Below are 56,046 nucleotides of genomic sequence, written 5' to 3'. Positions count from 1 at the left end.
CGCCTTGCGCCAGCGAGGTCAGGCGGACCTGTCCTTCCAACTGATCGGCAATATAATGGGCGGTGGTCTGACCGTCGACGGTGGCGTTCAGGGCGAGAATGATCTCGGTGATCCCTTCGGCTGTCACGCGGTCCTTGAGGCGAGGAATGCGAAGTTCGTCCGGGCCGACACCGTCCAGTGCCGACAACGTGCCGCCCAGAACGTGATAACGGCCCTTGAATACGCCTGCGCGTTCCATTGCCCACAGGTCGGCCACGTCTTCGACCACGCACAGCTCCCCGGTCGCGCGGTCCTCGCTGTCGCAGATGTCACAGATATCGGTGGTGCCGACGTTGCCGCAGTTCAGGCATTCGCGGGCGGTGATGGCAACCTGCTGCATGGCGTCCGACAGTGGTTTCAGCAGCAGAGCGCGCTTGCGGATCAAGTGCAACACCGCGCGGCGGGCCGAGCGGGGGCCGAGGCCCGGCAGCTTGGCCATCAGATCAATCAGGTTGTCGATATCGCTGTTCGAACTCACCGAGGGCGCTCCTGCAAATGGGCCGGGCAGGGGCGCCCGGCCGATGATCCGTCGGGAGGGTGTATCAGAACGGCAGCTTGATGTCTGCGGGCAGGCCCATGCTTTCGGTCAGCTTCGCCATTTCGGCCTGTGCGCGTTCAGTCGCTTTGGTTTGTGCGTCCTTGATGGCGGCCAGGATCAAGTCCTCGACCACTTCCTTGTCGTCGCCGTTAAAGATCGATGGGTCGATGTCCAGACCTTTCAGCTCACCTTTTGCGGTGGCGGTGGCCTTCACCAGTCCTGCACCGGATTCGCCAACGACCATCATGTTGTTCAGCTCTTCCTGCATGTCGGTCATCTTGGCCTGCAAGTCCTGCGCGGATTTCATCATCTTGGCCATGTCGCCCAGACCGCCGAGTCCTTTGAGCATCGGTATTCTCCTGTGTATCGCTTTGTCGCCTAAATACGGGCGGTACCCGTGTGGCACAAGGGGGTGGGGTTGCTCCCGCCCGTCGTCAAGGTCTTTGAAAGACCTTTCCTCCCGTTGGGCCCAGCAGCGCGGGCAAAGCCCGCGCTGCTGGGCCCTAGGCCGCTCAGGGCGATCGGCGTCAGCCGATGGCCCGTGGCGGGCGCGGGAGGATTTCGGGGGTGTGTGTTGAAGTGGCTCAGTCTTCCTCGAACGGGTCCCATTCGTCTTCGACCTCGGGCAGGGCTTCGGTTTCGACCTTGGCTGCGCGTTGCTCTGGCGTTTCGATGCTTTTGATCCGCGCCTTCGGGAACTGGGCCAGAACCGCCTGCACCAGCGGGTGTTCGCGGGCTTCTGCCTTCAGTGCTTCCTCAGCCGCGTTTTCCTTTTCATAGATCGTCTCGCCGCCGCCTTCGTTGACGACAGTGACTGCCCAGCGGTTACCGGTCCATCGCTGCAGGGCGGTCCCCAGACGTTGCGCCAACTGGGCCGAGGCACGCTGGGTCGGTTGGAATTCGATACGCCCGGGTTGATAGGCTGCAAGCCGCAAAGACCGCTTGACCTCATCCAGAAGCACGCCGTCCCGGTTTGCGCGGATCAGTTCGACCACATGATCGAAGGTCGGATAGCGTGCCAGGGCAGCCTGCACATCCTGCGCCAACGCCGCGCTGGGTGCGCCGCCGCCCCCACCATGGGCGGGAGCTGCATAAGAAGATGCCACCGGCGCTTGCGTCTGAACCGCGGCATGCGATGGCGCCGGTATCCCGCCACCGGGTCCGCCATTTGGCGGTGGGGGCGTGTCTTGCAGACGTTTGATCAACTCTTCCGGGCTGGGCAGGTCGGCCACATGGGTCAGTCGGATCACCGCCATTTCAGCTGCCATCATGGCATTCGGGGCCGCCGAGACCTCTTCGAGCGCTTTAAGCAACATCTGCCACATCCGGGTCAGGACGCGCATCGGCAGGGTCTCGGCCATTTGTTGACCACGCGCGCGTTCGTCCGGGGATACGGTGGGATCATTGGCTGCGTCTGGCGTGATTTTAACCACAGAGACCCAATGGGTGATCTCGGCCAGATCGCGTAGCACGGCCAACGGATCGGCTCCTTCGGCATATTGCCCGCCCAACTCGGTCAGTGCGCCTGCAGCGTCCCCGCGCAGGATCATGTCCATCAGGTCCAGTACCCGACCGCGATCAGCCAGGCCCAGCATCGCGCGGACCTGATCGGCGCTGGTTTCACCCGCACCGTGCGAGATCGCCTGATCCAGCAGCGAGGTCGCGTCCCGGGCCGAACCCTCGGCTGCACGGGTGATCAGCGCCAGCGCGTCATCCGCGATCTGAGCGTTTTCCGCCGCCGCAATCTTGCCGAGCAGGCCGATCATGTCCTCGGGTTCTATCCGGCGCAGGTCGAACCGTTGGCAGCGCGACAGAACCGTCACTGGCACTTTACGAATCTCGGTGGTGGCAAAGATGAACTTCACATGCTCGGGCGGTTCTTCAAGCGTCTTGAGCAGCGCGTTGAACGCGCTGGTCGACAGCATGTGGACCTCGTCGATGATATAGATTTTGTAGCGCGCGCTGGCGGCGCGATAGCGGACACTGTCGATGATCTCGCGGATATCGTTCACACCAGTACGGCTGGCGGCGTCCATCTCCATCACGTCAACGTGGCGGCCTTCCATAATGGCCACGCAATGTTCGCATTGGCCGCAGGGCTCGATCGTTGGTTTGCCGTCACCATCGGGGCCGATGCAGTTCATGCCCTTGGCGATGATCCGTGCCGTGGTGGTTTTGCCGGTGCCGCGAATGCCGGTCATGATGAAAGCCTGCGCGATCCGGTCGGCCTCGAACGCATTTTTCAGCGTGCGCACCATTGCGTCCTGACCGACGAGATCGGCAAAGGTTTCCGGGCGGTATTTGCGGGCAAGAACCTGATAGGCGGGGCTGGGCGTGTCGTTCATATCTGCTCTGTCGGATTCGGGTTCCGATGCAGCGTAGAGACCCCTGCCGCCCGCGTCCACAGCAGGCTTGGGTGAATTTCGGTTTGCAGCACAATTTGCACGCCTTAGAAGCGAGTATCAGGGAGGGTCCGTAGTGAGCCAGTTCGCACTTCATTCAGTTCAGATTGGAAACGGCACCGTTGCCTTGTCGCCCCTTCCGGGGCGCGGTGGCGGGTATACGCGGGACTTGGGAACGATCTGCGACTGGCAGCCGGATCTTGTGATCTCGATGACCACCGAGGTCGAAATACTGCAAGAGGGCGCAAGTGGGCTTGGCGAAGACCTGCACGCACTCAATATCGAATGGGTGCATCTGCCGGTAGCGGATTTCGGTACGCCGCCTCCTGAGGTTGACGCGGCGTGGGGCAGTGTCAGCCCTGCGGCGACTGATATTCTGTCCCGCGGGGGGCGGGTGCTGGTGCATTGCCGGGGCGGCTGTGGCCGGTCCGGGATGATCGTGCTGCGCCTTATGGTCGAGCATGGCGAAGACCCCGAGACAGCGTTGACCCGTTTGCGGGCGGTGCGGTCCTGCGCCGTCGAGACCGGCGGCCAGATGGAATGGGCCGCCCTTGGGCGGACGCGCGACTAGATCAGAGCGCCACCTGTCGTTCTGCCTGTGCTACCGGGTTGGGCGGGATCGCTGTGACCTCAAGCATGGCGCAGGGTGGGGTGGTTAGCATGCCTGTGGGGCGCATGGTCACATCCGGGCCGAACATCATATCTGCGTAAGCATCCAGCGACTCGAGGGGCGCATCCTCGCTTGTTCCACAAAAGACCCGGATCAGGTCTTTTTGCGCGCGAAACCGTGCGCTGCATCCTTGCGTGCAATAGACCAGCTCAGTGCTGCCGTCGAACTCAAAATCAAACGTCGTCGCAGGAACGGCCGCGTCCATCGCCTGCACGATCGCGCGCGCCATCTGTGCCAGCGCCGGACAGGTTTTTCCGGTGCGTTGGCAAACGGTTGCGGAATACTGGTTCGTCTTTGTCTTCCAGATCATATTGCGCCCTCCGCGCGTGGAACGGGGGCATGGATCAGGTGTGACAGCGTGCTGACGACCTGCCCGGACACCCCGCCCGAGTTTCGGTTTCTTGTTCGATGGCAGGTCTCCTGACTTGCGGGTCGTTGCGTTGCCGACCTTCCCAGCCTTGCGGCCAGTGGTGTTTCGGCATTGCTCACCGCTTACAGTTGCGGGGGCAGTCGCGGCCTTGGTTCGTTCCGGTATTCCGGGCAGAACCGCACCGTGTTCCCTTTTCATCCCGCCCCGGGGACCGGGGACGAGAACCATCACCCAATCGCTAGCGGGTAGGGGTGGCCTGAGTCAAGCCGCCTTTTGGTGGGGCAAAGTGGACGCGTGGTCATGCGGAAACAGGATTGACTTAGGGTGGCAAAAGATGCCGTTTGGGGTGGTGAACTAATCGGTTCAGATTGAGGGCGCCATGCTGGATACCGCACAAGCTGTTTTAACCGAGGATTTTCAGTTTCCTTCTGGTTCGACCCAACTGTCGGCTCGGCTGTACCTGCCGGTGGCCGAACCTGGGATCGCCGTGGTGATCCACAGCGCCACCGGAGTGCCGCGCGACTATTATCAGCATTTCGCACGCTGGTTGGCTGCGGAACATGGCATGGCCTGTCTGACCTATGATTACAGCGATTTCGGTCAATCGCAGAGCAGGCCATTGAAGTCAGCTCAGGCCACGATGGCGGATTGGGCGCTGATCGACATGCCTGCGGCTCGGGCCGAGATGCGCAGGCGATACCCCGACGCGCAGCACTGGAGCATCGGCCATTCCGTCGGCGGTATGCTGGGGCCGATTCAACCCGATATTGATCAGATCGACCGTATGATCTGCGTCTGCGCCGGGCCGGTGACTGTGTCGGACCATCCCTGGCCTTATCGGGCGTTGGCTTTGCTGTTTTGGTACGGACACGCGCCCCTGGCCGTAAAAGCGCTGGGTTACCTGCCGGGCAAGGCACTGGGATTCGGATCGAACCTGCCTGCCAGCGTCTATTGGCAGTGGCGCCGCTGGTGTACTGCGCCGCGCAACTACCTGCCCGAAATTGGCGTGTCCTTGCCCGAGGCCCGCTGGGCACAGTCAGACACACCAGTGGATCTGTTCAGCTTTGAGGATGACGATCTGGTGCCAAAGAACGCGGTCTGGCGGCTGGCTGATCTGTACGGGCCCAACGCACACCGCCATTTGTTGTCTCCGGGCGAGTTCGGCCTGTCCAAGGTTGGCCATATCGGTGCATTTGCCCGACGCAACGCGGCGGTCTGGCCACGGCTGATTGCCTAGGCCTGTTCGCAACAATTCAATGTCGGGAGTTTAAGTGAGAGGTTGGACATCGACCCAAGCGGGGCTCGTTGTGGCTGCTTCCTTCCGGACCTGACCAGGTTGGCGAGGCGCTCGCCCGCGCCAACCTCTCGGGGTCTGATATAGGCAACGGGCGCTGGAAACACAACCCGTCAGAGCGTCAAACGGAACAGCAAAAAGCCCTCATCGTCTTCTCCGACGACGTGAGGGTCATATTCTTCAAGCTCGGCAATGTGGGTTTGTGCCTTCGGACCGGTTCTTAACAGCGCAGTCGCGCCCTGCATCGGGGCAAAGCCAAATGGATAGGGCGCATACTGCAAGGGATCTTGCGGCAGTGCGCCGGACAGATAGTCCTGCAAGACGCGCTGAACAGGCAGGTTCGGCAGCGCGATGGGCTCGGCCTGATCAACAAAGGGAAAGTGACCCCCGCCATTGGCACGGTAATTGTTCAGCGCGACGACGAACCGTTGATCGGCCGCCATCGGTTGGCCGTCAAAGCGAATGTTGCGAATGCGCCGGTTGACGGGGTCGATCAAGTGACCGCTAGCGTCGAACCGAGCCGGTTGAGAGAGATCAAATTGATAAGTAAGCCCCTGTATAATATCAAAATTATGCCCCGCCCTGTTGATGTCGACCAATGTGGTCTGATGTCCCGGCGTAATCTGGTTGAACACGCCTGCAGACATCTCAAGCCAGTCGCTGATCTGCTCTCCGGTGACAACTACCGCCTGCAGCTCATTGGGAAACGCATACATGTCGTTGACATGGCGCAGGCATATCTGGCCGGGCGGGACGTCGGTGAAAAACCGGGGGCCGGCACGCCCCCCGAACTTTGAAGGCGCGGTCGCGGACAGAACAGGAAAATCCGCAAATGACGTGTCCTGCAGATAGGGCCGCAGGGCTGCTGCCTGGGCCGCGGCGGTCAGAACCAAACCTCTGTCCGGGGCGCAAAAACTGAAATAGCTGTGCAAATGCTTATCGGTCTGGCCAACGGGTTGCGCCGTGCGCCGCCGAGTTTCCGAATGGCCCCGGGCGAAAAGGCGCGCCAAAACAGGGTCTTCCTGGATAGGCTTGGGTGAGCCGTCGGGTTTGGTTGGGCATATCGACCGCAGACTGACGCGATGATCCTGAACGGTCCAATGGCCATTTCCCGCCCTGTCCAATGTCAGGTCGATCACCCCCAGAAATGACCCGGACGCACCGGGCATGACCACCGGCTTTCCGTGAACCAGACCCCGATTTGCATCGACGTGCTCAATCCCGTCATGTGCGTTTCCGGGCAGTGTCAGATGTGAATGCCCGGCAATCAGCGCATCAATTCCTTCGATACCGGCCAGCGGGATGACGGCATTTTCCAAACCCGTTTCCGGTTCTGCCGACCCTATCCCTGTATGCGCCAATGCAAGGATCAAATCGCAACCCTGCGCTTTCAGATTCGTCACTTTTTGTGCGGCGCAGGTCAGGATATCTTCGATGACGACCTTGCCTTGCAGCAAGTGTGCTTCCCATTTGGCTGTCTGCGGTGGCAGGACTGAGAACGCACCAATTTTCAGCGTAACATGTTGATCATAAAATTTTATTTTTCGATTCAAAATCGCATGATCTTGCCAGCAGGAGGGGGCGTCTTGTCGGTGTGCATTGCTGCAAATCACCGGGCACGCAGCATCTGCAATCACACGGCCCAGCGTTTCCAGTCCAAAGCCGAAATCATGATTTCCGAGCCCGATTGCGTCATAAGCCAGCTCGGAAAATGCCTGCATCAGGATGTGTGGTGCGTTTTCGGATTGAACCGCCCATTCCCCCAGTGGCGTGCCTTGCAGTGAATCTCCGTTGTCGCACAGAACCACCAGAGCACCCTGCGCTTCGGCCTCGGACCTGGCTGCGCGGATCAGGCTGGCGGTGCGGGTAAAGCCGATTGAGGGGTCGGGGGTGTCCGAATAATAATCGAAGCCGCATAGATTCATATGCAGATCGGATGTTGCCAGAACCCGTATCTTCAGTGGCGCGCGGGACGGGAGAAGGGGATGTGTCAAATTTCTACTTCTGGCGGTTATATGCTAATCATTTTCTCCAAAAAGTATACTAAATGCAACTTGCATAGCGTGCTTTTAGTCAATTGACGGCTTCAAGTTTTCGGGTGGTGCGAATTGGCATTGCAACATTGGCATTGCAACAAAAGGGCAGCCGTGGCAGCCCTGTGCCGACGACCCAAGGGAAATCCTATGAAACACGCGGAACTGGTGACATTTGGCAGCTCGGGCCTTGATCGCGCGGCGCATATTCGAGGGAATGCAGACCATTTGGCGCAGGTGCGCGCGCATCCGCAAGCGACCTGCCTGTTGCTGTGGCGTGGTAAGCCGCTGGTTCAGGGGGAAGCACTGGACCGCCTGGGGTTGATTCCCATGACCCACGGACTGGTACAAAACGGCCCGGGCGGTAGTATTGAAGAACCTGTATTTCTGGGACTTTCAGACGGTGATCCGGTTTTTGCGCTGGATATCTCGGGCTGGTCCCCCGAGGGGCTGGACATGTCGCAGGTCGGTGCCTTTATCGACCCGTCGGAACAGCAGCACCCGGACCTGCCAACAGGCCATGTCTTTGCTGAGTTGCGCCGGATCATGACCCGACTGTCTGCCCGCGATGCGGAATTGGCTGCGGCCGCCAAGGCCGTTATTGGCTGGCACGAAACGCATCGGTTCTGTGCCCGTTGTGGCGCACCCAGCGAAGTATCCCAAGCTGGATGGCAGCGCAGTTGCGCCGAATGCGGTGGGCAGCATTTTCCGCGCACCGATCCGGTGGTCATTATGCTGATCACCCATGGGGATTCGGTTTTGATGGGGCGATCACCGGGCTGGCCCGAAGGGATGTATTCCCTGCTGGCTGGATTTGTCGAACCCGGAGAAACGCTTGAGGCAGCGGTTCGACGTGAGGTGATGGAAGAGGCAGGCGTGCCGGTTGGCCCGGTCAGCTATCTATCCAGCCAACCCTGGCCATTCCCGGCCTCGCTGATGTTTGGTTGCGCGGGTGAGGCGTTGTCGCGCGAGATCACCATTGATCCGGTGGAAATCGAAGATGCAATGTGGGTCAGCAAGCCCGAGATGATGCAGGCCTTTGCCGGGGAACACCCGGTCCTGCTGCCAGCTCGCAAGGGGGCCATTGCGCATTTCCTGCTGCAAAACTGGCTTGCGGATACGCTGGACTGACAAAATACTAGGCCAATAGACAAGAGACCCACGAACCATCATGCAGTTTACAGCACGCGAAGATATCGAAGCCCCGATCAATGCGGTGTTCGAAATGGTCGCTGACTTTGAGCGGTTCGAACGCATGGCCATGCGCCGGGGGATCGAAGTAAGGCGCATGTCGGGTCATATGGGTGTTGTGCCCGGTACGCAGTGGGAAACCGAGTTCAACCTGCGTGGCAAGCCCCGCCATGTTGCGATTGAGATGGCTGAATGCGACCCGCCTGCCTTGATGCGGTTTCAGGCAGCAAGCAAGGGCATGAACGGGACAACAACTGTCGAGTTTCTGGCCTTGTCGCAGCGCCGCACCCGCTTGAGTGTCGAGATGGCGCTGGCGGCGAAAACTCTGCCGGCCCGGTTGTTGCTGCAGTCACTGAGACTGGGCCAGTCGCGGTTCCGACGACAATTCCAACTGCGGCTCAGCGAGTTCGCGCGCGAGATGGAAGAACGCCATCTGCACGGTTCCTGACAGGAGGCAAATGGACAATCTGATCATCCGACAGGCCGGTTTGGACGACGTCCAAGGCATTTCAGACGTGTTGCATGAAATCACTGCTGCCGGAAAACGCACAAGACCGAGTGACCCGGGCTTTGTACTGACGAACTATGTCGGGCACCCGGATCAGTTGACATGTGACTTGGCACTCAGCGAAAATCGAATTTTGGGGTTCCAGTCCATGAAACGGGCGGTCGCAGCCAATCCTTACGGAGTACAAGTCGGCTGGGGAATCATCGGTACCCACATTCGACCCTCGGCCGCGCGTTGCGGGGTGGGGCGGGCCTTGTTTCAGGCGACACTGAAGGTTGCCAAAGAGCAGGGCATTCCCGCCATCGACGCCACCATTGCGGCAAGTAACGCCGAAGGTTTGGCCTATTACGCCGCAATGGGGTTTATCGATTACAGATCACACGAAGGGGCTGTGTGCAAAGCCTACACAGTTGGATGAAACCAGGCGCTTACCCGCGCGAATGCGCTGCGGGGTAGACGCCCAGTACTTCGACATTGGTGGTGAAATGCTCCAGCTCTTCCATGGCCAGCTGCACGTTGCGGTCTTCGGGGTGTCCGACGATATCGGCATAAAACTGGGTCGCGGTGAATGACCCGTCGACCATATAGCTTTCCAGCTTGGTCATGTTGATACCGTTGGTGGCAAACCCGCCCATCGCTTTGTACAGCGCAGCCGGAATGTTGCGCACCTGAAACACGAAGCTGGTGATCATGCCATGCGGGCCGCGTCGGGACATGTCCGCCTGCCGCGACATCACCAGGAACCGCGTGGTGTTGTTGTCCTGATCTTCGATGTGACGGGCCAGCACGTTCAGCCCATAGATTTCGCCCGCCAGCTCACTGGCCAGGGCCGCAGAATGCAAATCACCTTGCTCCGAGACCTCACGCGCGGCGCGCGCGTTGTCGGGGCTGACGCGGCCGCGAATGTCATGTTCTTTCAGAAAGCCTGCGCATTGCGGCAGTAGAACCAAATGCGAATGCGCCTCGGTGATATCTTCAAGCGTTGCCCCGGGGACAGCTAGCAGATTGATGTGCACGCGTACGAAGGCCTCATCAATGATGTGCAGCCCACTATGGGGCAGCAGGCGGTGAATATCGGCCACCCGGCCATAGGTGGTGTTTTCGACCGGCAGCATCGCCAGATCAGCTTCGCCTGACCGAACCGATTCGATCACATCTTCGAAAGTACGGCAGGGCAGGGCCTCCATATCGGGGCGTGCATTGCGGCAGGCCTCGTGGCTATAGGCGCCTGGTTCTCCCTGAAATGCGATACGATTGCTCATTTGGACGATTCCGTGCAACAAGTTGGTGAATTGGGCGTTTAGTCGCGGTGTCTATACCTTGCCTCTTGCAAGGGGAAGCCTTAGACACCCCGCAGACAGCTGAAATGGACTCGCGATCAATGTTCGACACGATGACAGTTACCAAGGCCGCCGCAGGCCTGTTTGGCACCTTCCTGGTGCTTCTTCTGGCCAAATGGGGTGCCGAAGTTCTTTACCATGCGGATGGGCATGGCGAGACAGCCTCTTACATTATCGAAACCGAAAGCGCTGGTGAAAGCGCCGACGGTGAAGAAGTGGTCTTCGAAGATATGCTGGCCGCCGCCGATCCGGAAAAAGGCGCCCGTGTCTTCCGTAAATGCACCGCCTGCCACAAGCTGGAGGACGGCGCAAACGGTACCGGCCCCTACTTGTACGGTGTCGTAGATCGCCCGGTTGCATCTGCCAACGGCTTCACCGGCTATTCAGCCTCGATGCAGGCCCATGGCGGCAATTGGACTCCCGAAGCGCTGGATGCGTTCCTCGAGCGCCCAAGTGCTTACATCTCGGGTACTTCGATGAGCTTTGCCGGTCTGAAGAAACCGCAAGAGCGCGCCGATCTGATCGCGTATCTGCAGACCATCGGCAACTGATCCTTTGATCAAAGCATGATTTTCAAAGCCGCTGCCTCGCGCAGCGGCTTTTTTTTGCCTAAGAAAAACTTCACAAAGTGTTCACGCATTCTAAACTTGAACCTGACAGTGCTGGTCATTTAGCTGGCGCGAACAAGATAAAAGACACAACGACCCAGAGGATGAGCAAAATGATATCCAATCGACTTACTGCACAGGCGCGCTCGGTGGATATTAAGGGTTGGTCGCACGCTTTGATGTTCGGGTTGATTGTGGTCATGCTGACATCGGCTCAACTTTTTGCGGAAGAAAAGGTAATCAAAAGCCACGGATTCTCGGAATTCGGCGATCTGAAATACCCCGAAGGTTTTGCTCATTTCGACTATGTGAACCCCGACGCTCCGCGCGGGGGAGAGCTATCTTATGCGGCGCAGGGCACGTTCTCTAGCTTAAACCCGTTTACGCGGAAAGGGCGCGCGGGTGCGCGGTCTGCTGACCAATACGAAACCCTGCTGGTTCCATCCTATGATGAGCCCGCGGCCTATTACGGGTTGTTGGCCGAAAGCCTGGAATACCCGGAAAGTCAGGATTGGGTTATTTTCAACATGCGGCCCGAGGCCCGGTTTTCCGACGGCAGCCCCGTGACCGCCGAGGATGTTGTGTTTTCCCACAATCTGCTGCTGGATCAGGGGCTGAAATCTTATGCAGATGCGGTGCGCAAACGTATCCCACGCGCCGAGGCACTGGATGAGCATAGGGTCAAATTCTATTTCGCACCGGATATCTCGCGCCGGGCATTGATCTCGCAGGTGGGCGGAACGCCGGTGTTTTCCAAAGCCTGGTTCGAAGCAGACCCGGAAAACCGGCGTCTGGATGAACCGCGTTTGGTTCAGGGGGTTGGATCGGCCCCCTATGTTCTGGACAGCTATGACATCAACCGGCGCATTATTTACAAGCGCAACCCCGATTATTGGGGCGATCACGTGAACGTAAACGTGGGTCGCAACAACTATGACACCATCCGGATCGAGTACTTCAGTGACTCGATTGCCGCGATGGAGGGATTCAAGGCAGGCACGTTCACGTTGCGGCAGGAAAACAACTCTAAAAGCTGGGCGACCGCCTATGATTTTCCGGCCATTGCGAACGGCTGGGTCATTCGGGACGAGTTGGCGAATGGAAACGTGCCATCTGCGTCGGGCTTCATCATGAATCTTGATCGCCCACAGTTGCAGGATCCGCGTGTTCGCGAAGCCATCCAGCTTGGTTATAATTTCGAATGGACCAACGAAAGCCTGCAATACGGGTTGTTCCAACAGCGCAGTTCGTTCTGGGAAGGCACGCACCTTGAGGCGACTGGCCTGCCCGAAGGGCGTGAATTGGAGGTGCTGCAAAGCCTCGGCGATGCGTTGGACCCGGACGTTCTGACCGAGGAACCGGTCAGCGCCCATGAATCGCGCCCGGCGCGTCAGAACGACCGTCGCAACCTGCGCGCGGCGATGAAGCTGTTGGACGAGGCCGGTTGGCTGGTTGGTGATGACGGCATTCGCCGGAACGAAAAGGGCGAAGTGTTGTCGATCGAGTTTTTGTCGGACCAGCCGACGCTGGACCGCATTGTTCAGCCCTTTGTCGACAACCTGCGGGCAATGGGTATCGACGCGCTGTATAACCGGGTGGACAATGCCCAGTTCACGCTGCGCCGCCGGGATCGGGATTTTGACATGATCGTCGGCGGGTATCCGAAATCACTGCAGCCTTCGACTGGTCTGTATCAGCAATTCGGGACCGAGGCGGCCTCGTATTCCGTATTCAACCCGTCGGGTGCGCATGGTCCCGATATTGAACCATTGATCGACAACATCGTTGCCGCCACCGAAAGCGAGGAGCTTTTCGCCAATGTCCGCGCGTTGGACCGTGTTCTGAGGGCTAAGCGGATCATGGTTCCGACATGGTATCTGGGCAAATATTGGGTCGCGTATTGGGACATGTACGAATACCCGGAAAACCTGCCACCCTATGCGTTGGGCGTGGAAGACCTGTGGTGGATCAACGCCGAGAAAGAAGCCGAGTTGAAATCCTCGGGCGCGTTGAGGTAATCCGCCCCCATGGGAGCATATATTCTAAGACGCCTGTTGCTGGTCATCCCCACATTGCTTGGGATCATGATCGTCAATTTCACGCTGGTTCAGTTTGTCCCCGGTGGTCCGATTGAACAGATGATCGCCCAGATGCAAGGGGGCGGTGACGTGTTCGAAGGCATCGCAGGCGGCGGCAGCGATATCGAGCAGCAAACCAGCAGCGTGAATGACCGCTATATCGGCGCGCGCGGATTGCCGCCCGAATTTATCGAAGAGTTGGAAAAGGAATTTGGATTCGACAAACCTCCGGTCGAACGGTTCCTTGACATGTTGGGCAACTACATGACGTTGGACTTCGGCGAGAGTTATTTTCGCTCGATCAGCGTGATTGATCTAGTGCTGGAAAAAATGCCCGTTTCAATCTCGCTGGGCCTGTGGTCCACATTGATTGCCTATCTGGTGTCGATCCCGCTGGGTATTCGCAAGGCGGTCAAGGATGGTTCAAAGTTCGATACCTGGACCAGTGGCACCATCATTGTGGCCTATGCCATTCCCGGCTTCCTGTTTGCGATCCTGCTGCTGGTGCTGTTTGCCGGTGGGTCCTACTGGCAAATCTTCCCGCTGCGGGGGCTGACCTCGGACAATTGGGACAGCCTTAGCCTGATCGGCAAGATCGCGGATTATTTCTGGCACATCACACTACCGGTCATTGCCCTGACGATTTCCGCCTTTGCGACGCTGACGCTGCTGACCAAAAACTCGTTTCTGGATGAGATCAAAAAGCAATATGTCATGACCGCTCGCGCAAAAGGTTTGAGCGAGGGCCGGGTGCTGTATGGCCACGTGTTCCGCAATGCCATGCTGATCGTGATCGCAGGCTTTCCGGCGGTGTTCATTGGCGTCTTCTTCGGAAGTTCGATCATTATCGAGACGATCTTCTCACTCGATGGTCTGGGCCGTCTGGGGTTCGAGGCAGCAGTCGCACGCGACTACCCGGTAATCTTTGGCACGCTGTTCATCTTTGGCCTGATGGGTCTTGTCGTCGGTATCGTCAGCGATCTGATGTATGTGCTGGTTGACCCGCGCATCGATTTCGAAAAGCGGGAGGGGTAAATGGCGCTTTCCCCCCTCAATCAGCGCCGGTGGCGTAATTTCCGGCGCAATGGCCGGGCTTTTTGGTCGCTGATCATCTTCTCGGTACTGTTCGGTATCTCGCTGTTTGCCGAGTTCATCGCGAACGACAAGCCGATCCTGGTGAAATACCGGGGTGAGTTTTACACGCCGATCTTCAATTTTTACCCGGAAACTGAATTCGGCGGGGATTTCCAAACCGAAGCAATCTATCGCGATCCCGAGGTGCAGTGTCTGATCGACAGCGGCGGGCTTGAAGAGTGTTTCGACGATCCCGAAGGGATCATTGACGAAATCAAAGACGGGACCTTTCAGGCCGAGGGGTTTGAACGCGGTTGGGCGATCTGGCCGCTGATTCCATACTCCTTCAACACCAGTGTGGATCGTCCGGGGGCCGCACCGCTGCCGCCCAATGGGCAGAACCTGTTGGGAACCGATGACACCAAGCGCGATGTGTTGGCTCGGGTCATCTATGGCTTCCGCTTGTCGATCCTGTTCACATTGATGGTCACAGGGGCCGCCAGCCTGATTGGCATTTTCGCCGGTGCAATTCAGGGCTTTTTCGGCGGCTGGTTGGATTTGGTCTTTCAGCGCATCATCGAGATCTGGTCGGCCACCCCTTCGCTGTACGTGATCATCATCATGTTCGCCATTCTGGGTCGAAGTTTCTGGCTGCTGGTGGCGTTGATGATCCTGTTCAGTTGGACCGGATTAGTCGGCGTTGTCCGGGCCGAATTCCTGCGCGCGCGCAATCTGGAATATGTCCGCGCGGCACGGGCGTTGGGCGTGGGCAACATGACGATCATGTTCCGCCACATGCTGCCCAACGCGATGGTTGCGACGCTGACATTCATGCCCTTCATCGTCACTGGCACCATTGGCGGATTGGCCTCGCTGGATTTCTTGGGCTTTGGCTTGCCGTCTTCGGCGCCGTCGCTGGGGGAATTGACCTTGCAGGCGAAACAGAACCTGCAGGCACCTTGGCTGGCCTTCACTGCGTTCTTCACCTTTGCCATCATGTTGTCGCTGCTGGTCTTCATCTTTGAAGGCGTTCGCGATGCGTTTGACCCCAGAAAGACCTTCTCATGAGCCTTTTGGATGTGAAAAATCTCAAGGTCTCGTTCAAGCAGGACGGGCAGGTGAGCGCGGCGGTCAAAGGTGTTTCGTTCACCGTGGACCGGGGGGAAACCGTCGCACTTGTGGGGGAATCCGGATCAGGCAAGTCGGTTACGGCATTGTCCACCGTGTCGTTGCTGGGGGACAGTGCTATCGTCGAAGGTTCGGTCACCTATGACGGTGATGAGATGATCGGCGCCTCGCAAGACAAGCTGATGGACGTGCGCGGCAATGATATCAGCTTTATTTTTCAAGAGCCGATGACCTCGTTGAACCCGCTGCACACAATCCAAAAGCAGATGGCAGAATCGCTGGCCCTGCACCAGGGTCTGAGCGGAGATGCGGCACGCACACGTATTGTCGAACTGCTGACCAAGGTGGGGATTCGTGATCCGCAGGATCGGTTGGACAGCTATCCACACCAGTTGTCCGGCGGGCAGCGGCAGCGGGTCATGATCGCAATGGCGCTGGCCAACAAGCCCGACATTCTGATCGCGGATGAACCGACAACTGCCCTGGACGTGACCATTCAGGCTCAGATTCTGGAGTTGTTGGCCGAGCTGCAAAAGTCAGAGAATATGGGGATGCTGTTCATCACCCATGATCTGGGAATTGTGCGGCGCATCGCCGACCGGGTTTGCGTGATGAAGGATGGTGAGATCGTCGAGACCGGCGCCACTGCCGAGATCTTCAACAACCCGCAGCACCCCTATACGCAGAAACTGCTGGGGGCCGAGCCCTCGGGTCATCCCGACCCCGTCGCCCCCGAGGCCGAAGAGGTCGCCCGTACCGATCACCTGAAGGTCTGGTTCCCGATCCAGCGCGGGTTTTTGAAACGGACCGTGGGCCATGTGAAGGCAGTGAACGACGCCACGCTTAGCGTGCGCGCGGGCGAGACGGTAGGCATTGTCGGTGAAAGCGGGTCTGGTAAGACGACGCTGGCGCTGGCGATCATGCGCCTGATTGCGTCCGAAGGCGCCATCACTTTCCGCGAACAGGACGTGCGCCGCTGGTCCACGCGAGAGTTGCGGCGGTTGCGCAAAGACATGCAGATCGTGTTCCAGGACCCGTTTGGCAGCCTTAGCCCGCGGATGACCTGCATGCAGATCATTGCCGAGGGCTTGGCGATCCATAAGGTCGACCCCCACCGTGCCCCGCGCGAATTGGTGGCCGAGGTGATGACCGAAGTGGGGTTGGACCCGGCGGCAATGGACCGATACCCGCATGAATTCTCGGGCGGACAGCGTCAGCGTATCGCGATAGCACGCGCCATGGTGTTGCGGCCCAAGCTACTGGTACTGGACGAACCGACCAGCGCGCTGGACATGACGGTGCAGGTGCAGATCGTTGATCTTTTGCGCAATCTTCAGCGGAAATACGGGCTGGCCTATCTGTTCATCAGCCACGACCTGAAGGTGGTCCGGGCGATGTCTCACAAGGTGATTGTCATGCGGAACGGAGATGTCATCGAAATGGGTGCGGCTGAAGATTTGTTCGAAAATGCTCAGACAGATTATACCCGTGAACTGATTGCGGCAGCGGGGTAGGGTGAGTTCCTACCCGCGCGGCAAAGGGTTATAGACCCAGATCTTTCTTCAATTTGTTGAACTTTCTCTGGTGCGGGTTGCCTCTGACTTGCGATCGGATACTGTGGCGATACCAGTTTGACTTCTCAGGGATAAACCTCTCCCAGATTGTTCCGTCCGGGGCTGTCACAAACTCCCAACATTCTTCGAAACGTTTGTATTGCCTCGCCCCGTTTTCGAACCAGTACCAGTCAGTCTCGTTACACAGTTTACCTCTGTTTGTGACGTACCATCGCCCAATGCCAACGGCGCCTTCTTTTTGCCCTATCCCCTGTAAGGTGCCGTTAGGAGCCCAATAGAACGACCCTCCAAGTCTCCAATTTGTTGTCTTGCCGGAATAGAGCTGAGCTATCGTTTGTGGGTCAGTGCGTTTTGCGCCTTTGGGTTTCCCCTTGGCAAGGCTTTCCCCGGCAGCCAGAAAAATGGCCGCGACTACAAATGTCGTCAGGACGGTTGTTGAATACGCCATAACTGCGGCTCCTCTTTAAATAACAAACCTGAAATGCGGGGCGGCCCTCCTGTGTATTCTCTGACCGGGGTGCCGGTCAGAGGTTTTTTGAGAATTTCACTGTGCGTTGGCGGCCTCGCGCGCTGCACTTTTCGGAAGTGGTCCGCGCAGCTCTTCATAGTGATCAAAGTTCAGCTTGACCCAACCGGTGCCACGTGTGGCACTGGCGAGGGTTCGGTGCAACTCGTCCTCGGCCACGGCGGGCAATTGGGCGTTGAAGATCTCCCAGCCTGAGGCGTTGGGATTACCTTCAAAGCCCAGAACCTGGCCTTGCAGCGAACTTATGGTCGGAACCAGATCGCCTACAAAATCCGACGGCAGGTGGATTTCGGCACTCAGGATCGGCTGCAGGACCACTGGTTTGGCCTGTGGCAGGGCTTCACGCACAGCATTCTTGCCTGCGGTACGGAAGGCATAGTCCGAGCTGTCCACGTTGTGGTGCTTGCCATCGCTAAGCGTGACTTTCACATCCACCACTGGAAAGCCCTCGGGCCCCTGCACCAACGCATCCTTGGCGCCGTGTTCGACCGATGGAATATAGTTCTTGGGCACCGCGCCCCCCTTTACGATTTCCTCGAACTGGAACCCCGAACCCCGCGGCATTGGCGCAACCGAGATTACTACGTCTGCGAACTGTCCAGCCCCACCAGATTGTTTGCGGTGGCGGTGACGGTGTTCGACGGGTGCGCGAATGGTTTCGCGATAAGCGGTCTCGACCGCGTCGGCAGTAATCTCGATCCCGAAATCCTCATCTAGTTTGGCGGTGACACGACGCATGTGTTGCGGACCTTGTGAACCCAGAATTGCATGACCGCTAAGTTCGTCCTGTTCCAAATGCAGGCCGGGGTCGATCTCGACCAGACGGGTTAGTGCGTTAGACAGGCGCACGTCGTCTCGCTCATGGGTGGGCGACACGATCTGACGATGCGCTGCCGGGTGGGAGCCGGCCCATTCGGGCAGAGGGGTCGCCGAAGAACTGTCATAGAGATTGCCGGGATTTAGGTGATCGGATTTCACGGCGAGCCCAATTTGCCCAGCTGGTAGCTCGGCAATCTGTGTCTTGGCGTCCAGCGTAGTCAGGTTGCCGACGGTTTCGCCGCCCAGATTCTCATGCGCTTTCACACCTGCGCCCAGCCCGCGCAGAACGACGATCTTGCCGATATGTTTTTTTACATCCGCGAAGCCAGCGATCGCGCGGGCGTTTTCTGCCGCTTCGTCGCGCCCGGCGGCTATGTCAAACTCCGGGGCCTCGTGCCGCAGGGCTTTCATCAAACGAGTCAGCCCGTTTCCATGGCTGGCCGCGCCCAAACAGGCGGGTATCAACTGGTGGTTCTGCAGCACTTGTGCGGCCAGATCGTAAACCTCGGCGCTGGGCGGTTGCTTGTCTTCGATCAATTGCTCAAGCAAGTTGTCGTCGAAATCTGACAAGGTTTCCAACAATTCCGTGCGGGCCTCCTGTTCGCGGTCCTCGACCGATTGCGGCAATTCGATCAGGGCTGAGGGCTGGCCTTCCTGATATTTCCAAGCCCGCTCCGAGATCAGATCAACCGCACCGACGATCGTGTCGCCCTCGCGGATCGGCACCTGGCGCAGGGCGATGTGGTGGGTGCAATAGGTCTGCAACGCCGCAATGATGTCGCGAATCCGGCCATTGGGGTTGTCCATACGGTTGATGAACAGGAAGCAGGGAATGCCAGCCTCTTCGACCAGTCGCAGATATGGGGCGCACAGAACGGCGGCCTGCGGGTCGGGCGGCACGACCACCACGGCGGCGTCCGAGATTGCCATGGCAGGGCCGACATAGGCCAGATTATCGCCGCCGCCATCGACATCAATGGCGCACCAGGGTTCGTCTAAATAAGAAAAACCGTGCAAATGCACGGTTCCGGATACGTCGAATGTGGTGGACCGGCCGTCGAGGCGGCTGATGGCCTCGACCAGAGTGGTTTTGCCCGATTGGCTGGGGCCGAGGACGGTGAAAACGCGCATGGGTGCTGTCCCTCTTTCAAATTGCAGATCGGCTGCACGAAAGGGATAGCCTTACGCAAATGCGTTGGCGCGAACTGTCTGGTATTGGGCCTGCCTCGGGTGCGGGCGGGTTCCGCCCGCCCTGCAAGTGTGGAAAAAACCGACCCGCCGCGTCAAGCCCTGACCTGCCTTGATGTCAGATTGCCGAACTGTGGCCGGCCAAGCTCAGGTCATAGGCGTCAAAGCTGCGGGCAATCATGCGGGTCAGCGGCCGGGCCTCGGGCGGGATGAACAAGCCATCTTCGGTGATCCGCAGCAGGCCGTCAAAGGCTGTATTGGCAGCCTGATACATAGCCTGCAACTCTGGCCCGGTGATGTCGTGATTGCCCAGAACCTCGGCTGTATTGATCTGGAAATCGCACATCAGCGCTTCGATCAGCCGGGCGCGCAGAACGTCCTGCCCTTTGAACAAGTGCCCGCGTGAGGTCGAGAACCGCCCTTCGCGAATCGCCTTGGTATGGGCAGATGTTGCGGGCGCATTCTGGGCATAGCCTTGCGGAAAGCGCGAGATAGAGCTGGCACCAACCCCGATCAGAACCTCGGCCTGATCGTCGGTATAGCCCTGGAAGTTCCGCTTTAACCGCCCGGCCTTGAGCGCATGGGTCAGGCCGTCATCCTGCGTGGCGAAATGGTCAATGCCGATCTCGGCATAGTCATCCCACATGAACAGGCGGCGGGCGGTGTCGAACAGATCAAGACGTTCTTCGGGGGTCGGCAGGGCATCTGAGGGGATCAGTTGCTGCCGCTTGGCCATCCATGGCACATGGGCATAACCGTATAGCGCGACACGATCCGGGCTGAGCGACAGAAGTTTCTGCACGCTTTCCGTCATCCGCAATTTGGTCTGGTGCGGCAGGCCATACAGGATATCCGCATTCAGGCTGCTGATCCCACGGGCGCGGATCATGTCCACGGCTTTGCGTGTGACGTCATAGCTTTGGATACGCCCGATGGTCTTCTGAATTTCGTCGTCGAAATCCTGCACCCCGATTGAGGCGCGGTTCATCCCGGCCTCGGCCAATGCGTCCAGACGGGCCTCATCAATCTCGTTCGGGTCGATCTCGACCGAGAACTCGGCATTCGGGCCCAGCGGTACGACATCCAGAATCCGCGCGGCCAGATCCCGCATCAGATCGGGGTTCAATAGGGTTGGCGTGCCGCCACCCCAATGCAGGCGCGACAGGGTAATGCCCTCAGGCAGGCGTTCAGCCAGCAGGTCAAGCTCGGCTTTCAGAACGTCCACATAGGCAATCACCGGGTTGTCGGTTTGGGTGCCTTGCGTGCGGCAGGCGCAGAACCAGCACAGCCTGCGGCAGAACGGGACATGGATGTACAACGACACCTCGCTGCCCGGCTTCAGGCCGGAAATCCAGTCGGAATAAAGGCTTGACCCCACGTCATTGCTGAAGTGGGGGGCGGTGGGATAGCTTGTATAACGCGGGACTTTCGCGTCAAATAGTCCAAGCTTGGCCAATTGTGGTTTCACTATCATGGCGATAGCTTTAAGGGACGGACCGTCTAGATGCTTTGACCGAGATCAAGTGGAAACGTGCATGACACCGATACTCAAATTCGACCATACAAACTGCGGAGATTGCCCCATCCGGCATCGTGCAGTATGCGCCCACTGTGATGCGAACGAGCTGGTAGAGCTTGAAGGCATCAAATACTATCGCAGTTTTGAGGCGGGTCAGACGATCATCTGGTCGGGGGATCAGATGAATTTTGTGGGCTCGGTCGTGTCAGGCATCGCCTCGCTGACCCAGACAATGGAAGATGGTCGCACCCAGATGGTCGGCCTTTTGCTGCCCAGTGATTTCGTCGGGCGGCCAGGCCGCGATTCTGCGCCATACGATGTGCTGGCAACAACCGATCTGGTCATGTGTTGTTTTCGCAAGAAGCCGTTCGAAGACTTGATGAGCAATACCCCGCATATTGCACACCGGCTGTTGCAAATGACGCTGGACGAGCTGGACGCCGCGCGCGAGTGGATGTTGGTGCTGGGGCGCAAGACTGCGCGAGAAAAGATTGCCAGCCTGCTGTCGATTATCGCCCGGCGCGATGCGTCGATCAATCAAAAGGGAAACACGGGGCCGATCGTGTTTGACCTTCCGCTAACCCGCGAGGCGATGGCGGACTACCTTGGGCTGACGCTGGAAACAGTCAGTCGGCAGATCTCGGCCCTGAAAAAGGATCAGGTCATCACGTTGGAAGGCAAACGCCACGTGACGATTCCGGATATGGGCCGCCTGATGGAAGAGGCAGGCGACGACTCGGATGGAGGTTTTCTGGTCTGACACGCTTGCAGCGTGACTGGATCGGCTGGCCATGTTTAACTGGGGTCATTTGAAGCAGACCTCAGGAGTAAGTCATGGGATTCAGTAGCATTCTGGCGATGCTGTTCATCGGCGCGATCGCCGGGTGGCTGTCGGGCAAGATCATGGAAGGCCGCGGCTTTGGCCTGATGGGCAATATCATCGTCGGCATCGTCGGCGCGTTTCTGGCCGGTCTGATCTTTCCCGCGCTGGGCTTTGCTGTGGGCGGTGGTGTCTTTTCATCTATTTTCTTTGCCACCATCGGCGCGATCATTCTGCTGTTCCTGATCGGATTGGTGAAAAAGTAAAAACCGCCCCAGGGGGCGGTTTTCTGTAACGGCCTATACTAGTGAGCCAGGAACACCGGTACTGTGGCTTGTTCCAACATGTTCCGTGTCGCGCCGCCCAAAATGGCCTCGCGGAACCGCGAGTGTCCGTAGGCTCCCATCACGATCATGTCTGCCTCGGTATCTGCGGCGTGGCGGTTCAGGATATCGGATACCCGCGTCATGGTCTTGCTCAGCACGTCGATTTCGCATTTCACGCCATGGCGGGCCAGCATCTGCGACAGCATCCCACCAGGGTCCGAGCGGTCGGGGCCGTGGCGCGGCGGATCAATCACGACGATGCGCACCAGATCGGCTTGCGTCAGAAACGGCAGGGCGCGGCGGATGGCTCGCATGGCCTCGACGCTCTCGTTCCAGCCGATCAGGATGTTGCCCGGTCGTGCGAACGGGGTTGCATCGTCAGGAACGACTAGAACAGGCGCGTGACCTTCGAACATGGCAGCTTCGACAATGGGTTCGGCCTCGGCGTCGCGGTCAGGTCCGTAAGGTTGCGGGAGAATGACAAGATCGGAAAACCGCGCGCGGTGCGCCACGTGGCGCCCGATATCCGAGATCTGAGCAACACCGCTTTCGGCGGACCAGCGAATTCCAGTCTTGCCCAGATAGTCTTTGGCATAGGCCAGTACCTCTTCGGCTTCGGCATTCGCGCGGCTCAGTGTTTCCTGAAGTATCAGGGCGTTTGCGCCGGCGTAGTAATATCCCGTCTGGCTGCGGTCGACGCCCAGACACAAAGCCTCGGCATGCGCGTCTTGCGAAGCAGTCAGAGCGGCCATCTGGGCCAGAGGCGCGTCACTGTGGTTCGTGTCTGTCATCACCGTGAGAAGAGATTTGTATGCCATTTTGACCTCTTGTCTTTCAGGCTCATGTACCTGCGGCCCTATGGCCCAGTTGTCAGTTTACGATTGTCACAGAAATCAGTGTATTGTCTTGACACAGATCAAAGTAATTCTGGCCGCCGTTCGACAAAACGGCAACCAGTCAAAAGGGTCCTGCGATATACAAGAATCACGTGGGGCATGGCAAAGGGACGCAATATGTCAAATTACATCAAGCTGATCGTGCTTGGTCTGGTTGTGGTGTTCACTGCGATCGGGTCCAACTATGCACGCGATTTGGCGTATCAGGTGCATTCGATTCTGGTGATGCTGATCGCCGGTGGTTTGTTCATCTGGACGCTTAGAAACACTGACGAGCCAGATATTCTTGTAGACCGTTCGGGTGAATACATGGATGGCGTCATCCGCTATGGCGTGATCGCAACTGCCTTTTGGGGCGTGGTCGGGTTCCTTGCAGGGACTTTCATCGCGTTTCAGCTGGCCTTTCCGGCGCTGAACTTCGAATGGGCGCAGGGCTATCTGAACTTTGGTCGTTTGCGTCCGCTGCACACATCGGCGGTGATCTTTGCCTTTGGCGGTAACGCCTTGATCGCAACCTCGTTCTATGTGGTACAGCGCACCAGCGCCGCGCGCCTTTGGGGCGGCAATCTGGCGTGGTTCGTGTTCTGGGGCTATCAGCTGTTCATTGTACTGGCAGCGACCGGTTACGTACTGGGTGGTACTCAGTCCAAAGAATATGCCGAGCCTGAATGGTATGTTGACCTTTGGCTGACCGTCGTATGGGTTGCTTATCTGGCCGTTTTCCTTGGAACGATCGTCAGGCGGAAAGAACCCCACATTTACGTGGCGAACTGGTTCTATCTGGCGTTCATCGTGACTGTCGCCATGCTGCATCTGGTCAACAACATGACCATCCCGGTCAGCATCTGGGGTTCGAAATCGGTTATCGTCTGGTCTGGTGTGCAGGATGCCATGATCCAGTGGTGGTACGGCCACAATGCTGTGGGCTTCTTCCTGACCGCGGGTTTCCTGGGAATGATGTATTACTTCATCCCGAAACAGGCCGAGCGTCCGGTATTCAGCTATAAGCTGTCGATCATCCACTTCTGGGCTCTGATCTTCCTGTATATCTGGGCCGGTCCGCACCACCTGCATTATACCGCGTTGCCTGACTGGGCTTCGACGCTGGGCATGGTGTTCTCAATCGTGCTGTGGATGCCGTCATGGGGTGGAATGATCAACGGTCTGATGACCCTGTCGGGTGCATGGGACAAGCTGCGCACTGATCCGGTTATTCGGATGATGGTGATCTCGGTCGGCTTCTATGGAATGTCCACCTTTGAAGGCCCGATGATGTCGATCCGTGCAGTGAACTCGCTGTCGCACTACACCGACTGGACCATCGGTCACGTGCATTCGGGCGCGCTGGGCTGGAACGGCATGATCACTTTTGGTGCGCTGTACTTCTTGGTGCCTGTCCTGTGGAAGCGTGAGCGTCTGTATTCGCTGCAGATGGTCAGCTGGCACTTCTGGCTCGCTACCATCGGCATCGTGCTTTACGCCGCGTCGATGTGGGTCACCGGCATCATGGAAGGTCTGATGTGGCGCGAAGTGGATGCCAACGGCTTCCTGGTGAACTCGTTCGCCGACACCGTGGCTGCCAAGTTCCCGATGTATGTGGTGCGTGCTTTGGGTGGCGTGATGTTCGTCGCTGGCTCGCTGATCATGTGCTACAACCTGTGGATGACTGTACGGAAAGCGCCGGCCAAAGAGGCCAGCCTGTCCGTCGCGGTCCCGGCTGAATAAGGAGGGCCGGAGCAATGGCAATTCTCGACAAACATAAGATCCTCGAGACCAACGCGACCCTCCTGCTGATCTTCAGCTTTCTGGTCGTTACCATCGGTGGCATCGTACAAATCACCCCGCTGTTCTATCTTGAGAACACCATCGAGAAGGTAGAGGGCATGCGCCCATACACCCCCCTCGAATTGGCCGGGCGTGACATCTACATCCGCGAAGGGTGCTATGTCTGCCACAGTCAGATGATCCGCCCGATGCGGGACGAAGTTGAACGCTATGGTCACTACTCGCTGGCGGCTGAATCGATGTATGATCACCCATTCCAGTGGGGCTCCAAGCGTACCGGGCCAGATATCGCTCGTGTCGGTGGCCGTTATTCGGACCAGTGGCAGGTGGACCACCTGCGTGATCCGCAATCGGTGGTGCCTGAATCGGTGATGCCGAAATATGGCTTCCTCGAGCATCGGAAGATCGACGGTAAGTATATCGGTGATGTCATGGCTGCCAATTCTGTGGTCGGCACGCCGTACACAGACGAGATGCTCGAGCAGGCACAGGCGGATTTCCGGGCGCAGGCGGATCCGGACAGCGACTATGACGGATTGCTGGAACGCTATGGCGACAAGGTCAATGTCCGCAATTTCGATGGTCAATCTGAGTTGACCGAGATGGATGCGCTCGTTGCTTACCTTCAGATGCTGGGCACGTTGGTTGATTTCTCGACCTTCACCCCGGACGCAAGCCGATAACAGGAGAGTGTGATGGAAGAATATACTCTCTTACGGCAGTTCGCGGATAGCTGGATGTTACTTGTGCTGTTTGCCTTCTTTGTAGGCATCGTGATCTGGGTTTTCCGCCCCGGTGCCAGCAAAGAATACAAGGATACCGCCAACATCCCTTTCCGGCATCAAGATAAACCCGCCGAAGTCAAGGAGGCGAGGAAATGAGCAAAACACCTGAAAAACAGCCGGGTGATCCGAATACCACCGGCCACAGCTGGGACGGAATTGAGGAATTTGACAATCCGATGCCCCGCTGGTGGCTGTGGGTCTTGTACGCAACCATTGTTTGGGGCGTGATCTATACGATCATGTATCCGGCTTGGCCGTTGGTTCGGTCTGCAACGGCTGGTGTCATGGGATGGTCTTCCCGAGCACTTGTGCAGGAAGAGATGATCTCGTTCGAGGAGGCCAATGCGCCGTGGAATACTAAGCTGATTGAAACGCCGCTGGAGGATATCTCGAAAGATGCCGAGTTGCAGCAATACGCGGTGAACGCAGGCGGTGCGGTGTTCCGTACCTGGTGTGCGCAGTGTCACGGCTCGGGCGCGCAGGGTGCGCCGGGTTTCCCGAACTTGCTGGACGATGCCTGGCTGTGGGGAGGGTCGCTCGAGGATATCGAGATGACCGTTGCCTATGGTATTCGCAATGAAGAAAGCGACGATGCGCGCTATTCTGAGATGCCGGCCTTTGGCGAGATTCTGGAACAGGACGAAATCACTCAGGTGGTGCAGTATGTCATGTCGCTGACCAACGCTCAGACTGATGATGCGGCGGCGCAGGCGGGCAAAGTTGTTTTCGAGGACAACTGCGCAGTATGTCATGGCGAAGACGGCACCGGTGATATCACTCAGGGCGCACCGAACCTGACCGATGCAATCTGGCTTTATGGCGGCAGCGAAGAGGCTTTGACCGAAACGGTCACCAACAGCCGCTTTGGCGTGATGCCATCCTGGGAAAACCGTCTGACCGACGCGCAGATTCGCGCGGTCACAGCTTATGTCCACCAATTGGGTGGCGGTCAGTAACGGCAAAAGAATACCTTCGGACGGTTCGCCGCCCGAAGGTTAGGCACCGGCTGTTCCATCTGTTCGCGCGTTTCCTGAACAGCCGGTGCTACAAGTTCAGATTAGTTCTCTGTTTTGATCGGGTCCAGAGGGCCCGTCATTTCGCACGGGAACGTGTGACGCGCGTGGTTCTCCTCCACCAATTGCCCTCGGGGCGGTGTTCGCGGTTTTGCGGTGTCGTTAGCCCATCCGTGTGGGTGGCGACCATGAATGTACGTGCAAGAATCGATAGCATCTGATCTCTCCTTAAGTTGGGTCTGATTGCACTCAGGATTGATGTTTTGCGAGGAATATGCGACTCAATTGCCATTGAGTAATGTAACCTAGGCTTACATATGAATTGGATGACAATGCCACCCCTTGCATCGCTGAAGGCTTTTCATGCCTTTGCGGAAGCAGGAAATGTGGTGCAGGCCGGGGTCCTGTTAAATGTCAGCCACGCTGCCATCAGCCAGCAATTGCGCGCCTTGGAAAAACACCTTGGGGTGACCCTGCTGGACCGCAGCGGTAAGTCCATGACGTTGACGGTCGAGGGTGAAAGGCTGGCCCGCGCCTTACATCTGGGTTTTGGCGCGATCGGGGCAGCCGTAGCGGATCTGACGCATATCGCCGAAGATCGCCCGGTTCATGTATCCTTGACGGCATCTTTTGCCGCGTCCTGGCTGATGCCCCGCTTGCCGGCGTTTCAGGCCGAGTATCCTGATATACCCTTGGCGCTGGACCCTTCGCCTGACCTTGCCAGTTTGCGTCCGGGTGGTGTGGATGTGGCGATCCGATACGGGGATGGATACTGGCAGGGGGTGAATGCAGAGCCTCTGTTGCAAAGTCCGATCGTGATAGTTGCTGCGCCGTCGCTACTGGGAGGCCGGGAAACCATTACTCCGGATGAGCTTAGCCAACTGCCTTGGTTGGAAGAGCTTGGAACTACAGAGGCAACATCGTGGCTGGCCCGCCGCGGGGTTGAACACGGCCCGCGGGCTGGGCGAATCTTGTTGCCCGGCAATCTGGTGCTTGAGGGGCTGCGCGCTGGTCAGGGTGTGACATTCACGGCGCGACATTTTGTCGAAGCTGATATTCAGGCGGGTCGCATCATCGAGTTGTTTCGCGAACCTGGCGCGCGTGGATACCACATTGTTACAGGGGATGCGCCACTGCGCCCGGCTGTCAAAATTTTTGTTAGCTGGCTCAGGCGGCAAGCTGGTATGGTGTGACAAAAGGTGTCTGCGTGATGCGCTTTTGACCCATGTCAAAGTGACTGCTTTTGTGATCTGGAAAAAGACGCCTAAAAGACAGCCACATCTGGAGCCTGCTTGTGAGCGATTCCGACCCTGCCCCCAGCCTTTACGCTGCAAGGGAGCCGATCTTTCCCCGGCGCGTGTCCGGGCCATTTCGAAACCTGAAATGGATCATCCTCGCGGTTACGCTTGGCATCTATTATGTAACGCCCTGGATCAGATGGGACCGCGGCCCCAGCCTGCCGGATCAGGCGGTGCTGCTGGACCTGGCGAACCGGCGTTTTTACTTTTTCTGGATCGAAATCTGGCCGCATGAATTTTATTTCGTGGCAGGCCTGTTGATCATGGCCGGTCTGGGCCTGTTTCTGTTTACCTCAGCGCTGGGGCGCGTGTGGTGCGGCTATGCTTGCCCGCAGACGGTGTGGACGGACCTGTTCATTCTGGTTGAGCGCTGGATCGAAGGCGATCGCAACGCCCGATTGCGACTGCACCGGCAGGAAAAGCTGGATTTCCGCAAGGCGCGCCTGCGTATCACGAAATGGACGGCGTGGTTTCTGATCGGTCTGGCAACCGGCGGGGCCTGGGTGTTCTATTTTGCCGATGCCCCTACGCTGATGCGGGATCTGGTCACTGGAAACGCTCATCCGGTTGCCTATACAACGGTCCTGATCTTAACAGGTACGACGTTCTTTTTCGGCGGTTTCGCCCGCGAGCAGATTTGCATTTATGCTTGCCCGTGGCCGCGTATTCAGGCCGCAATGATGGATGAGGACACTCTGGTCGTCGGGTACCGCGAATGGCGGGGCGAACCGCGCGGCAAGGGTAAGCGTACTACCGATTCCGAGCTGGGCGACTGCATCGACTGCATGGCTTGCGTGAATGTTTGCCCGGTTGGGATCGACATTCGCGACGGGCAGCAGATGGAATGCATCACCTGTGCGCTGTGCATCGACGCTTGCGATGACATGATGGCCAAGATCGGCAAGCCGCGTGGCCTGATCGACTATATGGCGCTGAGCGACGAAGCTCATGAACGTGCAGGCGAGCAACCCATCAACGTCTGGAAACACATCCTGCGTCCGCGGACGATCCTGTATACGGCTTTGTGGGCCCTGGTTGGCCTTGCGCTGTTGTTTGCGCTGTTTATCCGGTCCGATATTGATCTGACCGTGGCGCCCGTGCGCAACCCGACCTTTGTCACTTTGTCCGACGGAACAATCCGCAATACCTATGATGTGCGCCTGCGTAACAAGCATGGCGAGGACCGGGCGTTCCAATTGTCCCTCGCGGGTGATCCGGCCTTGCAGATCCAGATCGAGGGCGTCGAAGGTGAGATTGTCAATGTCACGGCAGATACGGCACAATTAACCCGCGTCTACATCGTTTCTGCGGGCGACACCGGGCCGGCGGCTGCGGATGCAACTTCGGTGCGCATCTGGGTCGAGGATCTGGAAAGCGGTGAACGCGCCTATAAAGACACCACTTTCAACGGACGAGGGAACTAGTATGGCCGAGCGTCAATTTACCGGTAAGCACGCTCTGGCCATTTTCGTCGCCGCGTTTGGTGTGATTATCGCCGTAAACCTCGTACTGGCCTATAGCGCGGTCAAAACCTTTCCGGGGCTTGAGGTAAAAAACTCTTATGTCGCCAGTCAGGAGTTCAACGACCGTCTGAAGGAACATCAGGCGCTGGGTTGGACCATTCGTGCCGAAATGTCTGGCGGCTTATTGATCCTGCATATCACTGACAAAACCGGAGCTCCGGTCGAAGTGGCCGAGTTGCAGGCTGTTGTGGGTCGCGCCACCCATGTCGAGGATGATTTCTCGCCCGAATTTATCTTTGACGGTCAGGCCTATGCAACGCCGGTATCGTTGGGCAAAGGCAACTGGAACATACGGCTGGTTGCCAAGGATAGCGCGGGTGCAGAGTTTGCCCAGCGTGTGCCGTTGTACGTAAAAGGGTGATGGGATGACGACGCAGTTCACATCCGGCACTGCGGCCTGCCCCGGTTGTATCGCCAGCCCGGCGGAACCGGCGCGGCCCATCCCACAGGATGCTCAGATTGCGTTATCGTTGCCGGGCATTCATTGCTCGGCTTGTATTGCCACGGTCGAACGGGAACTGAACGCCTATCCGGGGGTCGAGGACGCGCGGGTGAACCTGACACTCAAGCGGGCGATGGTCAAAGCGTCGCCTGATCTGCGTGCAGCCGATCTTATTCCTGTGTTGGAACGGGCGGGCTATGAGGCGCACGAGCTGGACCCAGGTTCGTTGTCAGCGACGCAGGCCAATAAGGCCGGTCGCGATCTGTTGATGCGGCTGGCGGTGGCCGGTTTCGCTTCGATGAACGTGATGCTGCTGTCGGTGTCGGTCTGGTCGGGCGCATCGGATGCCACGCGCGATATGTTCCACTGGATTTCCGCGGCCATTGCGTTGCCAGCCATAGCCTTTTCGGCGCAGCCTTTTTTTGCCAACGCCTGGAGCGCCCTGCGGGTCAAACGCCTGAACATGGATGTTCCGATTGTTTTAGCCATCCTGTTGGCGTTGATCACATCGCTTTGGGAAACCGCGCTCAGCGGCAAACACGCTTATTTCGATGCCGCGCTGACGCTGACCTTCTTCCTGCTGGCGGGGCGGTATCTGGATTACCGCACCCGCGATGCCGCCCGATCCGCGGCCGAAGAACTGACCGCACTAGAAGTACCGCGCGCCATCCGCCTGGTCTACGGTGTCGAGGAAGAAGTGGCCGTGGCCACCCTTGCAGTTGGCGATCTGATCCTTGTCCGGCCCGGTGGGCGTATGCCGGTGGACGGCGAAATTGTGTCGGGGCGGTCAGAGCTTGATCGGTCCCTGTTGACCGGGGAAACCCTGCCTGTTTTTGCGCAAGCGGGCATGGCAGTCAGCGCTGGTGAGGTTAATCTGACTGGCCCGCTGACCATTCGGGCGACAGCGGTGGGTGAGGATACGTCGCTGCACCGTATGGCCGATCTGGTCGCCATCGCTGAATCGGGCCGGTCGCGCTATACCTCATTGGCGGACAAGGCGGCCAAGCTTTATGCGCCGGGTGTACACATCCTAGCGGCGCTCAGCTTTCTGGGTTGGTACATCTATTCCGGCGATATCCGCACCGCGCTGAACATTGCAGCTGCGGTGTTGATCATCACCTGCCCCTGTGCGTTGGGTCTGGCGGTGCCTGCGGTGACAACGGCAGCCTCGGGGCGATTGTTCCGCAAGGGGATGCTGATCAAACATTCCACCGCCCTGGAACGTCTGGCCGAGGTGGATACGGTGGTGTTCGACAAAACTGGTACGCTGACCTCGGGCACGCCCGAACTGATCAACCTGGGCGATCATGCCCGCGCTGATCTTGAAGTGGCCTTGGCGCTGTCCGAGGCCTCCTCGCACCCGCTGTCCGTTGCATTGACCACCGCAGCACGCGATGCGGGGGTCAAACCGGCCCGTCTGAAAGATATCACCGAAGTTCCGGGTTACGGCACCGAAGGCACCTATCGAGATCAGCGCGTGCGTCTGGGCCGGGCAGCGTGGACGGGTGCGCAAGAGGGTGATCAGACCGCAGCATGGTTGTCCGTCGCAGGGCAGGCGCCTGTGTGCTTCCAGTATTCGGACAGTCTGCGCCCCGGCGCGGCCGAGGCGGTTCAAGCCTTCCGCGACGCAGGCAAAGAGGTCATCCTGATTTCGGGTGACACAGAAGGCGCGGTTCAGGCGCTGGCTGAAAAGTTGGGGATCGAACACTGGGTCGCGCAGGCTTTGCCGCAAGAAAAAGCCGCCCGTGTGCAGGAGCTGAGCGATCAGGGCCGACATGTTCTAATGGTCGGCGACGGTCTGAACGATACCGCCGCGCTGGCAGCGGCGCATGTGTCGATCTCGCCCGCATCGGCGCTGGACGCGGCGCGGGTGGCCTCGGATATCGTGCTGTTGGGTAATGATTTGGCCCCGATTGCCGTTGCCTGTGATACCGCCGTGAAGGCGACCAAACGGATTCGCGAGAACTTTCGTATTGCCACCGTTTACAATATCATCGCGGTGCCGCTGGCGGTGGCCGGTCTGGCCACGCCCTTGATTGCGGCGCTGGCGATGTCGACCTCGTCCATCACCGTGTCCCTGAACGCCCTGCGTCTGAGGTAGCTGCTATGGAAGTTTTGGCCTATCTGATTCCGATTTCCCTGTTTTTGGGCGGGGTTGGACTTGTGGCCTTTGTGTATACCGTCCGCTCGAACCAATATGACGACCCCGAGGGTGACTCTCGGCGCATCCTGAGCGATGAATGGGACGACAAGCCCAAGCCCTGACACGTGGCAATCAAGCGCTCTTGAAATTGCCGCAATGCCCGGTTATGTCCGGCTCATCCGCTAGCAGAGAGAACCAAGCCAAATGGCAACTATGAATCCGATCCAGTTCATTCAGCAAGTCCGCGCCGAAGTTGCAAAGGTCGTCTGGCCGACCCGGCGTGAGGTGCTGCTGACCACGGTCATGGTGTTCATCATGGCGGCGCTGACTGCCGTGTTCTTTGCGTTGGTTGATCTGGGCATTCGCGGCGGATTGCAACTGATCCTGGGTGCATTCAGTTAAACTGGTTTGGGCGGGCTGAAACGCCACTGCCCCCTTGCACAGCGCGCAATGTCAGAGTAGTTGACGCGGTACTATTCGGAATGGGCGTGCGGCGATTCGGGCTGCGCGCCGCTTTTTATTCCGGGTGACGTGACAGAATTTCAATGACGGTGCTTGCGGCATTGCCAGCGCACCGAAGGCAAACAAGGACGACAGGTTCATGGCGAAACGGTGGTACTCGGTCAGCGTTCTTTCGAATTTCGAAAAGAAGATCGCAGAGCAGATCCGCACGTCGGTGGCCGAGCAGGGCCTTGAGGACGATATCGACGAAGTTCTGGTGCCCACCGAAGAGGTGATCGAAGTGCGCCGGGGCAAGAAGGTCACGACCGAACGCCGCTTTATGCCCGGTTATGTGTTGGTGCATATGGAAATGTCCGATCAGGGCTATCACCTTGTGAACTCGATCAACCGCGTCACCGGCTTTCTGGGCCCGCAAGGCCGCCCGATGCCAATGCGCGATGCCGAAGTGAACCAGATCCTCAACCGCGTTCAGGAAGGTGAAGAAGCGCCCAAGCTGATGATCACCTTCGAAGTGGGCGAGAAGGTCAAGGTCAACGACGGCCCGTTCGAGGATTTCGACGGTATGGTCGAAGGTGTCGACGACGAAGCTCAGAAGCTGAAGGTTTCGGTCTCGATCTTCGGTCGGGAAACCCCGGTCGAGCTGGACTTCACGCAGGTTACAAAGCAGAGCTGATAGCTACTTCAGCAAGATTTTAGCGCCGCGATGCCACGAGCACTGCGGCGTTTTGTTTTGGCGAACCAGTTGTCAGTTCAGAAGTCCAAGGTGGTTTTCTCAACGACAAGGATCACCTTGCAGTTACGGCGGGCCGGGGATCAGTTCTTGCCGTTGAAGGACCGTCAGAATATCGAGAATGGTCGAAGGGCTGACATCCACCGATCCTTCAAGGAAGACACCAAGCCCACCTTCTCCGATCTCTTTGGGTCCGCCATTGTCATAAACCGGGTCAAGTGACGCGAGTTCTGCCGGTAACTTCGGACACAAAGGGGTATCGTTCAATACAAGATCTACAGCGGCCAGCATCAGTTCCTTTACAGAGTCCAGCGTATCATCATCCAGAAGTTGCTCTCGCTGTTCTTCGGGGGCCGTCAGTGTAAGATCAATGAGTTTGAAATAGGCACAATTGTCACGCAGTTCGACTGTCGCTTCGGTGGACATGTTCGCCAGGATAGCCTTTTTTTGCTCACCCCGTTGAAAATTGCGCTCACTGGTTCGGCTGCATTCAAAGATCGTGATGGTTACATCCCCATCCAGATCAATCGCATCGCCTTGGGCCCCAAAACTCAAGTCATCCAGCCGGACTTGCAGGCCGCAATTGTCGACTATTGCGTTGTCAGCCAGTCGCTCAGGCACAGTCTTCTGTATTTCACGCAGATCAAGAAGCGCGCCCACCCCGATCCGTGTCGGCGCAACAGCGGCGAGGTTCAGATCAAGCGTATAGGGCAGCTCTGTATCACGAACTGGCAATGTCGCGTCGACGACAAAGTCCACTTGTTGCGCGCTTGGTGCCCGGGCGTCCAGAACGGCTGCCATTAAGACCGGGAAAATCAACCAGTGTCTCATTCAGCAAACTCCAATACGCCAAGTTCCTTCAGCCCACCCAGGACTTTGACGATTGTCCCGGCGCTGACATCGGCAGATCCGACAACAGCCGCCCCCATCCCGCCCGGAGCGATTTCGCGGGTGCCTCCTGATTCGTAGACCGGTTCGAGAACAGAGAATTCGTCGGGCAGTGGCGGGCAAACCGGATGGGCTGCCAGAAACTCACCACCCTTTTCCAGAACTGCGTCGTTGATGCGGTTGGTCAAACCAAAGAGGTTGGAAACAGCGCCGATGAACCCGCGCGGGCTGAGGTCGGCGCTTTCAATGCTGAATGTTAGGCATTGGCCTTTCACCTCAGCCTTGGCGACAGCGACCGCGTCCACGGTTGCTCCAAAATAACGAAAGCCCGGTTCTTCACGCCGGTTGCACCTTGTAAACTGCGCGCGGGCGGAACCTTCGACCTTTACGGTGTCACCTATGGCGGTAACGTCTCGGATCTCAAGGTAAATCTGACGTTTGCAGGTTTCTTCCAAAGGGCCAGTCAGGATTTGAGGGGCTTTTTCCTGTAGCCCACGCAGATCCATGAAGGCCTTCAACCGCAATCGGGTTGGGCTGGATTCTTCTAGACCGCCGTAAACGGTAAAGGGAACCGGAATGTCGCGCAGGGGTACTTCTTTTGTTAGCTTGATTTGAAAGCGACCGGCATAGGTGGCTGGATCAATCCCTGTCGTTACGGACGAATTGGATTTTGTGACCGCGTTGGTTTCGGCATCCAGAGCTTTTTGGTCTTCGGCCTTGCTGCCACAACCCGGCAGCATAGCGACCAGTACACAGATCAGCAGTCCTTTGTTAAGTCGAGATGACCCCATCCCTGACCACCTCATTTGTGTCCAAGTTGCACCAAGATACCCGCCTTCGTTTCTTAAGCAACTCAAGTATTAGGATTAATTGATTTGTTCCGCAAATCTCGACCTTCGCTGAGGCGTTATTGGGCCTCAATCAGGTAATTGGGAACATAGAGGCAATCGTTTGTCTTCTCTGGACCTCCGTCAATGATGGCCCTTTCGTGGGTTTCGACGAGGTGGTGCCAGTGATGCTCTTATTTTCCGAAGGCTAGCCAACTGCTGCATTCCGGCCCGAGCTCCGCCAAGGCTCTAGCCTCATAGCGGGCTTTGTCCTCTTCAGGGAGAATCTCACGCCAACGACCGTTCACGCCGCGGTGGATGAATGTCTCTGCGCCGCCATCCCAAAAAATACCGCCTCCAGGGACGGATTTACTTGCATGTGCTTTCATGTAGTCAAAGGAACAGTGCGTGAGGATCGCATCCCAACGACTTTCGTCAATCTCGATGTCCAGGAAATTTGCGATGCGGCGAATTTCCCCCGGCATGTCGCGTTTGAGCGCTTCGAAATGGATAAGTTGCACGTTGGGCTGATCGCGAATCTCCCACCAGGTTCGAATATTTTCCCAGAAAGGCCACATCGGGTAACCATCATTCTCCAGCCATTCCCTGAAGTATTGAACGGTATCTCGTGTTGGTCGTTCGATCGGTGGGCCTACCCGGCCGGGCGTATCATTCAGAGTTTCATACCAAGTGTCATTCGCGTTCGAATGATGGTTGTGAAAGCTCCATACTACGTCACGCCCATCGCGCCCAATGTATATGTATTTGGCTTGTTCTGAGAAAACGAGCGCATCCACCGGTAAATGTGTTTTTAAGAAGCGTCGGTGCGTTTGCGACGCGACTGCTGGTAACTTGACCTCTTTGGGCGGGACCCGAAGGTCAAGCCACGGCGACATCTCGGCGACGTCGAGGTCTTCAGCGCCGTTAAATATCAGCTGCGCGACGATTTGCTGAACCCAAGTCGTTCCAGACTTTGCATAGGTAGCGATGATGATATCGTCATTACGAAATTCGAAATCGTTCCACATGGAGGAGTCAAAGTGGTGGTTGTAAAACTCCCGTGTTTTCTTCGGCGACCCAAACCCGTTCATTTTCCGATCCCTCCTGCGCCTTGAAAGTGCCAGTCTGCCACAGAACGCCAGTCCGAGGAAGAATTTGTGGCGCTAATAGGTCTTGCAGTTGAGGAGACAGGCAGAGATGAGTACGCGTGTTTCGGGCCCAAAGCGGTGATGCCAAACTGTAACGCCAACCTCTTGCCAACCCCACCATTCCCCTATACATGCCGCCTCTATCGTCTTCGGGCGAGATTCTCTCGTGGGAGGTTGCTGGGATCGCGATCCCGGATCGGACCACGCAACATAAACCGGGTAGGACGCGTCCTATCTACGTTGAAAGGAAAACCAAATGGCCAAGAAGCTTGCTGGTACAATGAAACTGCAGGTTCCTGCAGGTCAGGCGAACCCGTCGCCGCCAGTTGGTCCGGCGCTGGGTCAGCGCGGCATCAACATCATGGAATTCTGCAAGGCGTTCAACGCCAAGACCGCAGACATGGAGCAAGGCGCACCTTGCCCGACCGTGATCACCTATTATCAGGACAAGTCCTTCACCATGGACATCAAGACGCCGCCTGCGTCTTATTACCTGAAAAAAGCGGCCGGCCTGAAGCCGGTTGGCAAGCGTAACCGCCCTCGTGGCGCGGAAAACCCAGGTCGCGAGACCGTGGCAACCGTGACCAGCAAGCAGGTTCGCGAAATCGCCGAAGCCAAAATGAAAGATCTCAACGCCAACGACGTCGAAGGCGCAATGCAGATCATCCTGGGCTCGGCCCGCTCTATGGGCATCGAGGTGAAGTAAGATGGCAAAACTTGGTAAACGTACCCGCGCTGCGCGCGAAGCTGTCGCTGGCAAGGAAAACCTGTCGGTCGAAGAAGCTGTTTCCCTGGTCAAAGGCAACGCCACTTCGAAATTCGACGAGACCATCGAAATCGCTCTGAACCTCGGCGTTGACACCCGTCACGCGGACCAAATGGTTCGTGGCGTTGTCGGCCTGCCGAACGGCACCGGCAAAGCGATGCGCGTTGCTGTGTTCGCACGTGGCCCCAAGGCTGACGAAGCGAAAGAAGCAGGCGCGGACATCATCGGCGCAGAGGACCTGATGGAAACCATTCAGGGCGGCACCATCGAATTCGATCGCTGCATTGCCACCCCGGACATGATGCCGATCGTTGGCCGTCTGGGTAAAGTTCTGGGCCCCCGCAACCTGATGCCGAACCCCAAGGTCGGCACTGTTACCATGGACGTGAAAGCGGCTGTTGAAGCAGCCAAGGGTGGTGAAGTTCAGTTCAAGGCGGAAAAAGGCGGCGTTGTACACGCTGGCGTTGGCAAAGCGTCGTTCGACGAAGCCAAGCTGGTCGAAAACGTCCGTGCCTTCATCTCGGCCGTGGCCAAGGCCAAGCCGTCGGGCGCCAAAGGCACCTACATGAAGAAAATCGCGCTGAGCTCGACCATGGGCCCCGGCGTGACTCTGGATGTGGCGGCTGCGGCCGGCGAATAAGCTTCAGCCAAGCGCTTAGAAAAAAGAACCCGGGTTGCATATGCGACCCGGGTTTTTCATTTTTGCGGTCCGCGTGATCAGAGGTATGTGCGTAATACGCGGGCTTCATGCGCCCCGATTGTCTTGACCGCAGTGTGCTGGAACGCATTTCCGATCTCTTCAACCGTTGGGAAAAGCGCGAGGATTTCCGCCCTTTGCGGCGATGATAGGGAATATTTGGCAGTATCGCCGTAATAGTAGCTTTCCGTCAGCGCGCCGTTTGATCGCACAATGTGGTGCCGGTCGAACATGAAATGCGTATAGGTGATGCGGTCTGTCTCACGGATCGAAACGCCGGGAAGGCCGCATAGGTGCTTGGCGGCCACGAACACTTCGGACGAGCCAAACAGCATGTCGGTTGCGGGTGACTGTATCAGGACCCTGTGCTGTTGCGAGACCACAAGCTCATGCGTGTTTCCGATGGCGCCAGCTTCGATCACGACCGGAGCGAACGCGCCGTGGCCATGAACCTCGGTCGTTCCGATCCACAGGATCGGTTGCAGCCCGCCATCCCGGGTCCAGACGCGCTGACCCTTTTTCAGGTTTTGAACTTCGACGTCACCATCTTCGGTTTCGATCAGGGTTCCCAGGCCAAAGCAGGTAATGAAATCCGTATAGAGCGACGACCCCGCGTTTGAGCCGCTAATTTTGACATAAGAGGTTCCCGGCACCAGGGGGGCCGACGTGCTATAGCCCCAAACGTCCTGCGTGACCCCGTTCTGGGAAAACACGTAGATGTCAATCGCGGGTCCGGTTGGGTTTCCGTTAATGTCCAGAGCTCGCACGGTGATTACGGACTCAGATTCAACCTGTGTGCCATTTGTGACGATGCCACCGCCATCGGTAATGACATGGCCCGTTTCCTGATCGTCGTCGAATATATCCGGGCTGCCGCTGGTGTCGTCCAGCGTGACAGTAGTGCCAAATCCACCCGAATAGGCAAAAATGGTGCCGTCAGGTGTGTCTGAGTTGTTGATAATAGATCCACCGACGACAATGTCATTGGCATCGCCCCCGGCCGGAACGAATGTGGCGATGAGACTGGCACTGTCCTGAGCGAAAAAACTGCGGAGAACCATCTGCGCGATTATTCCTCTTTTGTACTTGTTATGTTGGGCCAAAGGCGACGAAGGCCACGCGAAATTATGCTAAAAGATAAGAAATTGGTTGGGTGGATGCGTCAACCGGGTTCTTCAAAATACCGCACAAATAATTGTCAACTGGGACGGTTGCCGCAACAGTCTCATTATCCTTGAAACACAACTTTCAAGCGATTGCCCAACCGCTGTCGTTTGTCTTCCTCAAATGGGCTACAGTCGTGGTTGGGTTGCCACAGCGCCAGCCAGTCCTTCAACAACCGGCCCCGGATGCAGTAATCCAGAATTTCCATGTTGATGGGATGTCGATAACGGCGAAAGAACATAGCCTTGTTTTTTCTAAGAATACCGCTGCGATCCACATCGGGTCCGGCCCCGTCGCGAAAAATATCTGCCTTTAGAAAGTCGACGATATCGTACACGGCCAGCTTTTCTCGGGATTCAGTAAAGTCCAGGCCAATCGTTTTTCCCTGCCCGACAATCAGGTTCTGCCCGTGAAAATCACCATGCGAAAAGACGCGGATATCCTGAATGCCCTTCAGGCGAGCAGCTTCGGCCAGCATGACGTTCACCATTTTCCGACTCGTGCCCTCGATATCATAGGGCACCGTGGTTGAAAGGTCGCGAATGCTGTCTGTCATCCATTTGGGCCGAAATGCATAGCTCGCCGGGGGGTGGCGGTCATGAAGATCATTCAACCATGATCCAGCACGGCGAAAAATCTGGGCAACCTGATTTTCGTTCTTGCTGTTATAGATCAGGTCGACCGCGGTTGGCCGGTTGATGAATGCGGTGACAAAGAAGGTTTCAGATGGCGACAGGTAAATCGGGCGGATAACCTGCGATGACGGGTTGTTTTCAAAATGCTGGTGAAGATCGGTTAGCAGGCTGAACTCATCCCGCAGCCTTCCGGTGGTGGGAGAGTTGCTGTCGATTTTCAGTGCAAAGCTTTCAATTCCGGTTGTGATTTTCAAGACCAGACGCGAATCCGGAAACGCGTGCGAGCGATAGACGCATTCGACTTTCTTCACAGGCCCGACAGGATTGCGCCGTGAAAACTCGGCCACGTACTCTGAAGCGATTGTCTGTTCAGTATCGGAAAGATCCAGCATTCAAATGCGTCGTTCTATGTGGCTTTTCACTGTGCGGATCGAATGGACCTCAGGGCTGGTGTCATGTCAATGCTGTGATGGCTGGCTTTGGGTTTTGCGCGACGGATCTGGGCGGTGAAGCAAACCGGTTGGAACGGTCAATTTACCCCTTGGAAACCCCTGCCATCTGGCCTAAATAGAGCTGCGGAATAAAGCGTGCGATTCGTCGTGCGCTTTATTTTGTTTCGTCCAAGACGGTGGGTGGGTCCATTCGGCCCCTTAATTCCCTGCCTGAGACGGGTAAGACCAAAGAATTCTGAGGGTCACGATCCTCGGGCGAGTTTTGGCCAATCCCGTAACAACGGACCTGAACGCCGGGGTTAACCCTTCGGCAAATATGAGCCGGGGTGAGGTATCACCCCTAACTTGGAGAGAACTGTGGATAGAGCCCAGAAAGAGAAAGTGGTCGAGGAACTCGGCCAAATCTTCGAAAGCTCTGGCGTCGTAGTGGTTTCGCACTACGCCGGTTTGACAGTTGCCGAGATGCAGGACCTTCGCGCACGTGCTCGTGACGCGGGTGGTGCCGTGCGTGTTGCCAAGAACAGGCTCGCCAAAATCGCCCTTGAGGGTAAGCCGTGTGCAAGCATGGCCGACCTGCTGACAGGGATGACCGTTCTGACCTATTCCGAGGACCCCGTGGCAGCAGCCAAGGTGGCCGAGGACTTCGCCAAGGATAACAAGAATTTTGAGATTCTTGGTGGTGCAATGGGTGAGAACGCTCTGGACCGCAAAGGCGTCGAAACAGTTTCGAAAATGCCGTCTCGCGAGGAGCTCATTGCTTCGATCGTGGGCTGCATTGGCGCACCTGCTTCGAACATCGCCGGCGCGATTGGCGCACCTGCAAGCAACATCGCAAGCATCCTTTCCACCATCGAAGAGAAGGCGGAAGCTGCGTAAGCGGTTGGCACTGAATGATCTGCGTAGGGTTAACACCCTGACGTTGGAACACACACTGTAAACGGAAAGAGCTGATAAAATGGCTGATCTGAAAGCACTCGCAGAAAGCATCGTGGGTCTGACCCTGCTGGAAGCACAAGAACTGAAAACCATCCTCAAAGACGAATACGGCATCGAGCCCGCAGCTGGCGGCGCCGTAATGGTCGCAGCTGGTGGCGACGCCGGTGGCGCAGCTGAGGAAGAAAAAACCGAATTCGACGTCGTTCTGAAGAACGCCGGCGCTTCGAAAATCAACGTGATCAAAGAAGTTCGCGGCATCACCGGTCTGGGCCTGAAAGAAGCCAAAGAGCTGGTCGAAGCTGGCGGCAAGATCAAAGAAGCTGTGTCGAAAGACGAAGCCGAAGAGATCAAAGGCAAGCTGGAAGCAGCTGGCGCCGAGGTCGAACTGGCCTAAGCCCGTTGTCTGGCGCATCGCTGATGCGCCGCAATATTTGGCTGGGCCCGGAGAAATCCGGGTCCAGCCGAACCTGTCTTAGAAAGGGCCTCATGAACGGGGGCGTTTTCTAAGACGCGGTTTTCGGATCGGGAGGCTGCCTTCGGGACGGTGGCCACGAATTGATCCGGACGTGTCGTCTCGAATGTGCAAGGCGCCGGGGCCCGACGGTGTCTTTGCCCGCTGAGAACATCGAAAGGTGACATCTGACATGGCTCAAACGTTCCTTGGCCAGAAACGTCTTCGGAAATATTACGGCAAAATCCGCGAAGTGCTGGAGATGCCGAACCTCATTGAGGTCCAGAAATCTTCTTATGATCTTTTCCTGCGCTCCGGCGATGCAGAGCAGCCTACTGACGGCGAAGGCATCAAAGGTGTGTTCCAGTCGGTTTTCCCGATCAAGGATTTCAACGAAACCTCCGTTCTGGAGTTCGTGAAATACGATCTGGAAAAGCCCAAATACGACGTCGAAGAGTGCATGCAGCGCGACATGACCTACAGCGCGCCGCTGAAGGTCACTCTGCGTCTGATCGTGTTTGATGTCGACGAAGATACCGGCGCCAAGTCGGTAAAAGACATCAAGGAACAGGACGTGTTCATGGGCGATATGCCCCTGATGACGCCGAACGGGACCTTCATCGTGAATGGTACCGAGCGTGTGATCGTGTCCCAGATGCACCGCTCGCCCGGTGTGTTCTTTGACCACGACAAGGGCAAAACCCATTCCTCGGGCAAGCTGCTGTTTGCCTGCCGCATCATCCCGTATCGCGGCAGCTGGCTGGACTTTGAGTTCGACGCCAAGGACATCGTTTTCGCCCGTATCGACCGCCGCCGCAAACTGCCTGTGACAACCCTGCTGTATGCGCTGGGTCTGGATCAAGAAGCGATCATGGACGCGTATTACAACACCGTGTCCTACAAGCTGGACAAGAAAAAGGGCTGGATCGCGCCGTTCTTCCCCGAGCGAGTGCGCGGCACCCGCCCGACCTATGATCTAGTTGACGCCAAATCCGGTGAAGTGATTGCTGAAGCAGGTAAGAAAGTCACTCCGCGCGCGGTCAAGAAGCTGATCGAAGAAGGCGTCGTCACCAACCTGTTGGTTCCTTTTGATCACATCGTCGGCAAGTTCGTCGCCAAGGACATCATCAACGAAGAAAACGGCGCGATCTATGTCGAAGCCGGTGATGAACTGACCCTGGAATACGACAAGGACGGCGAGCTGATCGGCGGCACAGTGAAAGAGCTGATCGACGCAGGTATCACCGACATCCCGGTTCTGGACATCGATAACGTCAATGTTGGCCCCTACATGCGCAATACCATGGCGCAGGACAAGAACATGGGTCGCGAAAGCGCGCTGATGGACATCTACCGTGTCATGCGCCCGGGCGAGCCGCCCACCGTCGAAGCGGCCTCGGCCCTGTTCGACACGCTGTTCTTCGACAGCGAGCGTTATGACCTGTCCGCCGTTGGCCGCGTGAAGATGAACATGCGTCTGGCTCTGGACGCGCCGGACACCCTGCGCACCCTGCGCCGCGAAGACATTGTGGCCTGCATCAAGGCGCTGGTGGAGCTGCGCGACGGCAAAGGCGACATCGACGACATCGACCACCTCGGCAACCGCCGTGTCCGTTCGGTCGGCGAGTTGATGGAAAACCAGTACCGCGTCGGCTTGCTGCGCATGGAGCGCGCAATCAAAGAACGTATGTCGTCAGTCGAGATCGACACCGTCATGCCGCAGGACCTGATCAACGCGAAACCGGCTGCTGCTGCTGTCCGCGAATTCTTCGGCTCGTCGCAGCTGTCGCAGTTCATGGACCAGACCAACCCGCTGTCGGAAGTCACCCACAAACGCCGTCTCTCGGCGCTTGGCCCCGGTGGTCTGACGCGCGAACGTGCGGGCTTTGAGGTGCGTGACGTTCACCCGACCCACTATGGTCGGATGTGCCCGATTGAAACGCCGGAAGGTCCGAACATCGGTCTGATCAACTCGCTGGCCACCTTTGCCCGCGTGAACAAGTATGGCTTCATCGAAACACCCTACCGCGTTGTCAAAGACGCCGAGGTGACCGATGAGGTTCACTACATGTCCGCGACCGAGGAAATGCGTCACACCGTGGCGCAGGCGAACGCGACGCTGGATCAGAACGGCAAGTTCATCAACGATCTGGTGTCGACCCGTCAGGCCGGTGACTACACCCTCGCTCCGCGCGAGAATGTGGACCTGATCGACGTGTCGCCGAAACAGTTGGTTTCGGTTGCCGCATCGCTGATCCCGTTCCTTGAAAATGACGACGCCAACCGCGCTCTGATGGGCTCGAACATGCAACGTCAGGCGGTTCCGCTGCTGCGGGCCGAGGCACCGCTGGTCGGTACCGGGATCGAGGAAAAGGTTGCGATCGACTCGGGCGCTGCGATCCAGGCGAAACGCGCCGGCATCATCGACCAGGTCGATGCCCAGCGTATCGTTATCCGTGCCACCGAAGATCTGGAACTGGGCGACGCTGGCGTTGACATCTATCGTCTGCGCAAATTCCAGCGATCGAACCAGAACACCTGCATCAACCAGCGTCCGCTGGTGAAAGTGGGCGACACCGTCATGAAAGGCGAGGTTGTTGCCGATGGTCCGTCCACCGATATCGGTGAACTGGCGCTTGGTAAAAACGTGGTCGTCGCGTTCATGCCGTGGAACGGCTACAACTACGAAGACTCGATCCTGATCAGTGAACGTATCGCGCGCGATGACGTCTTTACCTCGGTCCATATCGAGGAGTTTGAAGTCGCCGCCCGTGACACCAAGCTGGGCCCGGAAGAGATCACCCGCGACATCCCGAACGTCGGTGAAGAAGCGCTGCGTAACCTCGACGAGGCGGGCATCGTTTACATCGGTGCGGATGTTGAGCCGGGCGATATTCTGGTCGGCAAGATCACTCCGAAGGGCGAAAGCCCGATGACCCCGGAAGAAAAGCTGCTGCGCGCCATCTTTGGTGAAAAAGCATCTGACGTGCGCGACACCTCGCTGCGCGTGAAGCCGGGCGATTACGGTACAGTGGTCGAAGTTCGCGTCTTCAACCGTCACGGCGTCGAGAAGGACGAGCGTGCGCTGCAGATCGAGCGTGAAGAAGTCGAGCGTCTGGCCCGTGACCGGGACGACGAGTTGGCGATCCTGGACCGCAACATCTATGCGCGTCTGCAAGGCCTGATCCTGGGTAAAACCGCTGTCAAAGGCCCGAAAGGCGTCAAGGCAGGCTCGGCAATCACCGAGGATCTGCTGGAAACCCTGACCCGTGGTCAGTGGTGGCAACTGGCGCTGGAAGACGAGAAGGACGCACAGATCGTCGAAGCGCTGAACGAGCAGTACGAAGTGCTCAAGCGTGCTCTGGACGCCCGTTTCGAAGACAAGGTCGAGAAGGTCCGCCGTGGCGACGACCTGCCGCCGGGTGTGATGAAGATGGTCAAAGTCTTTATCGCCGTGAAGCGTAAGCTGCAGCCGGGCGACAAGATGGCCGGTCGTCACGGGAACAAAGGTGTGATCTCCAAGGTTGTCCCGATGGAAGACATGCCGTTCCTGGCCGATGGTACTCCGGTTGACTTCTGTCTGAACCCGCTGGGTGTGCCGTCGCGTATGAACGTTGGTCAGATCCTTGAAACCCACATGGGTTGGGCCGCACGCGGTCTGGGTCTGAACATCGACGACGCACTGGGTGAATACCGCCGCTCCGGCGACCTGACCCCGGTGCGCGAAGCGATGAAACTGGCCTATGGCGAGAATGTCTATGAAGAAGGCATTGCCGACATGGACGAGGGTCACCTGATCGAGGCGGCGGGCAACGTGACCCGCGGTGTTCCGATCGCGACCCCGGTCTTTGACGGTGCCAAGGAAGCAGACGTCAACGACGCGCTGGTGCGTGCGGGCTTCTCGGAAAGTGGTCAATCTATCCTGTTCGACGGTCGCACCGGTGAGCAATTTGCGCGTCCGGTGACCGTGGGCATCAAGTACCTGCTGAAACTGCACCACCTGGTGGACGATAAGATCCACGCGCGTTCGACCGGGCCGTACAGCCTGGTTACCCAGCAGCCGCTGGGTGGTAAGGCGCAGTTCGGTGGTCAGCGCTTTGGTGAGATGGAAGTCTGGGCTCTGGAAGCTTACGGCGCCGCCTACACCCTGCAGGAGATGCTCACCGTGAAATCGGATGACGTCGCCGGCCGGACCAAGGTCTATGAGTCGATCGTCAAGGGCGAGGATAACTTTGAAGCGGGCGTACCGGAATCGTTCAACGTTCTGGTTAAAGAAGTCCGTGGCCTCGGCCTGAATATGGAACTCCTGGATGCGGAGGTTGAGGAGTAAGGGCCTCGGCTCTTCCTCCCGTCCCCCCTTCCGCAAAATTTGAGGTATCAAAATGAACCAGGAAATCACCAACAACCCGTTCAACCCGCTGACGCCGCCGAAGGTTTTCGACGAGATCAAGGTCTCGCTGGCCAGCCCTGAACGGATCCTGTCTTGGTCCTATGGTGAGATCAAGAAACCCGAAACCATCAACTACCGGACGTTCAAGCCCGAGCGTGACGGTCTGTTCTGCGCACGTATCTTTGGCCCGATCAAAGATTACGAATGTCTGTGCGGCAAATATAAGCGGATGAAGTATCGCGGCGTTGTCTGCGAGAAATGCGGTGTGGAAGTCACCCTGCAGAAAGTCCGCCGCGAGCGTATGGGCCACATCGAACTGGCCGCGCCCGTCGCACATATCTGGTTCCTGAAATCGCTGCCGTCCCGCATCGGTCTGATGCTGGACATGACGCTGCGCGATCTGGAACGCGTTCTGTACTTTGAAAACTATGTCGTCATCGAGCCCGGTCTGACTGACCTGACCTATGGCCAGATGCTGACCGAAGAAGAGTACATGGATGCGCAGGATGCCTATGGCATGGACGCGTTCACCGCCAACATCGGTGCTGAAGCCATTCGTGAGATGCTGGCCCAGATCGATCTGGAAGCCGAAGCCGAGCAGCTGCGCGCTGATCTGGCCGAAGCCACCGGTGAGCTGAAGCCCAAGAAGATCATCAAGCGTCTGAAGGTTGTTGAATCCTTCCTCGAGTCGGGCAACCGGCCCGAGTGGATGGTGATGACCGTGATCCCGGTCATCCCGCCGGAGCTGCGTCCGCTGGTTCCGCTGGATGGTGGCCGTTTCGCGACCTCGGATCTGAACGATCTGTATCGCCGCGTCATCAACCGGAACAACCGTCTGAAGCGTCTGATTGAGCTGCGCGCGCCTGACATCATCGTCCGCAACGAAAAGCGGATGCTGCAGGAATCCGTTGACGCTCTGTTCGACAACGGCCGTCGTGGCCGCGTGATCACCGGTGCCAACAAGCGTCCGCTGAAATCGCTGTCAGACATGCTGAAAGGTAAGCAGGGCCGCTTCCGTCAGAACCTTCTGGGTAAGCGCGTCGACTTCTCGGGCCGTTCGGTCATTGTGACCGGTCCGGAACTCAAGCTGCACCAGTGTGGTCTGCCCAAGAAGATGGCGCTGGAACTTTTCAAGCCGTTCATCTACTCGCGCCTTGAAGCCAAGGGTTTGTCTTCGACCGTGAAACAGGCGAAGAAACTGGTCGAGAAAGAGCGTCCCGAAGTGTGGGATATCCTCGACGAGGTGATCCGCGAACACCCTGTCATGCTAAACCGTGCGCCGACGCTGCACCGTCTTGGCATTCAGGCGTTCGAGCCGGTCCTGATCGAAGGTAAAGCCATCCAGCTGCACCCGCTGGTCTGTTCGGCCTTTAACGCCGACTTCGACGGTGACCAGATGGCCGTTCACGTTCCGCTGAGCCTTGAGGCCCAGCTGGAAGCCCGTGTTCTGATGATGTCGACGAATAACGTTCTGTCGCCTGCAAACGGTGCGCCGATCATCGTTCCGTCGCAGGATATGATCCTGGGTCTGTACTATGTGACCCTGGAACGCGAAGGCATGCCGGGAGAAGGCAAAGTCTTTGGTTCGATCGAAGAAGTCCAGCACGCGCTGGACGCGGGTGAGGTGCATCTGCACTCGAAAATCACCGCGCGGATCACGCAGATCGACGACGAAGGCAACGAAGTTCAGAAGCGTTACGAGACCACTCCGGGCCGTCTGCGTCTGGGTGCCTTGCTGCCGATGAACAACAAAGCGCCGTTCGAACTGGTAAACCGCCTGCTGCGGAAGAAAGAAGTGCAGCAGGTCATCGACACCGTCTATCGCTACTGCGGTCAGAAAGAGTCGGTTATCTTCTGTGACCAGATCATGTCGATGGGCTTCAAAGAAGCGTTCAAGGCGGGCATCTCGTTCGGCAAGGACGACATGGTTATTCCGGATGACAAATGGGGCATCGTTGATGACACCCGCGGTCAGGTGAAGGACTTTGAACAGCAGTACATGGATGGCCTGATCACTCAGGGCGAAAAGTACAACAAGGTTGTCGATGCCTGGTCGAAGTGTAACGACCGCGTGACCGAAGCGATGATGAGCACGATCTCATCCTCGGATCGGGCAGAGGACGGATCCGAGCAGGAACCGAACTCAGTCTATATGATGGCCCACTCCGGTGCGCGTGGCTCGGTCACTCAGATGAAACAGCTGGGCGGTATGCGCGGCCTGATGGCCAAACCGAACGGTGACATCATCGAGACGCCGATCATCTCGAACTTCAAGGAAGGCCTGACCGTTCTTGAATACTTCAACTCGACCCACGGCGCCCGTAAGGGTCTGTCGGATACCGCTCTGAAGACGGCGAACTCAGGTTATCTGACCCGTCGTCTGGTAGACGTGGCGCAGGATTGCATCGTTCGTGAGATCGACTGTGGCACTGAGCGCGCGATCACCGCCGAAGCTGCGGTGAACGACGGTGAGGTTGTTGCCTCGCTGGCCGAACGTGTGCTGGGCCGAGTCTCTGCCGATGACGTTCTGCGTCCGGGTACGGATGAGGTGATCGTGGCCGCTGGTCAGTTGATCGACGAACGTATGGCCGACACCATTGACGAAGCCGGTGTTGCGTCCATGCGCATCCGCTCGCCTCTGACCTGTGAGTCTGAGGAAGGCGTCTGTGCGACCTGCTACGGTCGTGACCTTGCGCGCGGTACCATGGTGAACACAGGTGAGGCTGTCGGCATCATCGCCGCCCAGTCCATCGGTGAGCCCGGTACACAGCTGACGATGCGGACCTTCCACATTGGTGGTGTTGCGCAAGGTGGTCAGCAGTCGTTCCAAGAAGCCAGCCAGGACGGTGTCGTTTCCTTCGAGAACCCGCAGATTCTGGTCAATGCCGCAGGCGAAAGTCTGGTCATGGGCCGGAACATGAAGCTGGTGATCAAGGACGAACACGGCGAAGAGCGTGCCAGCCACAAGCTGGGCTATGGTTCCAAGCTGTTCGTCAAGGATGGCACCAAAGTGGCCCGTGGCGACAAGCTGTTCGAGTGGGATCCCTACACCCTGCCGATCATCGCCGAGAAAGCCGGTACTGCGAAATACGTTGACCTCGTTTCGGGCATCGCTGTCCGCGATGAGACCGACGACGCAACCGGCATGACTCAGAAGATCGTGATCGACTGGCGTGCGGCCCCCAAAGGCAGCGATCTGAAGCCCGAGATCATTCTGGTCGGTGAAGATGGCGAACCGGTCCGCAACGATGCGGGCAACCCGGTTCACTATCCGATGTCGGTGGATGCGATCCTGTCGGTCGAAGATGGCCAGCAGATCGAAGCCGGTGACGTTGTCGCGCGTATCCCGCGCGAAGGTGCCAAGACCAAGGACATCACCGGTGGTCTGCCGCGTGTGGCCGAACTGTTCGAAGCCCGACGTCCGAAAGATCACGCGATCATCGCAGAAGCCGATGGTTACGTGCGCTTTGGCCGCGACTACAAGAACAAGCGCCGCATCAGCATCGAACCGGCGGATGAGTCGATGGAAACGATCGAGTATATGGTTCCCAAGGGCAAACATATCCCGGTCGCGGAAGGTGACTTTATCCAAAAGGGTGAATACCTGATGGATGGTAACCCGGCCCCGCATGACATCCTGTCCATCATGGGTGTCGAAGCGCTGGCGGATTACATGATCGACGAGGTGCAGGACGTCTATCGTCTGCAGGGCGTGAAGATCAACGACAAGCACATCGAGGTCATCGTGCGCCAGATGCTGCAGAAGTGGGAGATCCTGGATTCAGGCGACACCACCCTGTTGAAAGGCGAACATGTCGACAAGCAGGAGTTTGACGCAGCCAACGAGAAGACCCTCTCGCGCGGTGGCCGTCCGGCTCAGGGCGAACCGATCCTCTTGGGGATCACCAAAGCCTCGCTGCAGACGCGTTCGTTCATCTCGGCGGCGTCGTTCCAGGAAACCACCCGCGTGCTGACCGAAGCGTCAGTACAAGGCAAAAAGGACAAGCTGGTTGGCCTGAAAGAGAACGTCATCGTCGGTCGCCTGATCCCTGCCGGTACAGGTGGTGCAACCCAGGCTGTGCGTCAGGTTGCCCAGTCGCGCGACAACGTCGTGATCGAAGCCCGCCGGGAAGAGGCCGAAGCGGCCGCTGCCTTGGCTGCCCCGATTGTCGAAGACGACATGGTTGGAGACGAGCTGGACGTTCTGGTGGAAACCCCGGAAAGCCGCGAGTAAGCGACTACGATAATCCAAAGATCAGGCCCCGCGATTTCGCGGGGCCTTTTTCTTTGGGTGGCCGCCTGTGCCCTTTGCCTGGATTGAAGCGCTGACAATGGCAAGGGATGGGTCGCAGACTGTGCGGCTCGGTTCGGCGCAAATTAATATGAGCAGTTTTATTCTAGAAAAACCCTTTTCATGGTATGGTTTTTTACGTCTCGCGCACAAATCCACCGGAGATTTGAATTATGAGAGCTGTATTGAAATTGTCTCGTGCATTATCGGTTTTGGGGATTGGCCTGCTGGCGGCATGCAGTGACTACGCCTATGTCGGGATGCCGCAGGGGCAGCCGTCTCGGGAAGTAAAAATTCCCGATGGTACCACACGGCTTATTCCAGTTTCCGCTTCGATAGTGGGTCTTGCCTATGACCAGCCGCGGCGGCGGATTTTCCTGCGCAATCTCCCCGGTACACAGTTGCAGGAACTTGATCGAAATGGCCGCGTTCTACGCACCTTTTCGGCGCAGCGCGTACCGGCCGGTTGCGGAGGGGTTACTCCTGACGACTTCCCGATCAAGGAATGCGGGCTCGCTATTCGGGGTGCAGACGGCCATCTTTTCCTGGATCATCCAAACGGTCTGATGATTTCAGAATTGACGCGCGACGGGCAGTTCGTACGCCATATCAGGCTTGCGCAACCGCAAGGACCGATAGGAGGGCTGGCCTTCGACAAAAATACCGGCACCCTTTACGTGTTGTTTATTCGGAATCGTCTGATTGCCGAGATTGATCTGAACGGCACCACCAAAAGGGTCATTCGCCCAACCAACCCCTCGGTTGGTGCGGCATTGCAGATTGAGCGCTTTGGCCTCGGGATCAACGCTGAACGCCGTGAGCTTTACGTTGCACTTCAAAACGGCAACCGGCTTGGGGTTTTAAACATGTCCGGAGGGCTGATCGCGACGCATAACCTAAGTGCTGGGGTGACCGTCGAAGGTATCGGCGGTGGGCGCGTCTTTGGATTTTGATGGCGATTAGATTGTGTCCGGCAAATTGAGACGTAATTTTCCTGTTCGCCTACTAAGTTGCGTTGACAATAAGTCGATCGATTGAGCCAATGCAGCAATCGACTTTCGACCGGATTCTTTAGCCATGTCTCCAAACGTGCAAGGCGCGCTGCTGATGATGGGCAGCATGGCCGCCTTTACCATCAATGATGCTCTGATCAAGGCGGCAGGCGCCGAAATGCCGTTGTTTCAGATGGTAGCAATGCGCGGATTTTTGGCGACGGTTTTGGTGTTTCTGCTGGCGCGTCATCTGGGGGCGTTGCATCTGAATTTCCCGCGTCACGACAAATGGCTGGTGGTGATCCGGTGTCTGGCCGAGCTGTCGGCCACGTTCTTTTTTCTAACCGCGTTGCTGCATATGCCGCTAGCCAACGTGACCGCAGTGCTGCAGGCCCTGCCGCTGACGGTCACGCTGGGCGCAGTACTGTTTTTCCGCGAACAGATCGGGTGGCGACGAGTTCTGGCGATTGTGTTGGGCTTTGCCGGGATGCTGTTGATTGTGCGGCCCGGCCCCGATGGGTTCAGCATATACGCGATCTATGCCTTGATTGCGGTGGCATCGGTCACGGCACGGGATTTGATTACGCGGCGGATGTCGGTGCATGTGCCTTCGCTGGCGGTTACCTTGGCGACGTCCCTGACGATTACCGCGTCAGCGGGGATTGCCACGGTTGCGACGGGGTGGGAACCGGTGCCGGTCGGGGCTGGTTTGATGGTGGCATCGGCAGCGGTGTTCGTACTTGGGGGTTATCTGTTCAGCGTCATGGTTATGCGCGTAGGCGAGGTCGGGTTCGTCGCGCCCTTCCGATACTCCAGCCTGATCTGGGCGCTGGGGCTGGGGTGGCTGATTTTCGGGGAATGGCCGGACACGATTACTATGTTGGGGGCAACGCTGGTCGTTGGGGCAGGGCTGTTCACATTATTCCGCGAACGTCAGACGCAGCCCGCCGAGTGAACTTGACGCACAAAGTTCTGATCTATCGCAAAGCGGGCGATGAATTCACCTTCTTGTTCGGGTGTCAGAGGCAACAGCTCAGTCTTAGTGTCACGCGAATTGCGTGAATCGTTAAACTGGTTGAGCGTGCGAACCCACATCGGCGCGTCAGGATAACTGATGACCGGCATGAAATTCCCGATCCGGTGATGGGCGAAATTCATAATTGTCTGCTCGCAATTTCCACGCACATGCATCGCAAAGCCTATCCCCAACAGGGGGCGCATAACCTGGGCAGCCTGAATGCCATCTGTCCCGAATTCGGCCAGAAAGCCCTTGTTATAGTCGATGGCGACCGTTCGGTTGTTCTCCATCAGACCATTGCTCTCGTCGACGGCATGGCGCAGACGTTCGACAAAATCCACTGACACGGCATCATCGTCGTCATGGCGGAATTGAACGCAAGGGTCGCTGGGGTCGTTGCGGGCGGCATTCAGAATCTCTTTCATCACCTTGCGATGTCGACCCGGAGCGCGGGCGATGATCTGAACCTGGGGCATGCCGACGGTTAGATCACGCAATCGATCCAGAGCGGGTTTGGGAAGGCAATCACCGATCACGATGAGAAACTGAAAATCCTCGTTGGTCTGTTCTCGAATGCAGGGCAGTGTAGTGGTTTCGAACAGGCGAAAGCGTTCTTCTAGGCGGGCGGGGTTGTAAAGGTACCGCCGACGTTCTTCGATCGTTTCATGTTCGACCTGAAAGCCGCCATAGGCAGGATAGGAAAAGCGGCACAGGCCGATGATTTGCATATTTGATCCGTGGGGCAGCGTGTTGCACAGACTATGCCTGCCCGAAAAGGGTGTCGCAACGGCTGCGGTGCTGGAAATCCCGGAAGGGGCCTGATATTCCCGCATAAACAGACCAGTGAGACACCCATACGGGTGCACTGTTGACACTTGCTCCGACTCCCCCTATTACGCGCGCTATCTCGGTACCGGGGGCCGCCCCATAACCGATTTCAGTAATGGACTGGTCAAGGCCTGAACAATTTTGCAGTTCGCGCCCTCTGATAACCAACCGCGACGTTCACCTCGGAATGGGAACGCTCGCGGGTTTTGCGCTTGTGGACGCATAAGTGCAGCAAGTTTAACCGCACGCAACGCGCGTGCATGTCATGTGTGTTGCAAAACGGGGAAGAAACCGGAATGCCAACTATTCAACAGCTGATCCGCAAACCGCGGCAGCCCAAAGTAAAACGCTCGAAGTCCATGCACCTGGAGCAGTGCCCGCAGAAACGCGGCGTCTGCACCCGCGTGTACACCACCACACCTAAAAAGCCGAACTCGGCTATGCGTAAGGTTGCCAAGGTGCGCCTGACCAACGGGTTCGAGGTCATCTCGTACATCCCCGGTGAAAGCCACAACCTGCAGGAACACTCGGTTGTTCTGATCCGTGGCGGCCGTGTAAAAGACCTTCCCGGTGTGCGTTACCACATCCTGCGCGGTGTTCTGGATACTCAGGGCGTCAAAGACCGTAAGCAGCGTCGTTCGAAATACGGCGCGAAGCGTCCCAAGTAAGAAGGAGAGGCTGATATGTCACGTCGTCACGCCGCCGAAAAACGCGAAGTCCTGCCTGACGCCAAATTTGGCGACAAGGTACTGACCAAATTCATGAACAACCTGATGATCGACGGCAAGAAGTCGGTCGCAGAGCGCATCGTCTACAACGCGTTTGATCGCGTTGAAGGCAAGATCAAGCGCGCACCGGTCGAAGTGTTCCACGAAGCGCTCGACAACATCAAACCGTCGGTCGAGGTTCGCTCGCGCCGGGTTGGTGGTGCAACCTACCAGGTTCCGGTCGAAGTACGCCCCGAGCGCCGCGAAGCCCTGGCCATCCGTTGGCTGATCTCGGCTGCACGCGCCCGCAACGAAAACACCATGGAAGAACGCCTTGCCGGTGAACTGCTGGACGCTGTACAGTCCCGCGGTACTGCCGTGAAAAAGCGTGAAGACACCCACAAGATGGCCGAGGCGAACAAAGCCTTCAGTCATTATCGTTGGTAATCCAAGAGGCTTAGACCAATGGCACGCGAATATCCGCTCGAACTGTACCGTAACTTCGGTATCATGGCGCACATCGACGCAGGTAAGACCACCTGCTCGGAGCGTATCCTGTATTACACTGGTAAATCCCACAACATCGGTGAGGTGCACGATGGTGCAGCCACCATGGACTGGATGGAGCAGGAGCAGGAACGCGGCATCACCATCACTTCGGCTGCGACCACCACTTTCTGGGAACGCACCGAGGACGGTCAGACCGCAGAAACGCCTAAGCACCGCCTGAACATCATCGACACTCCCGGCCACGTTGACTTCACCATCGAAGTTGAACGTTCGCTGGCAGTTCTCGACGGTGCCGTCTGCGTTCTGGACGCAAACGCCGGTGTTGAACCCCAGACCGAAACCGTGTGGCGTCAGGCTGACCGCTACAAGGTTCCGCGTATGGTTTTCGTCAACAAGATGGACAAGATCGGCGCTGACTTCTTCAACTGCGTCAACATGATCGAAGACCGCACCGGCGCACGTGCTGTTCCGGTTGGTATTCCGATCGGCGCCGAGTCCGAGCTGGAAGGCCTGATCGACCTGGTCACCATGGAAGAGTGGCTGTGGCAGGGCGAAGATCTGGGCGCAAGCTGGATCAAAGCTCCGATCCGCGACAGCCTGAAAGACATGGCTGACGAATGGCGCGGCAAGATGATCGAAGCGGCCGTCGAAATGGACGACGACGCGATGATGGAATACCTGGAAGGCAATGAGCCCGACGTTCCGACCCTGCGCGCCCTGCTGCGCAAAGGTACTCTGGAAATCGCGTTCGTTCCGGTTCTGGGTGGTTCGGCGTTCAAGAACAAAGGCGTTCAGCCGCTGCTCAACGCTGTGATCGACTATCTGCCTAGCCCGCTGGACGTTGTTGATTACATGGGCTTCAAGCCCGGCGACGAGGAAGAAGTTCGTGACATCGCCCGTCGTGCAGACGACGACATGGCCTTCTCGGGCCTGGCATTCAAAATCATGAACGACCCCTTCGTTGGCTCGCTGACCTTCACTCGGATCTACTCGGGCACCATGAACAAAGGTGACTCGATCCTGAACTCGACCAAAGGTAAGAAAGAGCGCATCGGTCGTATGATGATGATGCACTCGAACAACCGGGAAGAGATCGAAGAAGCGTTTGCAGGCGACATCATCGCGCTGGCGGGTCTGAAAGACACCACCACCGGTGACACCCTGTGTGACGCGAAGGATCCGGTGGTTCTGGAAACCATGACCTTCCCCGATCCGGTGATTGAGATCGCGGTTGAGCCCAAAACCAAGGGCGACCAAGAGAAGATGTCCCAGGGTCTGGCCCGTCTGGCCGCCGAAGACCCGTCCTTCCGTGTGGAAACCGACCTGGAATCGGGTCAGACCATCATGAAGGGCATGGGCGAACTTCACCTGGACATCCTGGTGGACCGTCTGAAGCGCGAATTCAAGGTCGAGGCGAACATCGGTGCACCGCAGGTGGCATACCGTGAGACCATCTCGATGCCGGTCGAACACACTTACACCCACAAGAAACAATCGGGTGGTTCGGGTCAGTTCGCCGAAGTCAAGCTGGAGATCCAGCCGACCGAGCCGGGCGAAGGCTATTCGTTCGAAAGCCGCATCGTTGGTGGTGCCGTTCCGAAGGAATACATCCCGGGTGTTGAAAAAGGCATCAATTCGGTCATGGATAGCGGCCCGCTGGCTGGCTTCCCCGTGATCGACTTCAAGGTTGCCCTGCTGGACGGTAAGTTCCACGACGTTGACTCGAGCGTTCTGGCGTTCGAAATCGCATCGCGGATGTGTATGCGTGAAGGCATGCGCAAAGCTGGCGCAAAACTGCTGGAACCGATCATGAAGGTCGAAGTGATCACCCCAGAAGAGTACACCGGCGGTATCATCGGCGACCTGACCTCGCGTCGGGGCCAGGTGTCTGGACAAGAGCCGCGCGGCAACGCGATCGCAATCGATGCGTTTGTTCCGCTGGCCAACATGTTCGGCTACATCAACACTCTGCGTTCGATGTCGTCGGGTCGTGCCCAGTTCACCATGCAGTTCGACCACTACGATCCGGTTCCGCAGAACATCTCGGACGAGATTCAGGCGAAATACGCATAAGCAAAGATTTGAGGGAGCGCGGCTAACGCGCTCCCTTCATTACCGAAAAAGGAGGCCATCATGGCAAAGGAAAAGTTTGAGCGTACAAAACCGCACGTCAACATCGGCACGATTGGGCACGTTGACCACGGTAAAACCACGCTGACCGCAG

At 57.7% G+C, this 56,046-nt stretch carries 52 protein-coding genes, 1 other RNA gene and 1 riboswitch (1 of these 54 only partly in view); of the genes, 35 read left to right on the top strand and 18 right to left on the bottom strand.

What is annotated here, in order from left to right:
• The 3 genes from recR to ACR0AL_RS16160 form a co-directional block, all read right to left on the bottom strand.
• Nucleotides 1-517: the 5' portion of a recombination mediator RecR gene (recR, locus tag ACR0AL_RS16170; protein WP_480663838.1), read on the bottom strand. It extends 77 nt beyond the left edge of the window; only the first 517 of its 594 coding nucleotides appear in the window; its start codon is at nucleotides 515-517; the stop codon falls past the left edge of the window.
• A gap of 64 nt (nucleotides 518-581) precedes the next feature.
• On the bottom strand, nucleotides 582-926 hold the full coding sequence (locus ACR0AL_RS16165) for a YbaB/EbfC family nucleoid-associated protein (protein WP_170350997.1): 345 nt from the start codon (nucleotides 924-926) through the stop codon (nucleotides 582-584).
• A 235-nt stretch (nucleotides 927-1,161) separates the two neighbouring features.
• Complete coding sequence (locus ACR0AL_RS16160) at nucleotides 1,162-2,922, bottom strand: DNA polymerase III subunit gamma/tau (protein ID WP_480663836.1); 1,761 nt, start codon at nucleotides 2,920-2,922, stop codon at nucleotides 1,162-1,164.
• 133 nt (nucleotides 2,923-3,055) lie between these two features.
• Here ACR0AL_RS16160 and ACR0AL_RS16155 point away from each other — a divergent pair, with 133 nt between their 5' ends.
• On the top strand, nucleotides 3,056-3,550 hold the full coding sequence (locus tag ACR0AL_RS16155) for a protein-tyrosine phosphatase family protein (protein ID WP_480663834.1): 495 nt from the start codon (nucleotides 3,056-3,058) through the stop codon (nucleotides 3,548-3,550).
• 1 nt (nucleotide 3,551) lies between these two features.
• Here the strand turns inward: ACR0AL_RS16155 and ACR0AL_RS16150 are convergent, their stop codons facing one another.
• On the bottom strand, nucleotides 3,552-3,959 hold the full coding sequence (locus ACR0AL_RS16150) for a hypothetical protein (protein WP_480663832.1): 408 nt from the start codon (nucleotides 3,957-3,959) through the stop codon (nucleotides 3,552-3,554).
• An 83-nt stretch (nucleotides 3,960-4,042) separates the two neighbouring features.
• A riboswitch (cobalamin riboswitch) is annotated at nucleotides 4,043-4,263 on the bottom strand.
• 135 nt (nucleotides 4,264-4,398) lie between these two features.
• On the opposite strand from ACR0AL_RS16150, the gene ACR0AL_RS16145 reads away from it, so the two are divergent.
• The gene (locus ACR0AL_RS16145; protein ID WP_480663830.1) at nucleotides 4,399-5,256 is read left to right on the top strand and encodes an alpha/beta hydrolase family protein; all 858 of its coding nucleotides are present in this window, start codon (nucleotides 4,399-4,401) and stop codon (nucleotides 5,254-5,256) included.
• A 32-nt stretch (nucleotides 5,257-5,288) separates the two neighbouring features.
• On the opposite strand, the gene ffs is transcribed toward ACR0AL_RS16145, so the two are convergent.
• Together ffs and ACR0AL_RS16135 are read right to left on the bottom strand one after the other, a co-directional pair.
• Nucleotides 5,289-5,387, bottom strand: an RNA gene (ffs, locus tag ACR0AL_RS16140) — signal recognition particle sRNA small type.
• A 39-nt stretch (nucleotides 5,388-5,426) separates the two neighbouring features.
• On the bottom strand, nucleotides 5,427-7,307 hold the full coding sequence (locus tag ACR0AL_RS16135; protein WP_480663828.1) for a bifunctional 2',3'-cyclic-nucleotide 2'-phosphodiesterase/3'-nucleotidase: 1,881 nt from the start codon (nucleotides 7,305-7,307) through the stop codon (nucleotides 5,427-5,429).
• A 189-nt stretch (nucleotides 7,308-7,496) separates the two neighbouring features.
• Here ACR0AL_RS16135 and nudC point away from each other — a divergent pair, with 189 nt between their 5' ends.
• Genes nudC through ACR0AL_RS16120 form a run of 3 tightly spaced genes read left to right on the top strand, consistent with a single transcriptional unit; the run spans nucleotide 7,497 to nucleotide 9,463 of the window.
• The gene (gene nudC, locus ACR0AL_RS16130; protein ID WP_170413785.1) at nucleotides 7,497-8,477 is read left to right on the top strand and encodes an NAD(+) diphosphatase; all 981 of its coding nucleotides are present in this window, start codon (nucleotides 7,497-7,499) and stop codon (nucleotides 8,475-8,477) included.
• A 40-nt stretch (nucleotides 8,478-8,517) separates the two neighbouring features.
• Entirely contained in the window at nucleotides 8,518-8,985 is a 468-nt protein-coding gene (locus ACR0AL_RS16125) for an SRPBCC family protein (protein ID WP_170350991.1), read from the top strand.
• 10 nt (nucleotides 8,986-8,995) lie between these two features.
• Entirely contained in the window at nucleotides 8,996-9,463 is a 468-nt protein-coding gene (locus ACR0AL_RS16120; RefSeq protein ID WP_480663826.1) for an N-acetyltransferase family protein, read from the top strand.
• Nucleotides 9,464-9,473: 10 nt separating this feature from the next.
• On the opposite strand, the gene ACR0AL_RS16115 is transcribed toward ACR0AL_RS16120, so the two are convergent.
• Nucleotides 9,474-10,307 (bottom strand): prephenate dehydratase, encoded by an 834-nt coding sequence (locus ACR0AL_RS16115; RefSeq protein ID WP_170350990.1) that lies wholly within the window; start codon nucleotides 10,305-10,307, stop codon nucleotides 9,474-9,476.
• Nucleotides 10,308-10,426: 119 nt separating this feature from the next.
• On the opposite strand from ACR0AL_RS16115, the gene ACR0AL_RS16110 reads away from it, so the two are divergent.
• The 5 genes from ACR0AL_RS16110 (at nucleotide 10,427) to ACR0AL_RS16090 (ending at nucleotide 16,787) form a co-directional block, all read left to right on the top strand.
• Nucleotides 10,427-10,936: a c-type cytochrome gene (locus ACR0AL_RS16110; protein WP_170351131.1), complete on the top strand. Its 510-nt coding sequence runs from the start codon at nucleotides 10,427-10,429 to the stop codon at nucleotides 10,934-10,936.
• Between the two features lie 236 nt (nucleotides 10,937-11,172).
• Nucleotides 11,173-13,011 carry an extracellular solute-binding protein gene (locus ACR0AL_RS16105; RefSeq protein WP_480663956.1) on the top strand — a complete coding sequence of 613 codons (1,839 nt, stop codon included), beginning with the start codon at nucleotides 11,173-11,175 and terminating at the stop codon, nucleotides 13,009-13,011.
• A gap of 9 nt (nucleotides 13,012-13,020) precedes the next feature.
• On the top strand, nucleotides 13,021-14,106 hold the full coding sequence (locus tag ACR0AL_RS16100; protein WP_170350988.1) for a microcin C ABC transporter permease YejB: 1,086 nt from the start codon (nucleotides 13,021-13,023) through the stop codon (nucleotides 14,104-14,106).
• Nucleotides 14,107-15,213, top strand: coding sequence for an ABC transporter permease (locus ACR0AL_RS16095; RefSeq protein ID WP_170350987.1), 1,107 nt, complete (start codon nucleotides 14,107-14,109; stop codon nucleotides 15,211-15,213).
• On the top strand, nucleotides 15,210-16,787 hold the full coding sequence (locus tag ACR0AL_RS16090; RefSeq protein WP_170350986.1) for an ABC transporter ATP-binding protein: 1,578 nt from the start codon (nucleotides 15,210-15,212) through the stop codon (nucleotides 16,785-16,787). The genes ACR0AL_RS16095 and ACR0AL_RS16090 overlap by 4 nt, the downstream gene beginning before the upstream one ends.
• 28 nt (nucleotides 16,788-16,815) lie before the next feature.
• On the opposite strand, the gene ACR0AL_RS16085 is transcribed toward ACR0AL_RS16090, so the two are convergent.
• The 3 genes from ACR0AL_RS16085 to hemN all read right to left on the bottom strand — a co-directional run bounded on the left by ACR0AL_RS16085 (nucleotide 16,816) and on the right by hemN (nucleotide 20,854).
• A complete protein-coding gene (locus ACR0AL_RS16085) occupies nucleotides 16,816-17,295 on the bottom strand; it encodes a DUF995 domain-containing protein (protein ID WP_170350985.1) in 480 nt (159 codons plus the stop codon).
• A gap of 96 nt (nucleotides 17,296-17,391) precedes the next feature.
• The gene (locus ACR0AL_RS16080; RefSeq protein ID WP_480663824.1) at nucleotides 17,392-19,323 is read right to left on the bottom strand and encodes an elongation factor G; all 1,932 of its coding nucleotides are present in this window, start codon (nucleotides 19,321-19,323) and stop codon (nucleotides 17,392-17,394) included.
• 175 nt (nucleotides 19,324-19,498) lie between these two features.
• Nucleotides 19,499-20,854, bottom strand: coding sequence for an oxygen-independent coproporphyrinogen III oxidase (gene hemN / locus ACR0AL_RS16075; RefSeq protein ID WP_170350983.1), 1,356 nt, complete (start codon nucleotides 20,852-20,854; stop codon nucleotides 19,499-19,501).
• A gap of 61 nt (nucleotides 20,855-20,915) precedes the next feature.
• Here hemN and fnrL point away from each other — a divergent pair, with 61 nt between their 5' ends.
• A complete protein-coding gene (gene fnrL, locus ACR0AL_RS16070) occupies nucleotides 20,916-21,659 on the top strand; it encodes a transcriptional regulator FnrL (protein WP_170350982.1) in 744 nt (247 codons plus the stop codon).
• Between the two features lie 74 nt (nucleotides 21,660-21,733).
• Nucleotides 21,734-21,985 (top strand): GlsB/YeaQ/YmgE family stress response membrane protein, encoded by a 252-nt coding sequence (locus ACR0AL_RS16065; RefSeq protein WP_170350981.1) that lies wholly within the window; start codon nucleotides 21,734-21,736, stop codon nucleotides 21,983-21,985.
• Between the two features lie 38 nt (nucleotides 21,986-22,023).
• On the opposite strand, the gene ACR0AL_RS16060 is transcribed toward ACR0AL_RS16065, so the two are convergent.
• Nucleotides 22,024-22,863: a universal stress protein gene (locus ACR0AL_RS16060; protein ID WP_170350980.1), complete on the bottom strand. Its 840-nt coding sequence runs from the start codon at nucleotides 22,861-22,863 to the stop codon at nucleotides 22,024-22,026.
• A gap of 195 nt (nucleotides 22,864-23,058) precedes the next feature.
• On the opposite strand from ACR0AL_RS16060, the gene ccoN reads away from it, so the two are divergent.
• Genes ccoN through ccoP form a run of 4 tightly spaced genes read left to right on the top strand, consistent with a single transcriptional unit; the run spans nucleotide 23,059 to nucleotide 26,467 of the window.
• A complete protein-coding gene (gene ccoN, locus ACR0AL_RS16055) occupies nucleotides 23,059-24,666 on the top strand; it encodes a cytochrome-c oxidase, cbb3-type subunit I (protein ID WP_170350979.1) in 1,608 nt (535 codons plus the stop codon).
• 14 nt (nucleotides 24,667-24,680) lie between these two features.
• Nucleotides 24,681-25,409 carry a cytochrome-c oxidase, cbb3-type subunit II gene (ccoO, locus tag ACR0AL_RS16050; protein WP_170350978.1) on the top strand — a complete coding sequence of 243 codons (729 nt, stop codon included), beginning with the start codon at nucleotides 24,681-24,683 and terminating at the stop codon, nucleotides 25,407-25,409.
• A 12-nt stretch (nucleotides 25,410-25,421) separates the two neighbouring features.
• Nucleotides 25,422-25,607 carry a cbb3-type cytochrome c oxidase subunit 3 gene (locus ACR0AL_RS16045; protein ID WP_170350977.1) on the top strand — a complete coding sequence of 62 codons (186 nt, stop codon included), beginning with the start codon at nucleotides 25,422-25,424 and terminating at the stop codon, nucleotides 25,605-25,607.
• Complete coding sequence (ccoP, locus tag ACR0AL_RS16040) at nucleotides 25,604-26,467, top strand: cytochrome-c oxidase, cbb3-type subunit III (protein ID WP_480659260.1); 864 nt, start codon at nucleotides 25,604-25,606, stop codon at nucleotides 26,465-26,467. Before ACR0AL_RS16045 ends, ccoP begins: the two co-directional genes overlap by 4 nt.
• A gap of 136 nt (nucleotides 26,468-26,603) precedes the next feature.
• Here the strand turns inward: ccoP and ACR0AL_RS16035 are convergent, their stop codons facing one another.
• Nucleotides 26,604-26,741 carry a hypothetical protein gene (locus ACR0AL_RS16035; protein ID WP_480659262.1) on the bottom strand — a complete coding sequence of 46 codons (138 nt, stop codon included), beginning with the start codon at nucleotides 26,739-26,741 and terminating at the stop codon, nucleotides 26,604-26,606.
• A 100-nt stretch (nucleotides 26,742-26,841) separates the two neighbouring features.
• Here ACR0AL_RS16035 and ACR0AL_RS16030 point away from each other — a divergent pair, with 100 nt between their 5' ends.
• From ACR0AL_RS16030 to nusG, 7 genes are all read left to right on the top strand, one after another.
• Complete coding sequence (locus ACR0AL_RS16030) at nucleotides 26,842-27,717, top strand: LysR family transcriptional regulator (RefSeq protein ID WP_170362292.1); 876 nt, start codon at nucleotides 26,842-26,844, stop codon at nucleotides 27,715-27,717.
• Between the two features lie 101 nt (nucleotides 27,718-27,818).
• Complete coding sequence (gene ccoG, locus ACR0AL_RS16025; RefSeq protein ID WP_170350973.1) at nucleotides 27,819-29,246, top strand: cytochrome c oxidase accessory protein CcoG; 1,428 nt, start codon at nucleotides 27,819-27,821, stop codon at nucleotides 29,244-29,246.
• A 1-nt stretch (nucleotide 29,247) separates the two neighbouring features.
• On the top strand, nucleotides 29,248-29,706 hold the full coding sequence (locus ACR0AL_RS16020; protein ID WP_170350972.1) for a FixH family protein: 459 nt from the start codon (nucleotides 29,248-29,250) through the stop codon (nucleotides 29,704-29,706).
• 4 nt (nucleotides 29,707-29,710) lie between these two features.
• The gene (locus ACR0AL_RS16015; protein ID WP_480663821.1) at nucleotides 29,711-31,888 is read left to right on the top strand and encodes a heavy metal translocating P-type ATPase; all 2,178 of its coding nucleotides are present in this window, start codon (nucleotides 29,711-29,713) and stop codon (nucleotides 31,886-31,888) included.
• Between the two features lie 5 nt (nucleotides 31,889-31,893).
• A complete protein-coding gene (gene ccoS / locus ACR0AL_RS16010) occupies nucleotides 31,894-32,052 on the top strand; it encodes a cbb3-type cytochrome oxidase assembly protein CcoS (RefSeq protein ID WP_170350970.1) in 159 nt (52 codons plus the stop codon).
• A gap of 82 nt (nucleotides 32,053-32,134) precedes the next feature.
• Nucleotides 32,135-32,332 (top strand): preprotein translocase subunit SecE, encoded by a 198-nt coding sequence (gene secE / locus ACR0AL_RS16005; protein ID WP_170350969.1) that lies wholly within the window; start codon nucleotides 32,135-32,137, stop codon nucleotides 32,330-32,332.
• A gap of 199 nt (nucleotides 32,333-32,531) precedes the next feature.
• Nucleotides 32,532-33,065 carry a transcription termination/antitermination protein NusG gene (gene nusG / locus ACR0AL_RS16000; RefSeq protein ID WP_010440977.1) on the top strand — a complete coding sequence of 178 codons (534 nt, stop codon included), beginning with the start codon at nucleotides 32,532-32,534 and terminating at the stop codon, nucleotides 33,063-33,065.
• A gap of 123 nt (nucleotides 33,066-33,188) precedes the next feature.
• Here nusG and ACR0AL_RS15995 read toward each other — a convergent pair whose 3' ends face one another.
• The 3 genes from ACR0AL_RS15995 to ACR0AL_RS15985 form a co-directional block, all read right to left on the bottom strand.
• The gene (locus ACR0AL_RS15995; protein WP_170350968.1) at nucleotides 33,189-33,953 is read right to left on the bottom strand and encodes a hypothetical protein; all 765 of its coding nucleotides are present in this window, start codon (nucleotides 33,951-33,953) and stop codon (nucleotides 33,189-33,191) included.
• Nucleotides 33,950-34,801, bottom strand: coding sequence for a hypothetical protein (locus ACR0AL_RS15990; protein ID WP_170362288.1), 852 nt, complete (start codon nucleotides 34,799-34,801; stop codon nucleotides 33,950-33,952). The genes ACR0AL_RS15995 and ACR0AL_RS15990 overlap by 4 nt, the downstream gene beginning before the upstream one ends.
• A 230-nt stretch (nucleotides 34,802-35,031) precedes the next feature.
• The gene (locus ACR0AL_RS15985; RefSeq protein WP_480663819.1) at nucleotides 35,032-35,928 is read right to left on the bottom strand and encodes a sulfotransferase domain-containing protein; all 897 of its coding nucleotides are present in this window, start codon (nucleotides 35,926-35,928) and stop codon (nucleotides 35,032-35,034) included.
• A 313-nt stretch (nucleotides 35,929-36,241) separates the two neighbouring features.
• On the opposite strand from ACR0AL_RS15985, the gene rplK reads away from it, so the two are divergent.
• Together rplK and rplA are read left to right on the top strand one after the other, a co-directional pair.
• The gene (gene rplK / locus ACR0AL_RS15980) at nucleotides 36,242-36,691 is read left to right on the top strand and encodes a 50S ribosomal protein L11 (RefSeq protein WP_037314971.1); all 450 of its coding nucleotides are present in this window, start codon (nucleotides 36,242-36,244) and stop codon (nucleotides 36,689-36,691) included.
• 1 nt (nucleotide 36,692) lies between these two features.
• A complete protein-coding gene (gene rplA, locus ACR0AL_RS15975; RefSeq protein ID WP_170350965.1) occupies nucleotides 36,693-37,391 on the top strand; it encodes a 50S ribosomal protein L1 in 699 nt (232 codons plus the stop codon).
• A 77-nt stretch (nucleotides 37,392-37,468) separates the two neighbouring features.
• On the opposite strand, the gene ACR0AL_RS15970 is transcribed toward rplA, so the two are convergent.
• Both ACR0AL_RS15970 and ACR0AL_RS15965 read right to left on the bottom strand, forming a co-directional pair.
• A complete protein-coding gene (locus tag ACR0AL_RS15970) occupies nucleotides 37,469-38,509 on the bottom strand; it encodes a Hint domain-containing protein (RefSeq protein ID WP_480663817.1) in 1,041 nt (346 codons plus the stop codon).
• Nucleotides 38,510-38,676: 167 nt separating this feature from the next.
• Nucleotides 38,677-39,639 carry a phosphotransferase gene (locus tag ACR0AL_RS15965; protein WP_480663815.1) on the bottom strand — a complete coding sequence of 321 codons (963 nt, stop codon included), beginning with the start codon at nucleotides 39,637-39,639 and terminating at the stop codon, nucleotides 38,677-38,679.
• 417 nt (nucleotides 39,640-40,056) lie between these two features.
• On the opposite strand from ACR0AL_RS15965, the gene rplJ reads away from it, so the two are divergent.
• The 6 genes from rplJ (at nucleotide 40,057) to ACR0AL_RS15935 (ending at nucleotide 51,714) form a co-directional block, all read left to right on the top strand.
• The gene (gene rplJ / locus ACR0AL_RS15960) at nucleotides 40,057-40,575 is read left to right on the top strand and encodes a 50S ribosomal protein L10 (RefSeq protein WP_058283024.1); all 519 of its coding nucleotides are present in this window, start codon (nucleotides 40,057-40,059) and stop codon (nucleotides 40,573-40,575) included.
• 79 nt (nucleotides 40,576-40,654) lie between these two features.
• Entirely contained in the window at nucleotides 40,655-41,029 is a 375-nt protein-coding gene (rplL, locus tag ACR0AL_RS15955) for a 50S ribosomal protein L7/L12 (RefSeq protein WP_170350962.1), read from the top strand.
• Nucleotides 41,030-41,279: 250 nt separating this feature from the next.
• A complete protein-coding gene (gene rpoB / locus ACR0AL_RS15950; protein WP_480663813.1) occupies nucleotides 41,280-45,416 on the top strand; it encodes a DNA-directed RNA polymerase subunit beta in 4,137 nt (1,378 codons plus the stop codon).
• 52 nt (nucleotides 45,417-45,468) lie between these two features.
• Nucleotides 45,469-49,710 (top strand): DNA-directed RNA polymerase subunit beta', encoded by a 4,242-nt coding sequence (rpoC, locus tag ACR0AL_RS15945; RefSeq protein ID WP_170350960.1) that lies wholly within the window; start codon nucleotides 45,469-45,471, stop codon nucleotides 49,708-49,710.
• A 230-nt stretch (nucleotides 49,711-49,940) separates the two neighbouring features.
• Nucleotides 49,941-50,720 (top strand): hypothetical protein, encoded by a 780-nt coding sequence (locus ACR0AL_RS15940; RefSeq protein ID WP_170350959.1) that lies wholly within the window; start codon nucleotides 49,941-49,943, stop codon nucleotides 50,718-50,720.
• Nucleotides 50,721-50,844: 124 nt separating this feature from the next.
• Nucleotides 50,845-51,714, top strand: coding sequence for a DMT family transporter (locus ACR0AL_RS15935; RefSeq protein WP_170350958.1), 870 nt, complete (start codon nucleotides 50,845-50,847; stop codon nucleotides 51,712-51,714).
• On the opposite strand, the gene ACR0AL_RS15930 is transcribed toward ACR0AL_RS15935, so the two are convergent.
• Nucleotides 51,693-52,505 carry a putative rhamnosyl transferase gene (locus tag ACR0AL_RS15930; RefSeq protein WP_480663811.1) on the bottom strand — a complete coding sequence of 271 codons (813 nt, stop codon included), beginning with the start codon at nucleotides 52,503-52,505 and terminating at the stop codon, nucleotides 51,693-51,695. The genes ACR0AL_RS15935 and ACR0AL_RS15930 overlap by 22 nt on opposite strands.
• Before the next feature lie 396 nt (nucleotides 52,506-52,901).
• On the opposite strand from ACR0AL_RS15930, the gene rpsL reads away from it, so the two are divergent.
• The 4 genes from rpsL to ACR0AL_RS15910 form a co-directional block, all read left to right on the top strand.
• Nucleotides 52,902-53,273 carry a 30S ribosomal protein S12 gene (rpsL, locus tag ACR0AL_RS15925; RefSeq protein WP_005621086.1) on the top strand — a complete coding sequence of 124 codons (372 nt, stop codon included), beginning with the start codon at nucleotides 52,902-52,904 and terminating at the stop codon, nucleotides 53,271-53,273.
• 15 nt (nucleotides 53,274-53,288) lie between these two features.
• Nucleotides 53,289-53,759 carry a 30S ribosomal protein S7 gene (rpsG, locus tag ACR0AL_RS15920; protein WP_058283017.1) on the top strand — a complete coding sequence of 157 codons (471 nt, stop codon included), beginning with the start codon at nucleotides 53,289-53,291 and terminating at the stop codon, nucleotides 53,757-53,759.
• 18 nt (nucleotides 53,760-53,777) lie between these two features.
• The gene (gene fusA, locus ACR0AL_RS15915; protein WP_170350956.1) at nucleotides 53,778-55,895 is read left to right on the top strand and encodes an elongation factor G; all 2,118 of its coding nucleotides are present in this window, start codon (nucleotides 53,778-53,780) and stop codon (nucleotides 55,893-55,895) included.
• 60 nt (nucleotides 55,896-55,955) lie between these two features.
• On the top strand, nucleotides 55,956-56,046 hold a 91-nt coding region (locus ACR0AL_RS15910), incomplete at its 3' end, for a GTP-binding protein (RefSeq protein ID WP_215675807.1).

Source organism: Ruegeria sp. BB1 (assembly GCF_056539465.1).
The sequence above is the reverse complement of the archived record's forward strand: the minus strand, read 5'-3'. Positions and strand labels throughout refer to the sequence as shown.

Excerpts from the sequence above, each read along its gene's own strand:
- ACR0AL_RS16165 (WP_170350997.1), bottom strand. The coding sequence starts at position 926 with ATGCTCAAAGGACTCGGCGGTCTGGGCGACATGGCCAAGATGATGAAA.
- ACR0AL_RS16160 (WP_480663836.1), bottom strand. The coding sequence starts at position 2,922 with ATGAACGACACGCCCAGCCCCGCCTATCAGGTTCTTGCCCGCAAATAC.
- ACR0AL_RS16150 (WP_480663832.1), bottom strand. The coding sequence starts at position 3,959 with ATGATCTGGAAGACAAAGACGAACCAGTATTCCGCAACCGTTTGCCAA.
- ACR0AL_RS16145 (WP_480663830.1), top strand. The coding sequence starts at position 4,399 with ATGCTGGATACCGCACAAGCTGTTTTAACCGAGGATTTTCAGTTTCCT.
- nudC (WP_170413785.1), top strand. The coding sequence starts at position 7,497 with ATGAAACACGCGGAACTGGTGACATTTGGCAGCTCGGGCCTTGATCGC.
- ACR0AL_RS16125 (WP_170350991.1), top strand. The coding sequence starts at position 8,518 with ATGCAGTTTACAGCACGCGAAGATATCGAAGCCCCGATCAATGCGGTG.
- ACR0AL_RS16120 (WP_480663826.1), top strand. The coding sequence starts at position 8,996 with ATGGACAATCTGATCATCCGACAGGCCGGTTTGGACGACGTCCAAGGC.
- ACR0AL_RS16115 (WP_170350990.1), bottom strand. The coding sequence starts at position 10,307 with ATGAGCAATCGTATCGCATTTCAGGGAGAACCAGGCGCCTATAGCCAC.
- ACR0AL_RS16110 (WP_170351131.1), top strand. The coding sequence starts at position 10,427 with ATGTTCGACACGATGACAGTTACCAAGGCCGCCGCAGGCCTGTTTGGC.
- ACR0AL_RS16105 (WP_480663956.1), top strand. The coding sequence starts at position 11,173 with ATGTTCGGGTTGATTGTGGTCATGCTGACATCGGCTCAACTTTTTGCG.
- ACR0AL_RS16100 (WP_170350988.1), top strand. The coding sequence starts at position 13,021 with ATGGGAGCATATATTCTAAGACGCCTGTTGCTGGTCATCCCCACATTG.
- ACR0AL_RS16095 (WP_170350987.1), top strand. The coding sequence starts at position 14,107 with ATGGCGCTTTCCCCCCTCAATCAGCGCCGGTGGCGTAATTTCCGGCGC.
- ACR0AL_RS16090 (WP_170350986.1), top strand. The coding sequence starts at position 15,210 with ATGAGCCTTTTGGATGTGAAAAATCTCAAGGTCTCGTTCAAGCAGGAC.
- ACR0AL_RS16085 (WP_170350985.1), bottom strand. The coding sequence starts at position 17,295 with ATGGCGTATTCAACAACCGTCCTGACGACATTTGTAGTCGCGGCCATT.
- ACR0AL_RS16080 (WP_480663824.1), bottom strand. The coding sequence starts at position 19,323 with ATGCGCGTTTTCACCGTCCTCGGCCCCAGCCAATCGGGCAAAACCACT.
- hemN (WP_170350983.1), bottom strand. The coding sequence starts at position 20,854 with ATGATAGTGAAACCACAATTGGCCAAGCTTGGACTATTTGACGCGAAA.
- fnrL (WP_170350982.1), top strand. The coding sequence starts at position 20,916 with ATGACACCGATACTCAAATTCGACCATACAAACTGCGGAGATTGCCCC.
- ACR0AL_RS16065 (WP_170350981.1), top strand. The coding sequence starts at position 21,734 with ATGGGATTCAGTAGCATTCTGGCGATGCTGTTCATCGGCGCGATCGCC.
- ACR0AL_RS16060 (WP_170350980.1), bottom strand. The coding sequence starts at position 22,863 with ATGGCATACAAATCTCTTCTCACGGTGATGACAGACACGAACCACAGT.
- ccoN (WP_170350979.1), top strand. The coding sequence starts at position 23,059 with ATGTCAAATTACATCAAGCTGATCGTGCTTGGTCTGGTTGTGGTGTTC.
- ccoO (WP_170350978.1), top strand. The coding sequence starts at position 24,681 with ATGGCAATTCTCGACAAACATAAGATCCTCGAGACCAACGCGACCCTC.
- ACR0AL_RS16045 (WP_170350977.1), top strand. The coding sequence starts at position 25,422 with ATGGAAGAATATACTCTCTTACGGCAGTTCGCGGATAGCTGGATGTTA.
- ccoP (WP_480659260.1), top strand. The coding sequence starts at position 25,604 with ATGAGCAAAACACCTGAAAAACAGCCGGGTGATCCGAATACCACCGGC.
- ACR0AL_RS16035 (WP_480659262.1), bottom strand. The coding sequence starts at position 26,741 with ATGCTATCGATTCTTGCACGTACATTCATGGTCGCCACCCACACGGAT.
- ACR0AL_RS16030 (WP_170362292.1), top strand. The coding sequence starts at position 26,842 with ATGAATTGGATGACAATGCCACCCCTTGCATCGCTGAAGGCTTTTCAT.
- ACR0AL_RS16020 (WP_170350972.1), top strand. The coding sequence starts at position 29,248 with ATGGCCGAGCGTCAATTTACCGGTAAGCACGCTCTGGCCATTTTCGTC.
- ACR0AL_RS16015 (WP_480663821.1), top strand. The coding sequence starts at position 29,711 with ATGACGACGCAGTTCACATCCGGCACTGCGGCCTGCCCCGGTTGTATC.
- ccoS (WP_170350970.1), top strand. The coding sequence starts at position 31,894 with ATGGAAGTTTTGGCCTATCTGATTCCGATTTCCCTGTTTTTGGGCGGG.
- secE (WP_170350969.1), top strand. The coding sequence starts at position 32,135 with ATGGCAACTATGAATCCGATCCAGTTCATTCAGCAAGTCCGCGCCGAA.
- nusG (WP_010440977.1), top strand. The coding sequence starts at position 32,532 with ATGGCGAAACGGTGGTACTCGGTCAGCGTTCTTTCGAATTTCGAAAAG.
- ACR0AL_RS15995 (WP_170350968.1), bottom strand. The coding sequence starts at position 33,953 with ATGAGACACTGGTTGATTTTCCCGGTCTTAATGGCAGCCGTTCTGGAC.
- ACR0AL_RS15990 (WP_170362288.1), bottom strand. The coding sequence starts at position 34,801 with ATGGGGTCATCTCGACTTAACAAAGGACTGCTGATCTGTGTACTGGTC.
- ACR0AL_RS15985 (WP_480663819.1), bottom strand. The coding sequence starts at position 35,928 with ATGAACGGGTTTGGGTCGCCGAAGAAAACACGGGAGTTTTACAACCAC.
- rplK (WP_037314971.1), top strand. The coding sequence starts at position 36,242 with ATGGCCAAGAAGCTTGCTGGTACAATGAAACTGCAGGTTCCTGCAGGT.
- rplA (WP_170350965.1), top strand. The coding sequence starts at position 36,693 with ATGGCAAAACTTGGTAAACGTACCCGCGCTGCGCGCGAAGCTGTCGCT.
- ACR0AL_RS15970 (WP_480663817.1), bottom strand. The coding sequence starts at position 38,509 with ATGGTTCTCCGCAGTTTTTTCGCTCAGGACAGTGCCAGTCTCATCGCC.
- ACR0AL_RS15965 (WP_480663815.1), bottom strand. The coding sequence starts at position 39,639 with ATGCTGGATCTTTCCGATACTGAACAGACAATCGCTTCAGAGTACGTG.
- rplL (WP_170350962.1), top strand. The coding sequence starts at position 40,655 with ATGGCTGATCTGAAAGCACTCGCAGAAAGCATCGTGGGTCTGACCCTG.
- rpoB (WP_480663813.1), top strand. The coding sequence starts at position 41,280 with ATGGCTCAAACGTTCCTTGGCCAGAAACGTCTTCGGAAATATTACGGC.
- rpoC (WP_170350960.1), top strand. The coding sequence starts at position 45,469 with ATGAACCAGGAAATCACCAACAACCCGTTCAACCCGCTGACGCCGCCG.
- ACR0AL_RS15940 (WP_170350959.1), top strand. The coding sequence starts at position 49,941 with ATGAGAGCTGTATTGAAATTGTCTCGTGCATTATCGGTTTTGGGGATT.
- ACR0AL_RS15935 (WP_170350958.1), top strand. The coding sequence starts at position 50,845 with ATGTCTCCAAACGTGCAAGGCGCGCTGCTGATGATGGGCAGCATGGCC.
- ACR0AL_RS15930 (WP_480663811.1), bottom strand. The coding sequence starts at position 52,505 with ATGCAAATCATCGGCCTGTGCCGCTTTTCCTATCCTGCCTATGGCGGC.
- rpsL (WP_005621086.1), top strand. The coding sequence starts at position 52,902 with ATGCCAACTATTCAACAGCTGATCCGCAAACCGCGGCAGCCCAAAGTA.
- rpsG (WP_058283017.1), top strand. The coding sequence starts at position 53,289 with ATGTCACGTCGTCACGCCGCCGAAAAACGCGAAGTCCTGCCTGACGCC.
- fusA (WP_170350956.1), top strand. The coding sequence starts at position 53,778 with ATGGCACGCGAATATCCGCTCGAACTGTACCGTAACTTCGGTATCATG.